This is a genomic window from Thalassospira sp. CH_XMU1420-2 (assembly GCF_037029325.1).
In the GTDB taxonomy this organism is placed as follows: Bacteria; Pseudomonadota; Alphaproteobacteria; order Rhodospirillales; family Thalassospiraceae; genus Thalassospira; species Thalassospira povalilytica.
This window is the reverse complement of record NZ_JAYMEG010000002.1, coordinates 455,791-513,461: the sequence shown is the minus strand read 5'-3', so window position 1 is coordinate 513,461 and position 57,671 is coordinate 455,791. Positions and strand designations below refer to the sequence as shown.

The 57,671-nt window shown below is 54.8% G+C and carries 53 protein-coding genes (2 of these 53 only partly in view); 20 read left to right on the top strand and 33 right to left on the bottom strand.

The annotated features are described in order from the left end of the window. On the top strand, positions 1–1,353 hold the 3' portion of the coding sequence (locus WA429_RS07150) for a glutamate--cysteine ligase (protein ID WP_101248141.1). It extends 18 nt beyond the left edge of the window; the window shows 1,353 of its 1,371 coding nt (coding positions 19–1,371); the start codon falls outside the window, past its left edge; the stop codon is at positions 1,351–1,353. An 81-nt stretch (positions 1,354–1,434) separates the two neighbouring features. Here the strand turns inward: WA429_RS07150 and glpD are convergent, their stop codons facing one another. From glpD to phnD, 5 genes are all read right to left on the bottom strand, one after another. Continuing rightward, a complete protein-coding gene (gene glpD / locus WA429_RS07145; protein ID WP_287466573.1) occupies positions 1,435–2,955 on the bottom strand; it encodes a glycerol-3-phosphate dehydrogenase in 1,521 nt (506 codons plus the stop codon). Position 2,956: 1 nt separating this feature from the next. Further along, positions 2,957–3,781, bottom strand: coding sequence for a phosphonate ABC transporter, permease protein PhnE (phnE, locus tag WA429_RS07140; protein WP_068517249.1), 825 nt, complete (start codon positions 3,779–3,781; stop codon positions 2,957–2,959). After that, positions 3,775–4,581: a phosphonate ABC transporter, permease protein PhnE gene (phnE, locus tag WA429_RS07135; protein WP_068517248.1), complete on the bottom strand. Its 807-nt coding sequence runs from the start codon at positions 4,579–4,581 to the stop codon at positions 3,775–3,777. Before phnE (WA429_RS07135) ends, phnE (WA429_RS07140) begins: the two co-directional genes overlap by 7 nt. Beyond that, complete coding sequence (phnC, locus tag WA429_RS07130; protein WP_068517247.1) at positions 4,578–5,375, bottom strand: phosphonate ABC transporter ATP-binding protein; 798 nt, start codon at positions 5,373–5,375, stop codon at positions 4,578–4,580. The genes phnE (WA429_RS07135) and phnC overlap by 4 nt, the downstream gene beginning before the upstream one ends. A gap of 85 nt (positions 5,376–5,460) precedes the next feature. Next, a complete protein-coding gene (gene phnD, locus WA429_RS07125) occupies positions 5,461–6,429 on the bottom strand; it encodes a phosphate/phosphite/phosphonate ABC transporter substrate-binding protein (protein WP_287466574.1) in 969 nt (322 codons plus the stop codon). A 228-nt stretch (positions 6,430–6,657) separates the two neighbouring features. On the opposite strand from phnD, the gene WA429_RS07120 reads away from it, so the two are divergent. Further along, positions 6,658–7,461, top strand: a complete 804-nt coding sequence (locus tag WA429_RS07120) for a DeoR/GlpR family DNA-binding transcription regulator (protein WP_287466575.1) — start codon at positions 6,658–6,660, stop codon at positions 7,459–7,461. A gap of 160 nt (positions 7,462–7,621) precedes the next feature. Beyond that, positions 7,622–9,013, top strand: coding sequence for a class II fumarate hydratase (gene fumC / locus WA429_RS07115; protein ID WP_287466576.1), 1,392 nt, complete (start codon positions 7,622–7,624; stop codon positions 9,011–9,013). Positions 9,014–9,088: 75 nt separating this feature from the next. On the opposite strand, the gene WA429_RS07110 is transcribed toward fumC, so the two are convergent. Continuing rightward, complete coding sequence (locus WA429_RS07110; RefSeq protein ID WP_287466577.1) at positions 9,089–9,589, bottom strand: DUF2867 domain-containing protein; 501 nt, start codon at positions 9,587–9,589, stop codon at positions 9,089–9,091. A gap of 59 nt (positions 9,590–9,648) precedes the next feature. On the opposite strand from WA429_RS07110, the gene WA429_RS07105 reads away from it, so the two are divergent. The 4 genes from WA429_RS07105 to WA429_RS07090 all read left to right on the top strand — a co-directional run bounded on the left by WA429_RS07105 (position 9,649) and on the right by WA429_RS07090 (position 12,103). Next, positions 9,649–10,167 carry a DUF2946 family protein gene (locus tag WA429_RS07105; RefSeq protein WP_336107274.1) on the top strand — a complete coding sequence of 173 codons (519 nt, stop codon included), beginning with the start codon at positions 9,649–9,651 and terminating at the stop codon, positions 10,165–10,167. Positions 10,168–10,234: 67 nt separating this feature from the next. After that, on the top strand, positions 10,235–10,762 hold the full coding sequence (locus tag WA429_RS07100; RefSeq protein ID WP_287466579.1) for a copper chaperone PCu(A)C: 528 nt from the start codon (positions 10,235–10,237) through the stop codon (positions 10,760–10,762). A 112-nt stretch (positions 10,763–10,874) separates the two neighbouring features. Continuing rightward, positions 10,875–11,378 (top strand): cupin domain-containing protein, encoded by a 504-nt coding sequence (locus WA429_RS07095; RefSeq protein WP_068517240.1) that lies wholly within the window; start codon positions 10,875–10,877, stop codon positions 11,376–11,378. Between the two features lie 77 nt (positions 11,379–11,455). Beyond that, positions 11,456–12,103, top strand: coding sequence for a LysE family translocator (locus WA429_RS07090; RefSeq protein WP_287466580.1), 648 nt, complete (start codon positions 11,456–11,458; stop codon positions 12,101–12,103). A gap of 135 nt (positions 12,104–12,238) precedes the next feature. Here WA429_RS07090 and WA429_RS07085 read toward each other — a convergent pair whose 3' ends face one another. The 12 genes from WA429_RS07085 to WA429_RS07030 form a co-directional block, all read right to left on the bottom strand. After that, positions 12,239–13,234, bottom strand: a complete 996-nt coding sequence (locus WA429_RS07085; RefSeq protein WP_101248134.1) for a dipeptide ABC transporter ATP-binding protein — start codon at positions 13,232–13,234, stop codon at positions 12,239–12,241. After that, a complete protein-coding gene (gene dppD, locus WA429_RS07080) occupies positions 13,234–14,247 on the bottom strand; it encodes a dipeptide ABC transporter ATP-binding protein (RefSeq protein ID WP_068517237.1) in 1,014 nt (337 codons plus the stop codon). Before dppD ends, WA429_RS07085 begins: the two co-directional genes overlap by 1 nt. Positions 14,248–14,250: 3 nt before the next feature. Beyond that, positions 14,251–15,174: an ABC transporter permease subunit gene (locus WA429_RS07075; protein WP_068517236.1), complete on the bottom strand. Its 924-nt coding sequence runs from the start codon at positions 15,172–15,174 to the stop codon at positions 14,251–14,253. A 14-nt stretch (positions 15,175–15,188) separates the two neighbouring features. Then, entirely contained in the window at positions 15,189–16,199 is a 1,011-nt protein-coding gene (locus WA429_RS07070; RefSeq protein ID WP_068517235.1) for an ABC transporter permease subunit, read from the bottom strand. Positions 16,200–16,318: 119 nt separating this feature from the next. Next, positions 16,319–17,926, bottom strand: a complete 1,608-nt coding sequence (locus WA429_RS07065; protein ID WP_101248133.1) for an ABC transporter substrate-binding protein — start codon at positions 17,924–17,926, stop codon at positions 16,319–16,321. A gap of 408 nt (positions 17,927–18,334) precedes the next feature. Beyond that, positions 18,335–19,354 carry a threonine aldolase family protein gene (locus WA429_RS07060; RefSeq protein WP_287466581.1) on the bottom strand — a complete coding sequence of 340 codons (1,020 nt, stop codon included), beginning with the start codon at positions 19,352–19,354 and terminating at the stop codon, positions 18,335–18,337. A 115-nt stretch (positions 19,355–19,469) separates the two neighbouring features. Beyond that, entirely contained in the window at positions 19,470–20,585 is a 1,116-nt protein-coding gene (locus tag WA429_RS07055) for a threonine aldolase family protein (RefSeq protein WP_287466582.1), read from the bottom strand. A gap of 36 nt (positions 20,586–20,621) precedes the next feature. Then, positions 20,622–22,904, bottom strand: a complete 2,283-nt coding sequence (locus WA429_RS07050) for a CHASE2 domain-containing protein (protein WP_287466583.1) — start codon at positions 22,902–22,904, stop codon at positions 20,622–20,624. A 36-nt stretch (positions 22,905–22,940) separates the two neighbouring features. After that, positions 22,941–24,386, bottom strand: a complete 1,446-nt coding sequence (locus WA429_RS07045) for a FecR family protein (RefSeq protein ID WP_287466584.1) — start codon at positions 24,384–24,386, stop codon at positions 22,941–22,943. Between the two features lie 2 nt (positions 24,387–24,388). Further along, a complete protein-coding gene (locus WA429_RS07040) occupies positions 24,389–25,858 on the bottom strand; it encodes a tetratricopeptide repeat protein (RefSeq protein ID WP_287466585.1) in 1,470 nt (489 codons plus the stop codon). A gap of 251 nt (positions 25,859–26,109) precedes the next feature. Further along, positions 26,110–27,543, bottom strand: coding sequence for a metalloprotease TldD (gene tldD, locus WA429_RS07035; protein WP_287466586.1), 1,434 nt, complete (start codon positions 27,541–27,543; stop codon positions 26,110–26,112). A gap of 228 nt (positions 27,544–27,771) precedes the next feature. Then, positions 27,772–28,827 (bottom strand): COX15/CtaA family protein, encoded by a 1,056-nt coding sequence (locus WA429_RS07030; RefSeq protein ID WP_287466587.1) that lies wholly within the window; start codon positions 28,825–28,827, stop codon positions 27,772–27,774. Positions 28,828–29,082: 255 nt separating this feature from the next. Between WA429_RS07030 and WA429_RS07025 the strand changes: the two genes are divergently transcribed. From WA429_RS07025 to drt2, 3 genes are all read left to right on the top strand, one after another. After that, positions 29,083–29,643: a precorrin-2 dehydrogenase/sirohydrochlorin ferrochelatase family protein gene (locus WA429_RS07025; RefSeq protein ID WP_068517228.1), complete on the top strand. Its 561-nt coding sequence runs from the start codon at positions 29,083–29,085 to the stop codon at positions 29,641–29,643. Further along, positions 29,640–30,383, top strand: coding sequence for a phosphoadenylyl-sulfate reductase (locus WA429_RS07020; RefSeq protein WP_101248184.1), 744 nt, complete (start codon positions 29,640–29,642; stop codon positions 30,381–30,383). Before WA429_RS07025 ends, WA429_RS07020 begins: the two co-directional genes overlap by 4 nt. Positions 30,384–30,686: 303 nt before the next feature. Next, entirely contained in the window at positions 30,687–31,973 is a 1,287-nt protein-coding gene (gene drt2 / locus WA429_RS07015) for an antiviral reverse transcriptase Drt2 (RefSeq protein WP_287466588.1), read from the top strand. Here drt2 and WA429_RS07010 read toward each other — a convergent pair whose 3' ends face one another. Both WA429_RS07010 and WA429_RS07005 read right to left on the bottom strand, forming a co-directional pair. Then, the gene (locus tag WA429_RS07010) at positions 31,974–33,428 is read right to left on the bottom strand and encodes a deoxyguanosinetriphosphate triphosphohydrolase (RefSeq protein ID WP_228194363.1); all 1,455 of its coding nucleotides are present in this window, start codon (positions 33,426–33,428) and stop codon (positions 31,974–31,976) included. 133 nt (positions 33,429–33,561) lie between these two features. Beyond that, the gene (locus WA429_RS07005; protein WP_101248127.1) at positions 33,562–33,981 is read right to left on the bottom strand and encodes a DUF4870 family protein; all 420 of its coding nucleotides are present in this window, start codon (positions 33,979–33,981) and stop codon (positions 33,562–33,564) included. 226 nt (positions 33,982–34,207) lie between these two features. Here WA429_RS07005 and gor point away from each other — a divergent pair, with 226 nt between their 5' ends. Then, entirely contained in the window at positions 34,208–35,569 is a 1,362-nt protein-coding gene (gor, locus tag WA429_RS07000) for a glutathione-disulfide reductase (RefSeq protein WP_250284759.1), read from the top strand. Between the two features lie 58 nt (positions 35,570–35,627). Here the strand turns inward: gor and WA429_RS06995 are convergent, their stop codons facing one another. The 4 genes from WA429_RS06995 to WA429_RS06980 all read right to left on the bottom strand — a co-directional run bounded on the left by WA429_RS06995 (position 35,628) and on the right by WA429_RS06980 (position 39,407). Further along, the gene (locus WA429_RS06995) at positions 35,628–36,935 is read right to left on the bottom strand and encodes a TRAP transporter large permease (protein ID WP_287466589.1); all 1,308 of its coding nucleotides are present in this window, start codon (positions 36,933–36,935) and stop codon (positions 35,628–35,630) included. 73 nt (positions 36,936–37,008) lie between these two features. Beyond that, complete coding sequence (locus WA429_RS06990) at positions 37,009–37,626, bottom strand: TRAP transporter small permease subunit (protein ID WP_250284755.1); 618 nt, start codon at positions 37,624–37,626, stop codon at positions 37,009–37,011. Between the two features lie 156 nt (positions 37,627–37,782). After that, a complete protein-coding gene (locus WA429_RS06985; protein ID WP_250284753.1) occupies positions 37,783–38,811 on the bottom strand; it encodes a TRAP transporter substrate-binding protein in 1,029 nt (342 codons plus the stop codon). Further along, a complete protein-coding gene (locus WA429_RS06980) occupies positions 38,808–39,407 on the bottom strand; it encodes a gluconokinase (RefSeq protein WP_287466590.1) in 600 nt (199 codons plus the stop codon). Before WA429_RS06980 ends, WA429_RS06985 begins: the two co-directional genes overlap by 4 nt. 164 nt (positions 39,408–39,571) lie before the next feature. Between WA429_RS06980 and WA429_RS06975 the strand changes: the two genes are divergently transcribed. Next, the gene (locus WA429_RS06975; protein ID WP_250284749.1) at positions 39,572–40,597 is read left to right on the top strand and encodes a LacI family DNA-binding transcriptional regulator; all 1,026 of its coding nucleotides are present in this window, start codon (positions 39,572–39,574) and stop codon (positions 40,595–40,597) included. A 22-nt stretch (positions 40,598–40,619) separates the two neighbouring features. On the opposite strand, the gene WA429_RS06970 is transcribed toward WA429_RS06975, so the two are convergent. The 3 genes from WA429_RS06970 to WA429_RS06960 all read right to left on the bottom strand — a co-directional run bounded on the left by WA429_RS06970 (position 40,620) and on the right by WA429_RS06960 (position 42,759). Then, positions 40,620–41,192: an IMPACT family protein gene (locus tag WA429_RS06970; RefSeq protein ID WP_287466591.1), complete on the bottom strand. Its 573-nt coding sequence runs from the start codon at positions 41,190–41,192 to the stop codon at positions 40,620–40,622. Positions 41,193–41,244: 52 nt separating this feature from the next. Then, positions 41,245–41,889 carry a hypothetical protein gene (locus WA429_RS06965; protein ID WP_287466592.1) on the bottom strand — a complete coding sequence of 215 codons (645 nt, stop codon included), beginning with the start codon at positions 41,887–41,889 and terminating at the stop codon, positions 41,245–41,247. Between the two features lie 126 nt (positions 41,890–42,015). Continuing rightward, complete coding sequence (locus WA429_RS06960; RefSeq protein ID WP_206928044.1) at positions 42,016–42,759, bottom strand: sulfite exporter TauE/SafE family protein; 744 nt, start codon at positions 42,757–42,759, stop codon at positions 42,016–42,018. Between the two features lie 421 nt (positions 42,760–43,180). On the opposite strand from WA429_RS06960, the gene WA429_RS06955 reads away from it, so the two are divergent. Then, positions 43,181–44,566 (top strand): class II 3-deoxy-7-phosphoheptulonate synthase, encoded by a 1,386-nt coding sequence (locus tag WA429_RS06955; RefSeq protein ID WP_068517216.1) that lies wholly within the window; start codon positions 43,181–43,183, stop codon positions 44,564–44,566. A gap of 392 nt (positions 44,567–44,958) precedes the next feature. Then, positions 44,959–45,444, top strand: coding sequence for a hypothetical protein (locus WA429_RS06950; protein ID WP_068517214.1), 486 nt, complete (start codon positions 44,959–44,961; stop codon positions 45,442–45,444). Between the two features lie 129 nt (positions 45,445–45,573). Here the strand turns inward: WA429_RS06950 and WA429_RS06945 are convergent, their stop codons facing one another. From WA429_RS06945 to WA429_RS06935, 3 genes are read right to left on the bottom strand one after another with little or no spacing between them, the layout of a single operon-like run. Then, positions 45,574–46,149 carry a hypothetical protein gene (locus tag WA429_RS06945; RefSeq protein ID WP_068517213.1) on the bottom strand — a complete coding sequence of 192 codons (576 nt, stop codon included), beginning with the start codon at positions 46,147–46,149 and terminating at the stop codon, positions 45,574–45,576. A gap of 31 nt (positions 46,150–46,180) precedes the next feature. After that, on the bottom strand, positions 46,181–47,512 hold the full coding sequence (locus tag WA429_RS06940) for a M48 family metallopeptidase (protein ID WP_287466593.1): 1,332 nt from the start codon (positions 47,510–47,512) through the stop codon (positions 46,181–46,183). Positions 47,513–47,530: 18 nt separating this feature from the next. Next, the gene (locus WA429_RS06935; RefSeq protein ID WP_082817668.1) at positions 47,531–47,875 is read right to left on the bottom strand and encodes a YbjQ family protein; all 345 of its coding nucleotides are present in this window, start codon (positions 47,873–47,875) and stop codon (positions 47,531–47,533) included. A 260-nt stretch (positions 47,876–48,135) separates the two neighbouring features. Between WA429_RS06935 and WA429_RS06930 the strand changes: the two genes are divergently transcribed. The 5 genes from WA429_RS06930 (at position 48,136) to WA429_RS06910 (ending at position 54,503) form a co-directional block, all read left to right on the top strand. Then, a complete protein-coding gene (locus tag WA429_RS06930) occupies positions 48,136–49,812 on the top strand; it encodes an NAD+ synthase (protein WP_287466594.1) in 1,677 nt (558 codons plus the stop codon). A gap of 24 nt (positions 49,813–49,836) precedes the next feature. Continuing rightward, positions 49,837–51,189: a glutamate--tRNA ligase gene (gene gltX / locus WA429_RS06925; protein ID WP_206928041.1), complete on the top strand. Its 1,353-nt coding sequence runs from the start codon at positions 49,837–49,839 to the stop codon at positions 51,187–51,189. 67 nt (positions 51,190–51,256) lie between these two features. Beyond that, positions 51,257–52,633, top strand: a complete 1,377-nt coding sequence (cysS, locus tag WA429_RS06920; RefSeq protein ID WP_287466595.1) for a cysteine--tRNA ligase — start codon at positions 51,257–51,259, stop codon at positions 52,631–52,633. A 178-nt stretch (positions 52,634–52,811) separates the two neighbouring features. Then, positions 52,812–53,753 (top strand): aldo/keto reductase, encoded by a 942-nt coding sequence (locus WA429_RS06915; protein WP_287466596.1) that lies wholly within the window; start codon positions 52,812–52,814, stop codon positions 53,751–53,753. A gap of 24 nt (positions 53,754–53,777) precedes the next feature. Beyond that, the gene (locus tag WA429_RS06910) at positions 53,778–54,503 is read left to right on the top strand and encodes a DUF6064 family protein (RefSeq protein ID WP_101248111.1); all 726 of its coding nucleotides are present in this window, start codon (positions 53,778–53,780) and stop codon (positions 54,501–54,503) included. Here the strand turns inward: WA429_RS06910 and WA429_RS06905 are convergent. The 3 genes from WA429_RS06905 to WA429_RS06895 all read right to left on the bottom strand — a co-directional run bounded on the left by WA429_RS06905 (position 54,493) and on the right by WA429_RS06895 (position 56,459). Next, positions 54,493–55,164, bottom strand: coding sequence for a LysE family translocator (locus WA429_RS06905; protein WP_287466597.1), 672 nt, complete (start codon positions 55,162–55,164; stop codon positions 54,493–54,495). The genes WA429_RS06910 and WA429_RS06905 overlap by 11 nt on opposite strands. A 130-nt stretch (positions 55,165–55,294) precedes the next feature. Next, positions 55,295–55,990: a DsbA family oxidoreductase gene (locus WA429_RS06900; RefSeq protein WP_287466598.1), complete on the bottom strand. Its 696-nt coding sequence runs from the start codon at positions 55,988–55,990 to the stop codon at positions 55,295–55,297. Between the two features lie 208 nt (positions 55,991–56,198). Beyond that, positions 56,199–56,459 (bottom strand): hypothetical protein, encoded by a 261-nt coding sequence (locus WA429_RS06895; RefSeq protein WP_068517205.1) that lies wholly within the window; start codon positions 56,457–56,459, stop codon positions 56,199–56,201. 307 nt (positions 56,460–56,766) lie between these two features. On the opposite strand from WA429_RS06895, the gene cimA reads away from it, so the two are divergent. Continuing rightward, on the top strand, positions 56,767–57,671 hold the 5' portion of the coding sequence (cimA, locus tag WA429_RS06890) for a citramalate synthase (RefSeq protein WP_371833744.1). It continues 709 nt past the right edge of the window; the window shows 905 of its 1,614 coding nt (coding positions 1–905); the start codon lies at positions 56,767–56,769; its stop codon lies beyond the right edge, outside the window.

The following is a 57,671-nucleotide window of genomic DNA, read 5'->3' as shown; positions in this document are numbered from 1 at the left end:
ACTGGCGACAGCCCGGTTATTGAAAGCCGGCGCCAGCTTGTCGAATGGTTTGAGTCCGGTTGTAAACCGAAAAGTGACTGGGCCATCGGCACCGAACACGAAAAATTCGCCTTCACCCGCGATGATCTTCGCCCGATCCCCTATGAGGGGGAACGCGGTGTCAAAACCCTGCTTAATGCCCTTGCCGAACGCTATGACTGGGAACCGATCATCGAGAACGGCAATGTCATCGCCCTGACCAAGGACAAATGTTCTGTGTCGCTTGAACCGGGCGGTCAGATCGAATTGTCGGGTGCCCCGCTTAAGAATATTCACCAGACCTGTGGTGAAGTGCATACCCACCTTCATGAATTGCGTGAAATTTGCGGTGATCTTGGCATCGACATGCTTGGTGTCGGTCATCAGCCGAAATGGTCGCGCGAAGATACCCCCTGGATGCCCAAAGGGCGTTACGGGATCATGCGCGACTATATGCCAAAGGTCGGCAAGCTTGGCCTTGATATGATGCTTCGGACCTCGACCATTCAGGTCAATCTGGATTTCAGTTCGGAAGCCGACATGGTCAAGAAGTTCAGAACGTCATTGGCACTTCAGCCGGTTGCGACCGCGCTGTTTGCGGCATCCCCGTTCGTCGATGGCAAACCAAGCGGTTTCCTGTCGTCGCGATCCAATGTCTGGACCGATACCGATCCGGATCGCTGCGGCATGTTGCCATTCGTGTTCGAAGACGGTTTCGGCTTTGAACGTTATGTCGACTATATGCTTGATGTGCCGATGTATTTTGTCTATCGCGACGGCAAATACATCAATGCGGCGGGCAAGTCGTTCCGTGACTTCATGAATGGCAAACTTGATGTTGTTCCGGGCGAACGTCCGACCATGAATGACTGGTCCGATCACATGACCACCGCTTTCCCGGAAGTGCGCCTTAAGAAGTTTCTGGAAATGCGCGGCGCCGATGGTGGTCCGTGGAAACGCATTTGTGCCTTGCCGGCCCTTTGGGTCGGGCTTCTTTATGATGATGCGGCCCTTGATGCGGCCTGGGAACTGGTCAAGGACCTGTCGGTTGAGGAACGCGAAGCCCTTCGCAATGATGTACCGCGCACGGCCCTTGCCACCAGGTTCAAGAATGGCACGGTGCAGGACCTGTCGAAGGATGTTCTGGCGGTTGCCAGACAGGGGCTTCAGGCGCGTGGCCGCATGGATGGTTACGGCGATGATGAAAGCCACTTCCTTGACAGTCTTGACGATGTCGCCCAAAGCGGCCGGACTCTGGCCGAGGAATTTCTTGATAAATACGAAACCGAATGGAACGGGTCGGTCGATCCGCTCTTTAAGGAATACGCCTATTAAGGGGATCGCGATCCCGTATCGGCAAAAAAGGGCAGTGAAATCACTGCCCTTTTTTCATGTGTCGATTGTCGATACGACGGCTTACTGTGCAGCCTGACCAAGTCGGGCTTGGGTGGCAAACCAATGATGGACAGCATCGATCTGATCAGGCTGCATCCCGAGACCAAGTTTGGTTCTGCGCCACAGGACGTCGTCTGCGTCACAGGCCCATTCATTGGCAATCAGGTAGTGCAGTTCAGCTTCATACAGGTTTGGGGCAACCTGTTGACCCAATTGCGCCACTGACGTGGCAGTACCCAGAACTGTTCTGATTGCGGTGCCATAACAGCGCGCAAGGCGTTCAAGCAGGGGTTGGGGCAACCAGCCAAACTCTGTGCGAAGATCACCCAGGAAGCGGTCATAGTCGCCATCTGCCATATCCCCGCCGGGCAGGGTTGCCGATGCGGTCCAGTCGGGGGCCTTGTTGCCAAGGACCGGGGTCAGTTTTTGCATCGCATGTTCGGCAAGCCTGCGATATGTCGTGATCTTTCCGCCGTAAATTGACAGGATGGCTGGCGCGGTACCACCAGTGCCGGTATCAAGATCAAACACATAATCGCGGGTCACGGCAGATGCATTGGCATTCTTGTCGTCATAAAGCGGCCGGACACCGGAATAGTCCCAGACAACATCATCACGGGTCAGCGGCGTTGCCAGATAGCCATTGACCAGATCAAGCAGGTAATCGACTTCCTGCTCGCTGATCTTTACCTGTGCCGGGTCCCCGTCATAGGGCACATCGGTCGTGCCGATCAGGCTGTAATCGCGCTGATAGGGGATGGCAAAGGCAATGCGGCCATCGTCATTCTGGAAGATATAGCAATGGTCATGGTCATGGATGCGCGGCACGATGATATGGCTGCCCTTGACCAGTCGAAGACCGGCGGCCTTGTCGCCAAGACCGGCATTTTCCACCATCTGCGTTACCCATGGTCCCGCCGCATTGACAATCGCGCGCGCCTTGACGGTGCGTTGCGATCCGTCGGGCCGGGTCAGTTCGGCCATCCAGTGGTCAATCTGGCGCGACAGGCTTGTGCATCTGGTGCGCGTGCAGATTTCGGCACCGCGCGCCATGGCATCCTGCGCATTGAGAACCACCAGACGGGCATCATCAACCCAGCAATCCGAATAGGAAAAGGCACGGGTGAATTGCGGCTTTAACGGGCTGCCTTCCGGGGTTCCGGGCAGGGACAGGGCCTTTGAGCCCGGCAGTCGTTTGCGTTTCGCCAGATGGTCATACAGAAACAGACCGGCCCGCAGCATCCATTGCGGACGCAAACCCTTGTGATGGGGCAGAACGAATGTCAAAGGCCAGATGATATGCGGGGCAGCAGCCAGAAGAACTTCGCGTTCCTGAAGGGCTTCACGCACCAGACGGAACTCGTAATGTTCCAGATATCGCAGGCCGCCATGAATGAGTTTGGTCGAAGAAGAAGAGGTGGCCGAGGCAAGGTCGCGCTGTTCGACCAGAAGAACAGAAAGTCCGCGACCGGCGGCATCACGTGCAATACCTGCACCATTGATGCCGCCGCCTACGACCAGAAGGTCGTATGTTTTATCCACGTCAGATCACCTTTTTACGCAGGTAAGCTGAAATGGCCTCGCCAATAATCACCAGACCGATGATCGCCAGAAGAATGGTGGCAACCGTCTGCCAGGCAAAGGTGTCAATCGCCCCCTGAAGGATGATCCCGATGCCGCCCGCACCGACCAGACCCAGAACCGTACTTTCACGCAGGTTGATGTCCCAGCGCAGAATAGACACGGCAAAGAAGGTCGGCATGACTTGCGGAATGATCCCATAGATCAAAATCTTGAAGCGCGACGCGCCAACAGATTCCAGGGCTTCGATCGGTGCGCGGTCGATTTCCTCGATCGCTTCGCCCAGCAATTTGCCAAGGAAACCAAGAGACCGGAAAATGATTGCCAGAATACCGGCAAGCACACCGGGGCCGAACACCGCCACAAACAGCAATGCCCAGATGATGGTGTTAACCGAACGCGACGACACCAGAATGAACCGGCCAAGCCACAGTGTGAAGCGGTTCGGCGTGGTGTTCTGGGCGGCGATCAGGGCAATCGGCAAGGACAGGAACACTGCAAAGAATGTCGCAATCGTTGCGATATTGACGGTTTCAAGCAGCGTCCAGGCAATGTCTTTCCAGCCGTCCAGCGATGGCGGGAACATACGTGCAAACAGATCGCCCATCTGTTCGGGCGCATCCCAAAGCCACGGCCAGATGATGTTGATGGTCGAAAGTGACCAGACAACAGCCAGTGCAACCAGTGCCATTACACCATAGCGGCGCCAGCGTTCCTTGGTTGTGTAACGTGACCATTCGCGATGGGCGATTGCGTCCGGTCCGGTAGGTTGAGTGGTGGCTACCATAGGTTCCTCCTGATCCGGCCGCTGATGGCCTCGCTGACAAGGATCACACCGATGATGCAAAGGGTGATGGCCAGCGCAAAGTCATAGTCATATCGGCCAAACGCATTCAAAAGCGTCGATCCGATGCCGCCCGCACCGACAATGCCGACAATCGCCGACGCACGCAGGTTGCTATCAAGCTGATAGATCGAAAGACCGATCTGACGGGGCATGATTTGCGGAATGACGGCATAAAGCAGGGTGACAAAGGTCGCCCCGCCCGCAGCACGGATGGCTTCGACCTGTCCCCAGTCGATTTCCTCGATCCGTTCGGCCAGCATTTTGGCAACGAAACCGATGGAATAGACCGTCAGGGTCAGGATACCGGCAAGCGGGCCGAAACCGACTGCTTTGACAAACAGGATGGCGACAATGACCGGGTGGAAGGAACGGGCAACAATGATCACGCCACGGCCGATGGTATAAAGCCATTTCGGTGCGATGTTCGATGCCGATGCAAAGGCAATCGGAACGCTTAATGCCAGACCCAGAAGGGTCGAAACAATGGCGATCTTGATGCTTTCCATAAAGCCGTCAAACAGCAGCTCGCCACGGATGAAGCTTGGCGGGAAGGCACCCTTGAAAATGCGAATGGCGCGCGGAACACCATCCTGGATACGGTCCCAGTCAAAGGGCAGGCTGGTCATAGCCCACCAGACATAGGCCACAGTCGCGATCAGAAGACCCCAGCGCAACACAGGGTTGGCAATAAAGGGTGGCTTCTTCCATGTGCGGCCCGTTGATTGAACGGTGCTGCTCATCGTGCTGCTACCTCGCGCAGGTGGGTGTTGCTTTCCGCACCACCACGTTCTTCGGCCGGAACACCGGCATAGATTTCATCCATCGCGTCATTGTTCAGATCGGTCGGTTCGCCGTCGAAAATGATGCGGCCAAACCGCATGCCGACGATGCGCTGGGTATATTCCTTGGCTTCGTTGACGTTATGGATGTTGATCAGAACCGGCAGATGCAGCTCTGACGCCAGGGCGCGCAGCAGTTCCATGATCTGGCGCGACGTTTTCGGATCAAGCGACGCAGTCGGTTCGTCGGCCAGCAGGATTTCTGGTTCCTGCATCAGGGCGCGGACAACGCCAACACGCTGACGTTCGCCGCCGGAAAGTTCGTCGGCGCGTTTGTCGGCATAATGGGCGATCCCGACACGTTCCATCAGATGAAATGCACGGTCGATGTCTTCTTGCGGATATTTGCGGGTCACGGCACGCCAGGCCGGAAGATAGCCAAGGCGCCCGGATTGAACATTTTCCATGACCGTCAGGCGGTCAATAAGGTTAAAGCCCTGGAACACCATGCCGATACGGCGGCGCGCCAGACGCAGCGCCTTGCCTTCAAGCTTGGTCAGTTCGGTGCCATTGAGTTCGATGGAGCCAGATGACGGCTCAACAAGGCGGTTGATACAGCGCAGAAGGGTACTTTTACCCGCCCCGGATGCGCCAATGATCGAAACCACGCTTTCGCCAGGTACTTCAAGGTTCAGGTTCTTCAACACTGCCTTTTCGTCGCCATAGCGTTTTACAAGTTCTTTGATACGCAGCATTGCGTTACCCCGGTTTGAATGGGAGACGACACAGGGCCACGGCAAGCCGGGCCCTGTGATGTTTTCGTCAATTGATTGAGGTGAATTACTTCAGGTTGTCCGGGGTGTATTTGACACCGTTGGCAGCCTGGATTTCACGAATGACGGCCCAGTCTTCCTGATAGGTGACCGGCAGGAACTTCGACACACCCTTGAATTCTTCACCAAGGGCGGTGCCCTTCATGTCGAAGGTAAAGAAGGCTTCCTTGATCTTTTCGATCAGTTCCGGCTTCAGGTTATAGGCATAGTTGAACGAAGTGGTCGGGAACGGCTTGCTTTCGTAGATGATCTTGACTTCTTTGGGATCATAAAGGTCGCGCTGGGCCATACGTTCGACAACTTCGGAGGCAACCGGGGCTGCGTCATAGTCACCGGCAACAACACCAAGGATCGACTGATCGTGGGAGCCGGAATAGACGACTTCGTAATCCTGTTCCGGAACAATGCCCTGACCCGGAAGAAGGGCGCGCGGTGCCAGGTTGCCCGAGTTCGAGGTCGGCGAAGTGTGGGCAACACGCTTGCCTTTCAGGTCGGCCGGGGTGTTGATGCCGCTGTCAACGCGGGTGTAAAGCTGAAGCGTGTAACCGAAACGACCGTCATCGCCACCCATCAGGGCGAACGGAACCGCACCGGCAAGGTTGACGGCAAACGGGGTCGGACCGGTCGAGAAGCCGGCAACATGCAGACGGCCGGAACGCATGGCTTCGACTTCGGCCGAGTTCGACTGAACCGCAAAGAAGTGAACATCCTTGCCGGTGACTTTTTCAAGATGCTCAAGGAACGGCTCCCAGATGTCGGCATAAACGGCCGGGTCTTCGACCGGGGTATATGCAAAGACAAGGGTGTCGGGATCAACAAGCTGATCGGCGGGCGGTGCATCGGCAACCAGATCGCCATCCATGTCGCAATAAATCGGATCAAGATCGCCACGCGCGATGCAGTCGTCAGCCGCAGCTGCCGGGCTGGCGGTGAAGCCAAACATACCAACCGCAGCAAGCAGTGTGGTGAGTTTCAAAACGTCAGTTTTTTTCGGATGTGAAAACACGGCTACCGAACCTTTCTTCCCTGTGAACGCTGGATTTCAGCCATTTGTGATGTGGTTTTGTTGGTTTTATTGTTGCTTTTAACAACATTATGGGTTCGGAAAAGTTGAGAAATCAACATAAAACTGTAACAAAAGATTTCAGCAGAGGTTGCTAGAATGTCTGTATCATCATGAAAGCCGCCAATATTCAAAGGGGATATGGCTTTGCGTTTGGGAAAAAAAGAACGCCAACAACGCATTCTCCATGAACTTCAGGTTCACCCGCATGTGAGAGTTGCCACATTGGCCGAGCGATTCGACGTGGCGACCGAAACAATTCGCCGCGATCTTGATGCGCTCAGCAATGAAGGCCTGATCAAGCGCGAGTTTGGCGGGGCATCGGCCCGGCCGATGGGCCATCAACCCGATCTGGCCGAACGCCAGTTATCGGCCGTTGCCGGGTTTGAACGGATTGGCATGCTGGCCGCCGATATGGTGCGTTCAGGCGATGTTGCGATGATCGATGCCGGATCAACCGTGGCACAGATCGCCCCGTTTCTTGCAGCACGGCGCAGCCCCTTGCCACGGACCTTTTTGACCAATTGTTATGCGGTCGTGCAGGGCATGGCCGATCTTTGCGATTATGATGACGTCCTGATGTGCCCGGGTCAGTATGACCGGCGTGAAAATGCGGTTTACGGAACGGATACGGTCGAATATCTGCGCCGTTTTCATGCCAATATCGCCTTTATCGGGGCATCCGGCGTATCGCGCCAGGGATTTAGCGACGTCAACCGTCGTGCTGTCGCGGTCAAACGCGCCATGATGGAACGGTCAGACGAAACCTGGCTGATGGTGGATCACACCAAGTTCGATCAGCGCTATCTTGAAAATGTCGCACCACTCGAAGATCTGACCGGGATCATAACCGACCGTGCCCCGGCCCCTGAAGTCGCATCCCAGCTTGAACGGGCCGGCATCAGATTGCTGGCCTGGCAGGAACAGATGGAAAAGGCGGGCTAGGCCGATTGGGCAATAAATGCAAACAAATCTTATTTGCATTTGCCTTTGGGCATGTTCCGAACCATATTTCTGGGCGACGTCCCGCGTTGAAGCGCACGGGATTGTTGCACCGGGTTTCCCGCCCCGGTCAGTTTGACGTCTGACACGGAGGATATCTATCGTGACTACAACAGTGACCACCCGTACTGAACAGGACACCATGGGCGAAATCGGGGTGCCCGCAGACCGGTATTGGGGGGCGCAAACCCAGCGTTCAAAACAGAATTTCCGCATTGGTGGCGAACGGATGCCCGATGCCCTGATCAAGGCATTCGGCATTCAGAAGCTGGCAGCAGCACGTGCCAATGCCGCCCTTGGCAATCTTGACCCGGAACTGGCAAAGGCGATCGAGGCCGCGGCACTCGAAGTTGCGGATGGCAAATTGCTCGATCATTTTCCGCTGGTTGTCTGGCAGACCGGGTCGGGTACCCAGACCAACATGAACACCAACGAGGTGATCGCCAACCGTGCGTGCGAAATCCTTGGCAAACCGATGGGCATGCGCGATCCGGTTCATCCCAATGATCACGTCAATCGCGGGCAATCCTCCAATGACAGTTTCCCGGCTGCGATGCATATCGCCGCGGTGGTGGAAATTGAACGGGCGCTGAAACCGGCCCTGAAACATCTGAAACAGGCACTTGATGACAAGGTCGCGGCCTTTGCCGATATTGTCAAAATCGGCCGAACCCATATGCAGGACGCCGTCCCGCTGACATTGGGACAAGAAATTTCCGGTTATGCGGCGCAAATCGAACTGGGGCTGGAACGGGTTGAAGATGCGCTGAAACGGTTGCGCAAACTGGCCCAGGGCGGGACTGCTCTTGGCACCGGGTTGAACGCGCCCAAGGGCTTTGACGTTGAATTTGCCAAACAGGTTTCCGAGATTACCGGACTTGATTTTTCAACCGCTGAAAACAAGTTCGAAGCCCTGGCCGCACATGATGCCTGTGTTGAAATGTCGGGTGTCATGAATGTGCTGGCCGCATCCCTTATGAAGATCGGCAACGATATTCGTTTGTTGGGATCGGGGCCGCGCTGTGGTCTTGGCGAATTGATCCTGCCGGCCAACGAGCCCGGATCATCCATCATGCCGGGCAAGGTGAACCCGACCCAGGCCGAAGCATTGACCATGGTCTGCGCACAGGTGATGGGCAACCACGTCGCCGTGACAGTTGGCGGTTCGAACGGGCATCTTGATCTGAATGTGTTCAAGCCTGTGATCATTTATAACCTGCTGCAATCGGTGCGCCTGATTGCCGATGCGTCGGTCAGTTTTGCTGATAACTGTGTGGTCGGGCTTGAAGCCGATCAGGAAAAGATCGACCACTATGTCGAACAAAGCCTGATGCTGGTAACCGCGCTGGCCCCGCATATCGGATATGATAATGCGGCCGCCGTTGCCAAAAAGGCCCACAAGGATCGCAGCAGTCTTAAGGAAGCCTGCATGGCGCTTGGTTTCCTTGACGGGGAAAAGTTCGATGAACTGGTTCAGGCCCGCGACATGATCTGATCACACTGATCCGATCCATTCCGATTTTCCAAGGCCGGGCACTGTTTGTCCGGCCTTTTTGCGTGCCCGAACAAGTTATCTGCTGCCATAGGCAGCATTCAGCATCGCCGGCACAATCAGGTTGTGAAACGGCAGGACCGCCGCAAGATAGATCCGCCCAAGGGTATTGTTGCGCCGGACAAGTGTGATGCTGCGGACAAGGGTGCGACTGCGTTCCAGTGCTTCGGTCTCGAACACAATGCGGAAATTCAGATGATGGTCATCCAGACCAAGGATAACGCAGTCATCTGTTTCCGAGATCACCGGAAACACGCCGATCGTATCGACCTTGGTCATGGCCGCGGTATCAAGATCGGTCTTCAGTCCAAGCGGCCTGACAATGGCATTTCGCAGTGCCAGCAGATGATAATACCAGCGCGGCGCGGAATTGATGATGTGACGGGCGGCTTCACGGGCGCCAAGCCCGGGCTTGTCGACCGTAATAACAAATGAATCCCCCCAGTCTGCATCTTTAAGGGCGCGGTGGGGCAGTTTGACGGGGCGGGCACTTGCATTGGTGCTGGCGGGGTGGTGCATCGCGGGACTCCCGGTGGGGCGACAGGATCGCATCATCATCGCAAGATGTGATCTTGGCAATGATCAATGTCATTGCAGGTGATGATGAATTCGGGCATATCAACCAGATGATCTCAATCCGGCGCCATACCCGTCATGATCGGGGACCATCAATTACCCGCGTTTTGCAAACGTGGCTGATGGCGTTTGTGATCCTGCTTGCCGGGGTTACCCAGTCCGGTTTGATCCCGGCCTTGCTTGGCGGACAGGCAACCGGAATTGCCCGGGCCAGCGCGGCTGATGTGTTTCCGGGTGGTGATGTTCTTCTGATCTGTACGCCAAACGGCATCAAGTCGGTGACTGTGGCCGACGGGGATGTCGGACACGCGTCGGCCCCCGACGGGATACCGTCACCCGCCGGACATGCGTTTTGTTCGCTATGTGCGACCCATCACGGGGCGGTGGTGGCGGTCGAGCTGCCCGATATTGCCCCGGTTGCCGTTGTTCATGATGCCCGCTTTGCCGCGGCAAATGGCGTGGCCACCGGGCATGAATGGCCACGCATCCGTCATTCGCGCGCCCCGCCAGCCGTTATCTGATTTTCAATTCCCACTCAATTGATGAAATCGGACCCGCATGTGGCGGGCAAAAGACGGATGAATTTTCATGAAAAAGCTGTTTGCTGTTCTGGCGACCTTGGCGTCGCTGTTTGTTGTGACCAACGCCTTTGCGGCTGATATCGAAATCAAGGATGCCTGGGCAAAGGCATCTCTTGGGCAGGTGCGCAATGGTGCGGCCTTTTTGACGGTTGTGAACCATGGTGGTGCGGACCGTATCATTGGTGTACGCAGTGACCTTGCCGATAAAACCGAACTGCACACCCATATCATGGCCAACAATGTCATGAAGATGCGCCAGGTTGAAGGCGGCATTGACGTGCCGATGCATGGCGAAGTTCTTTTCAAACCGGGCAGCTATCACGTGATGATGATGGGTCTGAAAAAGCCGCTTGAACAGGGCGAGATGGTTCAGGTGACGCTGGAATTTGAAAAGGCCGGTGACATTCCGGTGATGATCCATGTGATGGATGCCATGGCCAAGGGCCCGGCAGGCTTGGATCATGGCCAAATGGATCACAACCAGATGGAACATGGTCAAAAGGACCATGGCGGCATGAACCACAACGCCAACTGATCGGGTCCGTACCCTCGGATCAGTACTACTATTTTGCGGGGGAAGGTTTGCGCCTTCTCCCGTTTTTCGTCATGATAGGAAAAACAATCGCGCCGGTCAGAGGGAGCCCGTCATGTCAGAAAACATCACCATCGACGATCTGATTACCAAACTCGGCCTGCAACCCCATCCCGAAGGCGGATATTACACAGAAACGTTTCGCGCCTTTGAAACATGCAATCCGGGGAACCGTTATCTCGGAGTACGCAGCACCGGTACCGCGATTTACTATTTGCTGACACCCGATACCTTTTCGGGGATGCATATTCTGACCAGCAACGAGATTTTCCACCATTATCTGGGCGATGCGGTTGAACAGCTTCAGCTGTTTGATGACGGCACCCACAAACAGGTTGAAATCGGCAAGGACCTTTTGGCCGGGCAAAAACCGCAAGTGGTCGTGCCCAAGAATGTCTGGCAGGGGGCGCGTCTGAAACCGGGCGGGAAATATGCCTTGTTGGGATGCACGGTTGCGCCGGGATTTGATTTTGCCGATTTCTCCATGGGCAAACGCGCCGCGCTGACTGCCAAATGGCCTGCGGCGGCGGACATGATTGCGGCATTGACGCGCGACTGATTTTCGGGCGAAATCACAGGGTCACCCAAACGGGATGTATTTACGCAATACGATCCCGCCTTACAGGATTTTGCCCCATGCAGTTCGATACCTGGCTTTTATTTGCCGGGGCTGCGATCGCCTTGGCGATGGCCCCGGGACCAAACAATCTTCTGGCGATGTTTAATGGTGCGCGTTTTGGTGTTTCGTCCGCTGCAATCGGGGGGATCGGGCGTATTGTCGCCTTCGCACTGATGATCGCCATTACAGCGACCGGACTTGGTGTCATTCTTGCGGCCAGTGAAACCGCATTCTTTGTGATCAAATGGGTCGGGGCGGTTTATCTGGTATGGCTTGGTGTCAAAAGCTGGCTTGCCAAAGTCAATGATACCGATGAAACCGATGCCCAGATGGCGCTTATGACCAATCCCGGGGCGCTCAATCTGGCGCGCACCGAATTCATCACGGCAATCGGCAATCCCAAGGCCATCCTGATCTTTACGGCCTTCTTCCCGCAATTTCTCGATCCGGCTGTGGCTTACGGGCCGCAATTTGCCGTGATGGGCACGACCTTTATTGCGATGGAAACGACTGTTTTGCTGGCCTATGGCCTGATTGGCGGCCAGGTCAAAGGTCTGATCCGGTCGGCAACCCATATGCGGATGCTCAATCGGGTGTCGGGAACGCTTCTTGTGGGGGCCGGTGTCCTTCTGGCCTTTACCGACCGGACGCGCTCAACCGCCTAGTCAAAGGTCGGACTGCCCGCAAACAGGTGCACCGCATTCAATCCATTTTCATGCAGAAATGCGCAGGGGCGCAGCTCGTTAAAGCGCGCCCCCTTGCTCCCTTGTCTACCCGGACATCCGGGTGATCGCCTGTTCTCAGGCGATTTCTTCGACCCGATGGCATGCCACCTCGCGGCCTTCGAATGTGCGCAGTTCGGGACGAACTTTTGCGCATTCCTCGGTCGCAAACGGGCAGCGTTTATGGAACGCACAGCCCGAAGGCGGATTGATCGGCGAAGGCAATTCACCGGTAAGCGGTTCTGCCTTTACACGATGTGCCGGGTCGATCTTCGGTGCCGATGCCAGAAGCGCCCGTGTATAGGGGTGCAGCGGCTTGGCAAAGATTTCTTCGGTCGGTCCTTTTTCAGCGACGCGCCCGAGATACATCACCATGACGTCATCTGCAATATGTCTGACGACAGAAAGATCATGAGAGATGAAAACATAGGCGACATTCATCTCTTCCTGAAGGTCCATCATCAGGTTGAGAACCTGTGCCTGGACCGACACATCAAGGGCCGAAACCGGTTCATCGGCAACGATGACTTTCGGTTCAAGAATAAGCGCACGGGCAATCGCGATACGCTGACGCTGCCCGCCCGAGAACATATGCGGATAACGCTGATAGAACTCGGGGCGCAGGCCAACCTTGGCCATGGTTTCGCGCACACGTTCTTCGCGTTCCTTGCGACCCAGCTGATCCATGTTCAGCAAAACCGGCTCGGCCAGGATTTGACCGACCTTTTTGCGCGGGTTCAGCGACCCGTAAGGGTTCTGGAAAATCATCTGAACCGTGCGACGGAACAGTTTGGCTTCCTTGTCCGACAGGTTGCCGACCGTGTTGCCGTTGATTTTCAGTTCGCCGGCACTTGGCTGTTCAATCAGAGTCAACTGACGGCCAAGGGTCGATTTGCCGCAACCCGATTCACCAACAACCGCAAGGGTCTTCTGGGCTTCGAGCGTGAAGGATACGCCATCAAGCGCCTTGACCGTGGCATTGGGTTTGCCAAAGCCGCGATTGACGTCGTAATGGCGGACAAGATTATCGGATTCCAGAAGCGGAACACCGGGTTTGGTTTCCAGAAAGCTCATTATACATTCTCCCCGGTGGCCATATCGGCAGTCAGGCCGGTGGGCTGGCCCTGATCGTTTAGCGGATAGAAGCAGCGGACATCGCGTCCGTTGAAGTCACGGACTTCCGGACGGGCGGTGATGCAGCTTTCATTGGCGTAGCGGCAACGCGGTGCCAGTAGACAGCCCGTCGGGCGGTCATACTGACCCGGTACCACGCCGGGGATGGTGCGCAGGCGGTCATGGCCTTCTGAACGTTCCGGCAATGCTTCGAGCAGCGCCTGCGTATAGGGATGACGCGGGGCGGCAAAGATGCTGTCGGCCGGGCCGCTTTCAAACAGCTGGCCGGCATACATGACCTGAATGCGGTTGGCAGCTTCGGACACCAGTGCCAGATCGTGGGTGATCAGGATCAGCCCCATGTCACTGTCTTCCTGAAGCTTGAGAAGAAGATCAATGATCTGGGCCTGAATGGTGACATCAAGCGCCGTGGTCGGTTCATCGGCGATCAAAAGGCGCGGCTTGCAGGCAATCGCCATGGCAATGACGATACGCTGGCTCATGCCGCCCGACAGCTGATGCGGATAGGCGGTCATGCGCGACTTCGGATCGGGAATGCCAACCTGATTAAGAAGTTCGAGTGTGCGTTCGCGACGCTGCTTCTTGGTACCGCCTTCATGGACCTTGAGGGCCTCCATGATTTGGGCTTCGACCGTGAAGCACGGGTTAAGCGCCGACATCGGATCCTGAAAGATCATGGCGATGTCTTTGCCGGTGATTTCACGACGACGCTTGGCGGGCATGCCCAGAAGATCCTGACCATCAAAGGTCAGGGCATCTGCGGTAACACGCCCGGGGAAGTCGATCAGGCCCATAACGGCCAGGGACGATACCGATTTACCGGAACCCGATTCACCGACGATGCCAAGGACTTCGCCGCGATCGACGGAATAGCTTACTGAGTCAACAGCGCGAAACGGCTTGTCTTCGGAGCCGAACTCGACTGTCAGGTTTTTTACTTCGAGAAGAGCCATGACTTACCGTTTCATCTTGGGATCAAGGGCATCGCGCAGACCATCACCCATCAGGTTGAAGGCAAGCACGGTGACAAGGATGCAAAGGCCGGGGAAGGTGATCACCCACCAGGCCGAACCCACGAATTCACGGGCTTCGGACAGCATGGTGCCCCATTCCGGCAGCGGCGGCTGTGCACCAAGGCCAAGGAAGCCAAGGGCAGCAGCGTCAAGGATCGCACTCGAAATACCAAGGGTGCCCTGAACAATCAGGGGCGCCATGCAGTTCGGAAGAATGTTCACAAACATCTGGCGCATATGTCCGGCACCGGCAATCTGCGATGCGATGACATATTCCTTGTTCAGTTCGGATACCACCGATGCACGGGTCAGACGCACATAATGCGGCAACTGGACGATCGCGATGGCCAGCATGGCGTTTTCAAGACCCGGGCCGAGGATGGCGACAATGGCAAGCGCCATGATCAGGCTGGGCAGGGCCAGCATGATGTCCATCAGGCGCATGATGCAAACTTCGACCCAGCCGCGGAAATAACCCGCAACCATGCCAAGGCAAATGCCCGAAATCATCGACAGGATCACAACGAACACGCCGATCGATACCGACAGCTGTGCACCATGGATCAGACGCGACAGGATATCGCGGCCAACCGCATCGGTTCCAAGCAGGTAACGCGGGTCTCCGCCTTCCATCCAGACCGGCGGTTTCAGGAACGCGGTGCGGTCCTGTGCAATCGGATCAAACGGTGCAATCCATTGGGCGGTCAGTGCCAGGAACAGGATGAAGGCAATGACCATCAATCCGACATAAGCACCACGGTTCTTACGGAAATAGTCCCAGGTTTCGCGCAGCGGGCTGGGCGGAGCACCAATCGGCTCTGCGACATTGGCTGCCGGGGCTGCGGACGGGGTGGTATTCTCGCTCATCTTTCGCAGTCCCCTTAGCGTTTATGACGAATACGGGGGTTAACAATCCCGTACAGAAGATCGACGATCAGGTTCACGCCCATAACCAGGAAGGCAATCATCAGAATGCCGCCCTGAATGGTCGGATAATCGCGACGGTTCATGGCTTCGATGATCCATTTGCCAATGCCCGGCCAGGAGAAGATCGTCTCGGTCAGGATCGCACCGGCCAGCAACACGCCGACCTGAAGGCCGATGACGGTGATAACCGGGATCAGGGCATTGCGCAGGGCGTGGACCATGATGACACGGATCGGTGCCAGACCTTTGGCACGGGCAACGCGGATATATTCTTCGCCGAGAACTTCAAGCATCGAAGAACGTGTCATACGCGCGATCACGGCCATCGGGATGGTGCCAAGCGCCACCGTTGGCAGGATCATATGGCGCAGCGCGCTGATAAAGGCACCTTTTTCATCACTGATCAGGGTATCGATCAGCATGAAGCCCGTGGTTGGCTGAATGTAGTACAGCACCGACAGACGCCCGGAAACGGGGGTCCAGCCAAGTGTTGTCGAAAAGAACATGATCAGAAGAAGCGCCCACCAGAAAATCGGCATCGAATACCCGGTCAGGGAAACTGACATGGTCAGATGGTCGATCCATTTTCCACGATGGATGGCAGCCAGCACACCGAGCGGCACACCCAGGATAACGGCAAACAGGATCCCCATGATGCTGAGTTCAACCGTTGCCGGGAACAAAGTCAGGAATTCTTCAATGACCGGCTTCTTGGTGACAAACGATTTGCCCAGATCACCCTGGAATACGCCCATCAGGTAATCGAAATACTGAACGATAATCGGTTGGTCGAAACCGTATTGTGCCTGAAGTTCTGCGTATCGTGCTGCATCAACACCACGTTCACCGGCCATCATCAGAATCGGGTCGCCGGGAATGAGGCGTATCAGGAAGAATACCAGAAGGGTGACACCGAAGAAGGTCGGGATGATGTCCCCCAAACGGCGAAACAGGAATCCTAGCATGCCATCGGGCCTTTTTGTGCATCCACGCGTGTTCTCGGCACGGGTGGACGTCTCTCTCTATTGCGGAATTGCAAAGAGGCCCGGAAGACCGGGCCTCTTCGACAAGGTTTTAGGTCGTCTTATTCTTTGATGTCGACGCCATAGAAGATGTGACCGCCAAACGGATCAATCTTGTAGTCAACGACTTCGTTACGGATCGGTTCGAAAACGATCGAGTGTGCGATGGTTGCCCACGGTGCTTCACGTTTGAAGACCAGCTGAGCTTCTTCGTACAGACGGGTACGCTCAAGAACGTCCGAGGTGGTTTTTGCCTGCTGGATCAGCTTGTCGAACTCTTCGTTGCACCACTGTGCACGGTTCGAGCCGCCAACTGCATCGCAGCCAAGCAGAACAGCAAGGAAGTTGTCGGGGTCGCCGTTATCACCGGTCCAACCGAGCATGAAGGTACCCTGTTCACCTTTTTTGGTGCGCTCAAGGTATTCGCCCCACTCGTAAGACACGATTTCGGCATCAACACCGATTTTCGCCCAGTCAGCCTGAATCAGCTCGGCCATACGGCGTGCGTTCGGGTTGTAAGGACGCTGAACCGGCATGGCCCAGATGTCGGTTTTGAAGCCTTCCGGGAAACCTGCTTCTGCAAGCATTGCTTTTGCAGCTTCCGGATCATACGGGTCATCAACGGTGTCGTTGTTGTAAGACCAGATGGTCGGCGGGATCGGGTTTTTGGCAGCAGCACCGGCACCCTGATAAACACCTTCGATGATGGCGTCTTTGTTGATCGCCATGTTCAGTGCTTTACGGACTTTCGGATTGGTGAACGGTTCTTTCTGGGTGTTGTAGCCCAGATAGCCAACGTTCAGACCTTCCTGGCTCATCAGGTTGATTGACGCGTCTGCATCCATCTCGGTCAGGTCAGCCGGGTTCGGGTACGGCATGACATGGCATTCGCCAGCTTTAAGCTTCTGGTAGCGAACGGTGCTGTCCGGGGTAATGGCAAAGATCAGGTTGTCGATTGCGGCTTTGCCTTCCCAATATTCCGGGAATGCCTTGTAACGGATGACCGCATCTTTTTGATACTGAATGCGCTGGAACGGACCGGTGCCGACCGGCTCAAGGTCAACCTGCTCCGGCGTGCCGGCTTCCATCATCTTGTCTGCATATTCAGCCGACAGAACGGATGCGAAATCCATTGCCATGTTGGCGATGAACGGTGCTTCCGGACGGTTCAGAACAAATTTAACGGTGTAATCGTCAACTTTGACGATGTCCTTGATCAGGTCCGGCATGGACATTGCGTTGAAGTACTCGTACGAGCCGCCGGAAACACCATGATACGGATGATTTTTGTCAAACTGACGCATGAAGGTGAAGATCACGTCATCAGCATTGAAATCACGGGTCGGGGTGAACAGGTCAGTCGTGTGGAACTTCACACCTTTACGCAGGTTAAAGGTATATTCCTGACCATCAGCCGAAACGTCCCAGCTGGTCGCAAGACCCGGAACGATGGTGGTGGTACCGCGTTTGAACTGTACCAAACGGTTGTAGATCTGACGCGAAGAAGCATCAAACGTGGTACCTGCGGTGTAAAGCGACGGGTTGAAGCCTTCCGGGCTACCTTCCGAGCAATATACCAGGGTTTTTGCCGAAGCGGCGGTCGGAGCAGCAAGTGCAGTGGCCGCAAGCAGGCCTGCACCAATCGCCACTTTGACGAAATTCGCTTTCATTAAATGCCTCCCTCAAGGCTGGTCCGTGCAAATCAAGGCGGCCTGCATGATCTTGTTCAGGTCATGTTTGACTTCGCCATATTGGAACGGACGGGGTTTACCCGATCCAACAGAAATTTATGTTGGCAATCGACGAGGGAAAATAATCAGGGTTTCTACGTATCGTCAACGCTTGCTGCGTGGTTCTACGTAGTTTGGACATGACATCTGAATGATGAATTTATGTCAAGTGTTTGTTATTTTTATGAAAATCACCCCAACATTTACGTATGGGAGATGTGCATTTTTTTCGGGGCTCGGACCGGCAAGGATGAATATCACGTCATTCAGATGTGCTTTTAAACGATTCATAATCCGTTGAATTTTAATGATTCGTTTGATTCGCAAGCCGGTCCGAAAGCCAGTTTACTACCCCAGGGTAGTATTCAGTTCGGTGATTTGCCCGATATCCGTGTTCCAGGCCGCAACAAAGCGATAGATATCCGCCCCGAGTGACGGCCACGGATGGAACATCACCCCGGCGTGCCGCAATTGCGAAGCCAGTTCGGGCGACAGTTTGACAAACAGTTCGTTGCCATCGGCCGGATGGGCCAGACTTGCACCACGCCCGATCAGGATGTTGCCAAGGGTCGCGGCGGCCTTGTTGGCATGCGCGGCATTCTTGAGCCACACGTCATTTTTGACATAGGCCAGAAGCTGGGTCGCCAGATAGCGATGTTTGGAATGCAAATGACCACTGCGTTTGCGGGCCTGCTCGACCCGATGTTTCAGGCTTGTGTCAAACAGCACAATGGCATCAACCGCCATTGCACCATTTTTGGTGGCGCCAAAACTGATGGCGTCCACGCCGGCTTTCCAGGTGATGTCTGCCGGGGAACAATCAAGATGGGCAACCGCATTGGCAAAACGTGCGCCATCCATGAACAGGCGCAGACCGTGTTTGCGGCACACATCGCCAATGGCCGCAACCTCGTCCGGGCGATAGACCGTGCCAAGTTCGGTGGCCTGGGTGATGGCAACGCATTCCGGGGTAACTGAATGCACCCCGCGATTGACCTGACCGGCAACAAAGCCGTCAAGGGCGTCTGCTTCAAGCTTGGCGGTCGGGCCGTCCATCGCAATCAGTTTTGCCCCGCCGGTGAAAAAGGCCACCCCGGTGCTTTCATCTTCGTTGATGTGGGCCTCGTGATGGCAAATGATGCCGCCATACGGGGACACAAGTGCCGACAGGCTGATGCAATTGGCCGCTGTGCCGGTCGCAACCGGGATGACGGCCACTTCCTTGTCAAACAATTCGGAAAAGGCATGGTCAAGTTGCTGACTGATGTCATCACCGCCATAGGCCGGGGCGTTGCTTTTGGCTTCTGCGCTCAGGGCTTCAAGGACTTCCGGGCAAAAGGGCGACACATTGTCTGAGGCAAAATTCATCTTCTATCTCGCAGTTATCTGGTGGCAGTCCGGTGAACCCTGATCGGGTGCAACCGGGCAGGCGGGCTTTGAATGCTTATCACACGGCGGGCGTTATTTTGGCAAACAGCGCGGATCAGGCAAGTGTGCGTGGCAGATCGCGGATGGCCTCAATCGGGCTGTTCCAGGCACAGACAAACCGATAGGCATCCGGGCCAATGGACCCCCACGGGCGGAATACCAGACCATTGTCGCCCAGACGTTTGGCAAGATCGTCATTCATATGCATGAACAGCTCGTTGCCTTGCGGCGGAAAGGCCGCAGTTGCACCAAGCTGTTCAAGGCTTTTTTGCAGTTCTTTGGCTGCTTCATTGGCGTGGCGGGCGTTGCGCAGCCAAAGATCATCTTCCAGATATGCCAGCAATTGCGCGGCAAGATAGCGGTGCTTTGAAAACAGGTGTCCGCCGCGTTTGCGGTTTTTTTCGGTGTGGCGGCGCAAAGCCGGGTCAAACAGCACAATCGCATCAACCGCCAATGCGCCATTCTTTGTCGCCCCGAAGCTCAGAACATCAACACCAGCCTTCCAGGTGATGTCGGCCGGATGACAATCAAGGGCTGCGACAGCGTTGGCAAAACGTGCACCATCCATGAAAAGACGGGTCTGATGTTTCTGGCAGACCTTGCCGATCGCCTGAATTTCCGAAACGTCATAAACCGTTCCGAATTCCGTACTTTGGGTGATGGCAACACATTCCGGATCAACCGAATGCATGCCATTGGAAATATGGGTGCTCAGATACCGGTCAAGGGTTTCGGCCTCGATCTTGGCGGACGGACCGTCAATGCCCAGAAGCTTGGCGCCATTGCCATAAAAGGCCACACCGGTTGATTCCGTCATATTGATATGGGCGTGATGGTGGCAAACGATCCCGCCAAACGGGGAAACAAGCCCGGATAATCCGATAAGATTGGCCGCCGTCCCGGTCGCCACCGGCACCACCGATACATCTGTGCCAAACAATCTGGAAAAGGCAGCATCAAGTTGCCTGCTTTTATCATCTGCGCCGTATGGAAGGGCGGCACTTTCGCTTTCGGCGGCGATCGCGTTCAATATTTCCGGACAGATTGGCGACACGTTATCAGACGAGAAATTCATCAGGGCCTCGTTACATTGGTGGGGCGCAAGGCAGGTGGCAATCAATCCGGTAGTGGCCTGTATTTTCCAGCCACCATCAAGACTGCCTGTTTTCATTCACAGTGTTGCGAAACCGGCCTTTTGGCAAGCCAGCTATTTGCTGGTTGCTACAAACACCCCGTTCCAGTCCGCTGGCGGCGGGCTTGTGCGGAATGTGGCAATGCGGTCGGCATACATGTCATACAGACCTGCAAGCGCGCCAATACCGCGTGATGCCTGACGACATTGCGCAATCAGGTTTTCGGCCTCTTGCCACTGTTGCTGGCGATAGGCTGCAAGCATGGATTTATGAAGTGCTGCACAGTTTCGGAATGCGTCGGTCTGGCACAGCTTGCCATCGCCAAGCAGTGCAAAGATGTGGACAGCTTCGCTTTTGCCTTTGACCGCAATCAAGTCAAGTTCAAGGGTGGCGAAATCGTTTTCCACCCGTTTGGCGACTTCTTCGCCTAGGACGATATCAACACCGTAATTTTTTGACTGGCCTTCAAGGCGCGACGCCAGATTGACCGCATCGCCCAGCACCGAATAATCAAACCGCTGATCGGATCCCATATTGCCGACCAGGCAATCCCCGCAATTGATCCCGATCCCGATATTCAGCGGCAGGAAAGGCTCATTGTCGCGTTTGGCTTCGGCAAGGCGTTCGGTATTGAGAACATCAAGTGCTTGTCGCATGGCAAGGGCACTGTCACACGCATGATGGGCGTGGTTTTCCACATCAAGCGGCGCATTCCAGAAGGCCATGATGCAGTCGCCCATATATTTGTCGATGGTGCCTTCGCGATCGAGAATGCATTTGGTCAAAGGTGTCAGTAGCCGGTTGATCAGGCGTGTCAATCCTTGCGGATTTGATTTGAAACCTTCGGAAATGGATGTAAATCCGCGGACATCACAAAACATCAATGTCATGTCGCGGGTTTCACCGCCCAGTTTCAGGCGTTCGGGATGGCGCGACAATTCATTGACCAGTGCCGGGGACAAATAGTTGCCAAATGCCGTGCGCACCTGGCGGCGTTCGCCTTCGGTCCGCATGAAGCCGATTGAACTGGTGGCAAGATACACTGCCAGCAAACTGACCAGCGGATAGACCGGATCAATCAGCAGCAGTTTGGCATCATATGCCCACCAGGAAATGCCAGCCGCACCGAATGCAAGGGTGCCGCCAATCACGGCTGGCCAGACCGCGCCAAGTCGCGGGACCGCAAACACAAAAAACAGACCGATCAAAAGCAGGGCAAGGCTTTCGCTTTCCGCGGCCCAATAGGGGCGGGTCAAAAAATGCCCAAGCAGCATCTGTTCAAGCATTTCGGCATGGACCTCGACACCGGGAAGAACCCGGTCAAGCGGGGTTGAGCGCAAATCAAGCAGCCCGGCTGCGCTGGTGCCGATCAGAACATATGTGTTGCGCAGGCTGTCGGCTGGCAGCTTGTCGGTCATGACATCAACGGCTGAAATGTAACGTTGGGGCTTATGACCGGTAAAATGCACCCACATATAACCGGCATAGTCGGTCGGGATGGTGACCGCGCCAACCCGGATGGCTTCGACCCCTTCGGACTGGGTCCAGCGGGCGCTGCCGCTTGCACCCGAAAGACGGACATTCATGGTTCGCGGGGCATCTTGCAGAACGCGCAGCATCTCCATCGACAGGGTCGGATAGATCGGCATGCCAATCGCAGGCAGGTCATAGTCAAGGGCGGCCAGCAACGGAACCCGCCGGACCACCCCATCCTGACCGGGTGAAACATTGACCAGGGCGTTGCCGCTTGCGGCTTCTTCTATGACATCAAGGTTCTTCGCAGCCCCGGGCAATACGGCGATGAAATCGGATAATTGACGCCCGGCTTCGCCGGAAACACTGAAATTGCCAATCTGGCGCGGCGGGGTTTCAAGCTTTTTGGTGCTAAGCTGAATGGCTGTGACGACCTGCCCCGTACCGCGGATGAATTTGGCAAATAGGCTGTCATGATCAGGAAGGCTTTCGGCCAGTGCCGTGATTTCGTCGATCTCACGACCCTTGGGCCAGTCCTTTACCACGCGCGCCGGCGACGTCCGGTCGGGTTCGGCAAAGACCACATCAAAGCCGACAACCCGTGCACCTGCCGAACGCAACCGATACACCAGCCCGGCAAGCCGGGTGCGCGGCCAGGGCCATTGGCCCAGTTCCTCAAGACTTTTTTCGTCGATATCAATGATGCGCACCCCGACATCTTCAAAAGGACGCGGTGCAATACGTTGATAGGTGTCAAAAACACTCATCCGCATCTGATCGACGAATGGAACATCCTGCCACCGCAAAAAGATGCAAGTCAGCAGGATGCCCAATGGAATCAGATAATGAAGAACGCGAAGCAGGCTGTTTTTGCTCAGGCGCATGTCTGGTCCTGTTTTCGTATTACAGCCTGCATCAGCCTAGTTCAGTGTCGCGCTGCCGTCCGTCCCCGAAGTGTAGGTCGTGGTCGACAAATTGAATTCGACATTATAGGCGTCCTTGAACGTGGCAGTCGCGCTACATCCGAGTGAGGAGCAGTTCGGATCGTACGAGAAATCCCCGCTTGCAAACTCAACATTGCCCGAGCTGCTGGTGTAATCAAGGGTCGTTGGATTGAAGCTGCCATCCAGAATACCAGCCTTGCCGGTCAGGCCCGATCCAGTCTGGGTGATGTTCGAAAACAGGACGGCAATTGTCCGGTTGGCGAAATCGACTGTCGAGCTGAAGCTGTAATCCACGTCTGCTCCGTCAATATTGATCGTACCGGTCGACACGGAACCACTGGTGATCTGGCGCAATGCATCGTAGGTGAACGGATCATTACTGCTGTTGTTATTATTGCTGCTGGCGGTATCAACATTACCAAGAATTGACGTGATCTCGGCTTGTGAACCCGATGCTGCTGTTGCACCAAGTTGCGCCATGGCCACTTCGATGCTGCCGGCCATGTTCGAGCCGGTCTGTGCATTTGCCTGTTGGGCTTGGCCGGCGGTCAGGCCGGTTTGTTGCGGGGATGCAGCATTTTGGGCGGTTGATGTGCCACTGCTGGTCCTGTCACTGTCATCATCGCTGCGCGATGCCGTGCGAACAAGGTTGGTCGAGAAGTCAAAACTCGCCGCACCAAGCGGGAAGCGTGATGGTTCTGTCACCACGTTGCTGCCAACAAACACTCCGAAATTTTCCCCGGTGATATTTTCACTGTTGCCATTCTGATCGGTCACGGCGAAGGCGCCCGGGCGCGATGTTGTGTCGTTGCGTGCAAGGCCGGGGCCCTGATTGACCGCCATAAAGATCTGCTGATTGGCGGTGTCGGGATCGGATGTATCAAAAGAACCCGGCAGAATTGCATTGGCCTGTTCGACGGAAACCGACCGGATCAGGCCGATGGTTCCCCGGATGCCGATTGAGCCGACCGGAAGGTTGATATCCATGCTCGACGGGTTATTTAGCGGAATTTTTCCGGTGACAAACCGCATGACACCGCGCGCCATATCGGCAACAATCCGTCCATCGCCCGTGGCCGGGTCATAGACAAACTCGTCAATGGCAACGTCGCTGTCCGGACCGATGGTGAAAACGGTTTCGTCAAGCAGCAGGATCTGCATTCCCGAATTGGGGGATGTGATGATCCGGTCGCCCAGATAGACCGGCATGCCGCTTTCGACAAGGATGCCGATTTCGCCTGTTACCTTGTTAAGTGTCACATCGCCGGTAACAGCGGCGGATACGCCTGCCATTTCAACGGTGACTTCGGCCCGGGCCGGTGCTGTTTGCATCAGGGGCAGGGCACAAACGGCACAAAGCGCAGCACCGCGCACAAGGCGTTTGAACCGGTGGTGAAGGGTGGTGGTCGCATTGTTCAGCATCACTAGAACTCCCATCGCCGGGTCAGATAAATCTGCGCCCTGGCATTGTGGTATTCATAGTTGGGAATGTTCGATTTAGTGTTCAGATATTCACCTGTGATCGACCAGTTGATTGGCGCCAGCAGGTCATAAATCTGATTTGCCGTATTACTATCCCCAAACAAATCCGATGGCAGTATTTGTGAAAGAGGCGCGCCATAGGTCAATCTTGTCCGTGCGCTGCGATCCATGCGGTGGCGGGGTGAATTGCCCGTCACCAGATAATCCGGATCGCGATACCGGTCGATCCCATAGCGGAAACTTCCACTTATGTAACTTCCCCCACCAAACAGATAAGCATGGATCAACTCGCCACTCAAGCTGTCATAGCTGTAATAGTTGCGCGCAGCCTCCTTTTTACCTGCAGAAAGGTTAAACGTGGTGCGGTTATTGGGTGTCCAGCTGTAATTCGTGCCCAGCCTGCTGCCATAACGTTGACCAGAATGAAGGCGCAATGCACTGGATTCACTCGTATTCTGAAAACGCTCATCAGCGTAGCTGACTTCGCCATTGAGGTTGAAAAACGGGCGCGGGTTCCAGTCAAGACGCAGCCGTCCTGAACGGGATGTCAGGTATTTTTCCTTGCTCAGCGATTGGACGGTCTGGTTGACACTTGGTGTCAGCATCCAGTAACCGCCACGCAGACGGGTTCCGACATCAACAGAAAATGAACCAAGATCAAGGGAATCAAGTCTGACCTGATCACTGCCATAACCGGTTACGCTGGCAAAGACTTCGTGCCCTTCCTGATAGCCAAGATCATAGCTGATGTCGTAACGCAGCGCCCCGATATAGGCGATGTCGTTTTGCGGTTTGTCACCACTTGCTGTGATGTTGATCAGGCTGCCAGTGGCCAACTGCTGTTTATCATTGGGGGCCGAGTTCCTGTTGCTATCGACTTGCGAACCCAGTGTGACAGTCAGTGCCTGACGAAGCCGTTGGCGCCGTCTTTCGATGGCATCAACATAGCTGTCGATGTTGGCGGCAACATCGGGCGAGATGTCCATTTGGCGCAAACGGTCAAACTGTGCGCGTGCCTCATCAAGACTATCAAGACGATACAGCACGATGGCGTAATAAAGCCGCACCGGCGCCAGATCCGGGTCAAGAACCAGAATGCGTTCAAGGGTTGCCGAAGCACCACGGACTTCACCGCGCGCCAATTGCGCCTTGGCCCAGCGGAAATTCAGAACAATGTCGTCAGGATTGGCAAGAATATCGGCATAGGTAATGTCGCCGCCATCGTCGGTGCGCAAAAGCAGGTTGGCACGTTCCGTGGCGTCTCGCAGGCGGTCAAAATCTTCCGAAAGCTGACGTGCTTCATCTGTGCGCACATCAACGCTTTGCTGGGCATTGGCACCGGAAACCCCCATTACCAGTGTGCCAATTACGGTTGCAATTGCAGAACCGTGCCGCCATCGGCTTGTCTTCAAGCTTTCCCCCAAAAGTTCTCGGATCGTGACGGCCGCCTCGACTTGATCATGACAATCAAGCCAGGTGGCAAACTTCAACCCTGACGCGTCAAAACCTTATTGATCTTCTTTAGACAGATTATGAACTATGACGGGCCGATGGAAGCCATTCAGGTGACCGGTGAGATTGGATTTGTCTGTATAGTTTTCTTATACTTGCAGATGCGGGAATTGGCGAAAACCCCTGCATCCGGATGAGTCTGGCCGGATTATCAGACAGCGGTCCCACCCACTGTCAGGCCATCAATGCGCAAGGTCGGCTGACCAACGCCAACCGGCACGCCCTGACCATCCTTGCCACAGGTGCCGATCCCGTTATCAAGCGCCATGTCATTGCCGATCATGGAAACCTTGGTCAGGCTGTCGGGGCCATTGCCGATCAGGGTCGCGCCCTTGACCGGTGCGGCAAGCTTGCCGTCTTCGATCAGGTAGGCTTCCGATGCGGAAAATACGAATTTGCCCGACGTGATGTCGACCTGACCACCGCCGAAATTCACGGCATAGATGCCTTTTTTGACGGATGCCAATACTTCTTCGGGTTCCTTGTCACCGCCCAGCATATAGGTGTTGGTCATGCGCGGCATCGGCGCATGGGCATAGGATTGGCGACGGCCGTTACCCGTTGATTTCACCCCGGTCAGACGCGCATTGAGGCGATCCTGCATGAAGCCTTTGAGGATACCGTCCTCGATCAAAACGGTGCGCTGGGTCGGGGTGCCCTCATCATCAATGGAAAGCGACCCGCGGCGATCATTTATGGTGCCGTCATCAACCACCGTGACACCCGGCGATGCAATGCGCTGACCAAGCAGCCCGGCAAAGGCCGATGTGCCCTTGCGGTTAAAATCACCCTCAAGCCCGTGACCGATGGCTTCGTGCAGCAGAATGCCCGGCCAGCCCGGGCCAAGCACCACGGTCATTTCACCCGCGGGCGCGGCAACGGAATCAAGGTTCACGACAGCCTGACGAAGCGATTCATCAACGGCCTTTTTCCAGGTTTTCTCATCAAAGAAACCGTCATAGCCGATCCGGCCGCCTTCGCCATGCGATCCGGTTTCCATGCGGTCGCCCTGTTTGACAACGACCGAGACATTGAAGCGTACCAGCGGGCGGATATCGCCAATGCGCTGGCCGCCCGAACGCCAGATCTGCACGGCCTGCCAGTTGCCGGAAATCGATGCGGAAACCTGAACAACGCGCGGATCACGGGACCGGGCATAGGCATCAATCTGGGCCAAAAGGTCAACCTTGGCCTCGAACGTTGCTTCGCCAAGCGGGTTCACATCGGAATAAAGCGACACATTGGTGCCGATTGATCCCAAATCGACCTTGCCCGAACGACCTGATCCGACCGCCTTGACGGTTTCGGCGGCACGCGCAACCGCATCATTGGACAATTCGTTGGAATGGGAAAAGGCCGTGGCTTCGTCGGCAACCGCACGCAGGCCAAAACCCTGGGCGGTATCGAAATTCGCACTGCGCAGGCGTCCGTCGTCCCAGACGAGGCTTTCGGACTGGCGATATTCCAGGAACAGTTCCCCGTCTTCGGCGGTACCCAGCGCGTCATTGACCTGTGATTCAAGCCGGTCACGATCAAGATCGCCCTTGGCGAAAAACAGATTATCAGTGGTGCGAAGATCGGTCATGGAACCTCCTTGGGGGCTGAAAATTTCAGCCTGGGCAATTTGACTTTCCCTTTGTGGCAATTGGCCGTGACGCCAGATGCCCCCGAAAGATGTCCGGGTATCCATCCGTGCCGGCCGGTGCCGTCAAAGGTACTTTTCGGTCAATGGTAAAGAACCATTGCCGTAGCGTTTTATATAGACCGCAAAGCACGATTATGAAAGCCCGCGGCACTGTTTGTTCAATATTGATCAGTTCTCGGAACGTAACCGGTATGCGGCATAGGTTGCCGTACCGACCAGAACCACCGCCCCGGCCTGATGGGCAACGCCAAGCGGAAGCCAGATGACACTGAGCAGGGTCGAAATACCAAGCGCAACCTGAAGGCAGGCCGCAGCCAGAACCAGATGCGTGGCAAAGCGCTGATCAGATGTCAGGTTCCATTTGCCCGCACGCCACCAGAAGACCAGAACCATGACAAAGGTCAGTTTCGCCAACCAGCGATGATCCCATTGCACAGTCATATGGTCCTCGAACGGGGCCAGCCAGACCGGATCAAACACATAAAGCCCGTCGGGGATCAGTTGCCCATCCATCAGCGGGAAGGTGTTAAAGGCATATCCGGCATCAAGCCCGGCAACAAAGCCGCCGGAAAGGGCGGTAAAGACAATAAGCCCCAAAAGCTGCCAGCTGCGCTTTGATGCATTTGTGGCAATCGAACGCGGTGCAAACTGTTGCAGCCCGACCCACAGAAGGGCGATGAAAATCACCAGTGCCAGCCCGAAATGTGCGGTCAGGCGATACTGGCTGACATCGGGGCGATCCACCAGGCCGCTCATCACCATGTACCAGCCCATCAGTCCCTGAAGACCACCAAGAATGAACAGCCCCCATAGTTTCCACTTGGTGGTTCCATCAATCGACTTTTTGGCAAGGAACCAGACGAACGGGATAAAGAACACAACCCCGATCAACCGTCCCCAAAGGCGATGGATGAATTCCAGCCAGAAGATCGATTTGAAATCTTCGACCGACATCCAGGCATTGATTTTCTGGAATTCGGGATACTGGCTGTATTGCTGATAAAGGGCGGTCCAGTCTGCTTCATTGAGCGGTGGGATAATGCCGGTGAACGGACGCCATTCAACGATTGAAAGTCCCGACTCTGTCAGGCGGGTCAGGCCACCGATCACCACCATGATAAAGACCATTGCCGCACATCCGAAAAGCCAGATGGCAACATTCTTGTGTGCAACAGGGGCGGTGGTCGGGTGATCGGACAGGGCAGGGGCAGCACTGCTTGGCATCGGGACGCTCTCTTGGTCGTTATTCTCAAGGGCACAGATGTGCCTGAATTTGGCCCAATATAGGGGCTTTTTCGAAAAATTGCAGGAAAAGCTTTACGGGCGCAGGTGCCCGTTCGGATCAAAAATCACCGTGCTTAATAAACACAAAATAAACTGTTGTATAAATATAAAACACATAAAAAATGTATTGAATATTTCCATTTCCACACCCATAGTCATGGACAACAAACAGAAACTACGTTTAGAGGATCGACGATGTTTCCCATCAATCTGGACCTTACGCGACTTTCGGTCGCTTTGGTTGGGAACGGTCAGGCAACCCTGAACCGTTTGCGCCAGTTTGACGGTGATGGGGCAAAATACGTCACCGTTTATTCAGAAAACCCGATACCCGAGCTGGTCGATCAGGCCGGTGATCGTCTGCATCGCTATTTGCCGAATTCGGCGGATGTCAATGCGGCATCGATCATGTTCATTGTCGACCTTGGCGAAGAAAAGGCAGCCGAACTTGCCGCCATTGCCAAGGCCGTCGGCACCATTGCCAATGTCGAAGACGTCAAAGAATACTGTGATTTTTTTTCGCCAGCGCGGGTACAGCGCGGTGACCTGATGATTACGGTATCGACCAACGGTCACAGCCCGCGACTTGCTGGCCGTATCCGTCGTGCGATTGAAACCTGGCTGGTGCCAACATGGGACAAGCGCCTGCGCGAATTGTCCGACCAGAGAGAGAAATGGAAAGCCAGCGGTGCCGATATGCAGACACTGCTGCAAAAGACCGACGAATATATCGATCGGCGGAGATGGTTGCCATGAATGTCATGCGTGAAGAAGATATTGTTTCTGGCGGCTCCATGTCCGTCGAAGAAGCAACCGATCGTGCCGCGCGCCTGCTCGACAAATATGGTCATTTGCAGGGCGTTTCGCTGATCGAACCGATGGTGCATGAAGAATTCCAGGGGCGCGTGACCATGACCTCGTCCTTCGGGACCGAGGCCGCGGCTTTGCTGGCGCTGGTTGCCGAGGTGGATCGTGATCTGCCGGTGATTTTCCTCGATACCCGCAAGCTGTTTGGTGAAACCCACAAATACCGGGAACAGCTTGTCGATCAGCTGGGCCTGACCAATATCCGGATCATGCGCCCGGACGAGGAAAAGCTTAAGGCCGAAGACCCCAACGGGATGCTGTTTGCCTCGGACACGGCGAAATGCTGCTACCTGCGCAAGGTTGAACCGCTTCAGCGTGCACTGGAAGGCTATGACGCCTGGCTGACCGGTCGCAAACGGTTCCATGGCGGGGAACGTGATGCCCTTCCGGTGATCGAACCGGCCGGCACGCGGATCAAGATCAACCCGCTGGCGGGCTACAAGCGCGAAGATATCGAAGATATCTTTGAACATCGTGCACTGCCGCGTCATCCGCTTCAGGCCGAAGGTTTCCTGTCGATTGGCTGCATGCCCTGCACGGACCGCGTTGATCCCAATTCAACCGATGTACGTGCCGGTCGCTGGGCCGGTCAGGACAAAACCGAATGCGGTATCCACTACATCATTTAGATGTGAAATTAAAGCGCAAACGGCTTATTTAAGGTTGAGTTCTGCTTGAAATGAATTACATTGGGTAGGCTTTCAGCGATTACTTAGGCTGGAAGGATGAAGGTTTGAAACGTCAAGTACTAATCGCCGGATAACGACGATTAATATCCTGACAATGATCTTTACGCTGTGATGCGTGTATATCATTAGATTACACCTCCATAGTAACATAACGAGTTTGTTGGCGTGCGTGCCTCGGCATAAAGATGAGTTTGTCACCCCAGAGCCAGATGGGCGCGCCAACCCGGCTCTGGGGTTTGCTCATTGTTTAAGCGAAAGCATTGGTATCGAAGAAAGAAATTTGCTCATTTTGATGAGCCTTTGAGCCCTGCGGCGGCAACTGCGTTTGTTTCTAATCCCGAAAACATTGCTAAGCACTCTTTCTATCCGTTTGTCGAATTTGTCATACTCAGTCGACGCTATCGGACTGAGAAATTGCCAGATGCTAGTGGGAAGAAAATTAAACGGCGTAAGAGCGTTTCTCCTAAGGAACGACCGATTAAACTTTCTTCGCACAAAGATGGATATGTTTACTCGTACTACGCTAGAAAACTCTCAGATCTCTACGAAAGTTACATTGAAGACAAGACGTTCTCCGAAGCTGTAATTGCTTATCGACCGAAGATGGGGACCAATTATTCTAATGCAGTAGAGGCTTTCCAATTTTTAGAAAGTACTGGTGGAGCCAAAGTTATAACTTTGGATATCTCTTCTTTCTTTGAAAATCTTGATCATAAGAAGTTAAAAGAAAAATGGCTGGAGGTTCTCGGTCTAGATAATTTGCCGCAGGATCACTATAAGATATTTAGATCTCTCACTAAATACAGCACAGTTAAAATCAAGGATGTTTGTAGTGAGTTTTCTCTTAAAGAACAGGATATTATTAAGGGAAAAATCACTCGCATTTGTTCGGCATCCGATTTTAGAACTCGCCTTAGAGCAAAAACTCCCAAACTTATAAAAGTACATTCTGACCTTTATGGTATTCCGCAAGGCTCCGCAATGTCTGCTGTGCTTTCCAATATCTATATGATTGATTTTGATAGGGAGGTTTACTCCCTCTGCAAACGTAATGGCATATTCTACAGGCGCTACTGCGATGATATCATCTTTATTCAACCGCTTGCAGATAGCTTGGATATATTAGAGGAAGCTCGTGAGTTGTTGAAAGCCAGTGGGCCAAATCTTTTGATCCATAGAGATAAGACAAAAGGACATATTTATGACGGGGAGCGAGTTTCTGGTGCGCCTGTTGAGTATTTAGGGCTCACTTTCGACGGTCAAAAAGTGCTTATTCGCAATGGCTCTCTTGCCAAGTTCCAGCGAAAGCTTCGGGTTGCGGTAGCATACCGAAAATCGCTGGCCAAAAGGCGTACGGGACCGTTCGCAGGTCAAGTATTCCTTCGAAGCCTCTATCGAAGGTATAGTTGGAAGCTCTCGAACTTATCTTTCCACGGCTACGCCAAAAGAGTGGACCGCTCGACGAAACTGAGTGCCGTCAAAAAGCAACTCAGAAAGTCTCAAATCCAGCTGGAAAAGCTACTAAAGTGACTAAATCGTAATGCCCTGAAGCTTGCGAAACAGGGTGACGGCATAACGGTCGGTCATGCCTGATATGTAATCCATTACCCGCATCAGGCGGCTGTAAAGATCGGGCGCCTCGGACAGTTTGCCCGACAGAAGCTTGTCAATCCGGTCCGCCTGGGGCGGCAAGCGCTTGCCATGATTTTTATGTTCGTCAATGTCGATGGCAGCACGGACAAAACTGTCGAGAAGACCGTTAATCACCTCAAACCCGGCCATCTCGATCGGCAGGACATGGGGCGCATTGTAAATCTTTTCGACCGCAAGTTTCTTGCAGGCCTTGGCATGGGGGCCAAGCGGGGTGTTGGCCAAAAGATCGCCTTCAAGTGTGCCGGCCAGAAGCGCGTCTTCATGTTCGATAAAGGCATCAACCGCGGCCTTGACCAGATTGCCGATGGCCTTGCCACGCAGGAACCCGATCCGGTCGTTTTCCGATTTCTCGGCATACCAGCCCTCGGCACGAAGGTCTTTCCAGCGTTGTTCGGCATCACCCTGATATTTTTCCGGATGGCGCGCAATCGGGGCAAGTGCACGTTCGACTTCCTCGAAACTGACACAGCCCAATTCCCAGCCATCTTCAAGATCAACCACCGAATAGCAAATATCGTCCGCCGCCTCGACAAGGTAAACCAGCGGATGGCGCCGCCATGCCCCGTCAAACCCGTCAAGCGGGCTCAGCCCGCAAACGCGCGCAATGGCAAAGGCGATATCGCGTTCCGCCTGATAATAGCCGGGCTTTTTAAGGCCGGTATATTCGCGGCGGCGGCTATCGGGGACCGACGTGCTGCGCGGATATTTGATGAAACTGCCAAGCGTGCCGTATGTCAGGTTAAGCCCGCCGTCAAAGCGCTTCATTTCAAGCTGGCTGATGATGCGCAAGCCTTGCGCATTGCCTTCGAAATGACGAAGGTCTTCAAGCTCCGGCCCGGAAAGACGCGATGTCAGCTCATCCTTGGCAAGGCGCGATGTGGTGAACCATTCATTGATGGCATCTTCGCCGGAATGGCCAAAGGGCGGGTTGCCGATATCATGGGCAAGACAGGCCGCCTGAACCATATAGCCGATATCGGCGACCGTGGTTTCCGATCCTTCGGGCAGGTTTTTGACGATATGCGCCCCGGCCATCAGGCCAAGTGACTGCCCGACCGACCCGACTTCAATCGTATGGGTCAGACGGGTATGGACATGGTCGTTATCGGAAAGTGGATGAACCTGTGTCTTGTTCTGAAGACGACGGAACGAGGAGGAAAAAATCACCCGATCCACATCGATCTGAAACGGGCTTCTGCCATCTGGCGTCGGATAGGGTGCGCCTTCGGGCAGACGGATTTTACCATCCCGAAATTCAAGCCGATGAGATGAAAGAAGGTTTTCCCAGCGCATTTTATCGCCAGACCCTTGCGCAGACGACGCCAATGTCATGGCGGTGCTACCCCTGTCCGTGTCGTATGTCTTGTGTTCCGACTGACTTTAACGGGCGAGGGAGTCCGGTGCAATCGGGCAAAGTGATTTCGCGCCGATTGCACCATATTTAAAGCATCTTTGGAGTGCCGGCTTAGCCGAAGAACCAGCTTTGCGGGTTGTCAATCGGACGCCCGTTAAGGGCACGCAAAAGCCCGATCACATTGCGCCCGATGAACCAGGCAGTGGTATAAAGCCCCATCAAGCCGACAATCGCCCAGCCCAGAAGCGGAACCCAGCCAATCACAAAGGTAAAGAAGCCCAGAATGATGGCATAAAGGATGCTGATCCAGAATGTGCGGATCACGAATGTGTAATGGCTGTTGGTCCAGTGATTGTCATCTTCGCGCGCGATATAGGACACGATCAGCGCAATCAGCCCAGTGGCAAAGGCCGTAAACAGGGTTGCGATCATAAGCCCGTAACAGACAAGGGCGGTATTGCCGCCACGCTCGTCCGCATAATGCGGTGCATTGTCAAAAGACGCGTCCTGACCGTGAATATGGTCGTTCATCGAGTTTTTCCTTTATTCATCGCAATCCCCATCGCGTCTTGCCCATCATATAGCGCGAAAGTTTAAAAATGCTATCTCGGGTTGGTTAATCTGATCATCCTTTTTGATCTTCACGGCCCTTCACACGAAATTTACGGCCACTTTGCTTGGTTTTGCCTCGACTTTGGGAATTATCGCCCTACATTTGGCGCCATGTTGTCAATTGACCGAAAATAGGGATTTCCGCATGTCGGACTATGATTTTGATCTGTTTGTAATCGGTGCCGGATCGGGTGGCGTGCGCGCAGCCCGCGTGGCATCGGGATATGGTGCAAAGGTCGCCATCGCCGAGGAAAGCCAGGTCGGTGGTACTTGTGTCATCCGGGGATGTGTGCCCAAAAAGCTGCTGGTGTATGGCGCACATTTCGCCGAGGATTTCGAAGACGCATCTGCTTATGGGTGGACCCTTCCGGGGGAGCCGACCTTCAGCTGGAAAACGCTGATCGCCAACAAGGATGCCGAAATTGACCGTCTGAACGGCATCTATAAAAAGCTTCTGGCTGGCTCGAATGTCGAACTGTTTGAACATCGCGCCACCTTCAAGGATGCCCACACCGTCATCGTTGGCGACCGCGAAGTCACGGCCGAACGTATCCTGATTGCCGTTGGTGGCCATCCGACCAAGCCCGACATTCCGGGGGCGGAGCATGCCATCACCTCGAACGAGGCATTCTATCTTGACGAGCTGCCCAAACGCGTTGTCGTGGTTGGCGGTGGCTATATTGCAGTTGAATTTGCCGGGATCTTTGCCGGTCTTGGATCCCGCGTGACCCAGCTTTATCGCAGCGAACAGATCCTGCGCGGCTTTGATAACGATATCCGCAACCATCTGGCCGAGGAAATCGTTAAAAAGGGCATCGATCTGCGCGTGAATATCAACGTCACCGCGATTGAAAAACAGGCTGATGGCAGCCTGTCACTGACCCTGACCGATGGTTCGACCATGATTGCCGATCAGGTGATGTTTGCCACCGGGCGCGCCCCCAATACGGCGGGCCTTGGTTTGGAAAAAGCCGGTGTTGAAACCGATAAACGCGGTGCTGTCAAAATCAATCAGGGCCTTCAGACCACGACCGAAAACATCTATGCGGTTGGCGATGTGACCGACCGGGTGCAACTGACCCCGGTTGCGATCAAGGAAGGCATGGCCTTTGCCGATACTGTTTATGGCGGCAAGCCTTGGCACATGACCTATCAGGCGATCCCGACCGCCGTTTTCAGTCAGCCGCCGGTTGGCACCGTCGGCCTGTCCGAGGAAGAAGCACGAGCCAAGGGTGGCGAGGTCGTGATTTACAAATCAACCTTCAAACCGATGCGCCACACGCTTTCGGGGCGTGATGAAAAAACGCTGATGAAGCTGATTGTCGATAAAACGACCGATGTCGTTCTTGGGGCCCATATGGTCGGTCCGGATGCGGCCGAGATCATTCAGGGCATCGGCATTGCGGTTCGCATGGGTGCGACCAAGGCCCAGTTCGACCAAACCGTCGCAGTTCATCCGTCCGCGGCCGAGGAATTCGTCACAATGCGGTTCCCGGTTGGCGAATAAAACTGACTGGACAAGCTGAAACTTAAACAGGCGGTGCTGTATGGCACCGCCTGTTTTGTTATCCGCCGGCAAGTCCCGGGAACAGGATCAAAAGTCCGACTGCCAAAATTTGAAGACAAATAAAGGGCAAAAGGGCCTTGAAGATATCGCCAAGTGTGATGTCCGGTGGCGCGACGGATTTAAGGTAAAATGCGGCAGGACCAAACGGCGGTGACAGGAAGCTGACCTGCATGTTCATGGCAAACAGAACGCCGAACCATACCGGGTCAAAGCCAAGCTGTTTCACGATCGGCACAAAGATCGGCATGGTCAGAAGTGCGATACCAACCCAGTCAAGGAACATGCCCAAAATGAACAGGATCAGCATCATGAACAGGATGATCATGGTCGGATCATCGGAAATGCCGGTAATCAGGCCCGAAACAAACTTGATCCCGCCCATCAGGTTGAATACCCCGACAAGGGCCGATGCGCCAATCCCGATCCAGACAATCATGCCACAGGTCGAAAGTGTTTGAATGGCCGCGGCCTTAAGCATCGAAAGCGAGAATTCACGACGCAGGATGGTCGATGCAATCACACCGGCAACACCAACAGCCGATGCCTCGGTGACCGATGCAATCCCCCCGTAAATCGAACCCAGAACACAAATCACCACAAGAATGGGCAGGAACAGGCCCTTGAGCAGACGGACCTTTTCCGCGTGCGGAATTTTTTCGGTCTGGGGCGGCGGGGCGATATTGTTGCCGGTATAGGACCGAAACAGGACATAGGCGACATAAAAGCCCGCCAGCATGAAGCCCGGCACAAAGGCCGATGTAAACAGATCACCAATCGAAACATTGGCGGTCAGGCCATAAATGATCAGAACAATGGACGGGGGCACCATGGTGCCAAGCGACCCACCGGCACAAACCACCCCGATGGCAAGGTTCTTGTCATATCCCTGGCGCAGCATCTGGGGCAGGGCAATCAGGCCAAGCAGAACAATCTCGCCGCCGATAATGCCGCTCATGGCGGCCAGAATGACCGCAACAAAGATCGTCTGAACCGCAACGCCGCCGCGCAGGCGTCCGCCAAATAGGCGCATGGCATCAAACAGATCGCGTGCGACCCCTGACCGGTCAAGGATGGCCGCCATCAGGACGAACATCGGCACCGATACAAATACAAACGACGAAACGAATGAATAAACCCTGCTGGTGATCAGGGGGACGGCCATCGGGCCAAACCAGCCAAGGGTGAAAATCAGGGCAATCAGGAGCGTCACAAACGCCAATGGCATGCCGGTAATCAAAAAAACAAGCAGCATGACGAACATGGCAAGGGTGCCGTATTCAATGCCCAAAGACTGTAAATCAAACATCAAAAGTTATCCTGTCGCGCCGGTCGCATTCAAAATGACGTTCCGGCTGTCGGTGCATCAAATGAAGGTCGGTCTATTCGTTCTGTTCCGAACCGGTGATCGGCGCGCTGCGCATATAATTGATGGCCTGCCAGAAAAACTGGACCATCAACACAATCAGGGTCAGAAGCAGGAAAGCCTTCAATATGCCGGGATAGGGGGCATTAAATGCACTCCCCGTGGTTTCAAAATGAATGTCACCGGCGGGTGTCATCGTTGCACGTTTGACCATCAGCCAGGCCGCCCAGGCAAAGAAGCCCGATGCGATCATGCAGACAATCGAAATGCCGACATCAAGGGCCTTGCGCAGTTTTGGCCCGGCAATGTCATAAAGGATCACGACACGGATATGTTTGTCCCTGGATGCGCAATAAAGCCCGCCAAAAACAAAGCCGACAGCAGACAGAAAAGTGGTTGTTTCATGGGCCCAAAGGGTCGGGCTGTTGAAAACATGGCGCATGAAAATTTCAAAAATCAGAATGCCCATCGCCAGTAAAAAGCCGAATGCAAATACCGGACTGATTTTGTTTACAGCCGATCCAAGCCGTCCGGAAACAGCCGGGAGTGTCTCGGTTCTGTCGTCCGGTTCTATTGGCGGGTCTATAGACGGGGTGGGGGTGTCACGCGTGTTATCAATGGGACTGGTAGCCATACTCAGCATTCCTTGCGATGCAGAGAATACAATCCGGCAACAGGGAGGTTGCACCCCGTTATCGTCTCTTATAACGGGGATTCCGGATTGTATTCAGGTCGTTACCGGTGGCGATGTTTGGGCATCGCCACCGATGATCCAGTTATGATATCGGGCTTAGATCAAACCTTGTGCGGTCAGATATTTAACAAGGGTATCATAAACCCGTTTTGCATCGTCGGAACGTGCTGCGACTTTTTCCCACTGGCTGGTGGCAATCTGACGGAATTTGGCACGTTCTTCTGCCGACCAGTTGTGAATGGTTACGCCACCTTCAGAACGGGCCTTGGCCACGGCTTCCATGTCTTTCATGGCAAGGCGTGCGTCCATGTCCTGTGCCAGATCACGAACAGACATTTCCAGAATGGCCTGGATGTCTTCTGGCATGGAATCCCATTTGGTCTTGTTGATCGATACTTCCAGCATCGGCATGGAATGGAAACCCGGATAGACTGGATGTTTTGCAACATCATGCAGGCCCATTGCCTGGTTGGTCGAGAACACGGTCGCATCGGCCGCATCGATTACTTTTTTATCAAGCGATGTAAAGACCTCGGACTGCGGGATGTTAACCGGTGCGGCACCAGCCGCGGCAAAGACCTGCTGGACCATGCCTTCCGGGGCGCGCATTTTAAGGCCCTTAAGGTCGGCAACACCATCAAGCGGCACCGAGGAGACAAAGGCTTCTAGGCCCGGTGTTACCGCACCAATGAATTGCAGGCCACGGGGGTTCAGCAGGCTGTTCATCAGTTCCTTGCCGCCACCATATTCAACAAAGCGCAGCATTTCAGACGGTGCCGACCATGCACCGACCGGGTTGGCAATCAGGCCGAATGCCGGGTCTTTGCCAGAAAAATAGCTGGTGTCGGTGATGTGGCCGTCAAGGATACCTGCGGCGATGGCGTCCTGGGTTTCGGCATGTTCGACAATCGAGTTAACCGGAAGCATTTCCACTTCGACACGGCCGCCGGTCATGACGCCAACGCGTTTGGCCCATTCCTGTTCCAGTTCGAAGTTGGGAACGCCTGCGGCGTCACTTGATTGCACTTTAAGGGTAAATTCCTGTGCATTAGCGGCAAAGGGCGCTGCTGCAATAAGGGTTGCGATAAAGGTTGCTCCTGCGAGCGATTTGAAAGTCTTGGTCATCGTTCTTCTCCCTGGCATACCGTTTTTCCGGTGATGTTATCTTTGACAAAAGAGGAACTGCCGTTTTCGCAGTTTTTCAGTCTGGTAATGACTGTCGAAACAACAGCATCAATCGGGGCATCGACAAAGACAGTCACACAATTCTCGTCCGGCCCCGGCGGTTCGAGATCTGCAAGCTGACTGTCCAAGAGTGCGGAAGGCATGAAATGTCCGACGCGACGTTCCAGTCTTGATTTGATCACGTCACGGGTGCCGTCCAGAAATACAAATGTGACCGGGTCCAAATTCCGGCCCAGAACATCGCGGTAACTGCGCTTGAGCGCGGAACAGGCAATGAAAATGGTGTTTGCTGTATTGCCCGGGGGGCACTGATCGGCTTTGGCCTGTGCAGCCCGGCTCACAGCTTCAAGCCATGGCCAGCGCATTTCGTCATTCAATGGCTGTCCGCGGCGCATATGTTCGACATTGTTGGCAGGATGATGGTCGTCTGCATCAAGCCACGGGCAATTCGTTTCCGTTGCCACACGGCGGGCGATTTCGGTTTTTCCCGAACCTGAAACCCCCATAACCACGACATATCGCGCCTGTCGATCCATCAAGATATTTCCGCCCGTTTATTGTTTTCAGGGTCGTTTTTAACGTTGTTTCGCCCTGTGATTTGCAATGTTAGCGCTAACATAATGTTAGCGCTAACATCGAGTCAACTGCCTAATTCACAAGGCTCTTGTCCATATTGAAAAGACGTAATAAATCTAATGGCATGAGAAAACGCAAAGGGGCCGGGCGGCCGACCATTGCTGATGTTGCCGACAAGGCAGGGGTCAGCACGATTACAGTTTCACGTGCTTTGCGCGATCCTTCAAAGGTGTCCGATCACCTGCGCAGGAAGATCAACAATGCCGTGAGAAAGCTCAATTATGTGCCGCACAGCCATGCCAGCGCATTGGCCTCGACTCGTTCCAACATTGTTGGTGTGATTGTGCCGTCGCTGACCAACAACGTTTTTGCTGACACGTTGCGCGCCATTTATGACGACCTTGAACAAGGACCGTTTCAGGTCCAGTTGGGGAATTCGCGTTATGTGGCCGCCGATGAGGAACGCCTGATCAGGACCTTCCTTGGGCAGGGGCCATCCGCGATGATTGTTGCGGGCATTGACCAGACCGATACCGCACGTGAACTTTTGCAAAATGCCGGTTGTCCGGTCGTGCAGGTCATGGATATCGGCGATGACCCGATTGATATGATGGTCGGCTTTTCTCATTTTGAAGGCGGGCGTGCGGCGGGTCGTCATCTGGTGCAAAAGGGCTATAAGCGGATCGGGTTCCTTGGCGCACGTATGGACCCGAGGTCCCATCGCCGGCTTGAAGGTTTCAAGGATGCCCTGCAATCAGGCGGGCGTTATGACCCGGATCTGATCATGACCACCACGGTTTCATCCAGTGTGTCGCTTGGTGCGGAACTGATTGGTCAGTTGTTGGCGCGCCGTTCCGATCTTGATGCCGTGTTCTGCAACAATGATGACATGGCACTTGGCGCCTTGTTTGGCTGTCAGAAGGCCGGTATTTCCGTGCCTGATGACATGGGCATCATCGGGTTTAACGACCTTGAAATGATGGCGGCAAGTCACCCGTCCCTGACCTCGATCCGAACCGACCGCTATGCCATTGGTAAACGTGCGGTCGAAATGATCAAGGCCGAACTTGACGGCGAAGTACCCGAACAAAAGATCGTTGATCTCGGGTTTGAGCTTCAGCAACGCGAAAGCACGTCACGCCAGAAGTAACGAGGCCTGATTTGTCACGGGCCTAATCGGCATCGGGTAGCGGGAAACGTTGGGCAAGGTCGCCAAGCATCTCGCGCGGCCCGGCAATTTTGATGCGCGTGCCTTGGGTGTCAAACTGCCGATCAAGGATGGTGATGCCATCCTGCGCGCAGGCCTGTTCAAGTGTGCCGGCATCGGAAAATCCGGCAAACAGATCAGCCTCGCCCTGCGGGATATAGTCAATGATTTCCGCAACGTCACAAACCGCATTGGCCGCCCCGCTATAGGCGCGAACCAGCCCGCCGGTACCCAGTTTTGTGCCGCCGAAATAGCGGGTAACGATCACCGCCACATTGATCAGATCACGCCCCTGAAGAACCTTGAGGCACGGGATGCCTGATGTGCCCGACGGTTCGCCATCATCCTTGCCATGCTCGATCAGCTGGTCTTCCTCATTAAGATAGCGATAGGCATTTACGTGATGGTTGGCCTTGGGATGAAGGGCACGCAACGCTTCAATCCGCCGGGCCAGATCGTCATGAAAAACGAGTTCGGCCAGAAAGCGTGATTTCTTTTCTTCGGTTTCGGCAAAAGCGGGGCGGGCGATGGTTTTCATTGAAGCGTTGATATCAAAATCCCTCAGCGATCGCCAGTCAGGATCGGTTTTGCTATTGGGTAGAGGAGATGAAGCTGACAGTCTGACCGAATTCTTCGAGCAGGACTGCGTTCCAGACGTCATCAATTGCCACAGAATGCTGTTTGCTTGCCGCAGAGAAATCCGGCTTTTCGGGGATCGGGCTGTTCCAGTTCATGGTTTGCGGATCAATGAATTCAAAGACGTGCTGCATTTCGCCATCGACATAGCGATAAAGTGTCGCGCGGGGTTGATAGAATACGCGCGCGTTCGGTTGGCCGATATGTTGTTTGATCTTGCGGTGGCCAATGACGGTGTAGAACAGCTTTCCTTCGATATTAAAGCCCTTCAACATTGCCAGAAAATCCGATGTGCCGCCCTCAATCCGTTCGCCTTCGTGGTAAAACGTCCAGCCGGTATTGGCGATGCTGCGCCCTTTCAGCGCGCGCATACACAGCAGCTCGAAAACGTCATTTTCTTTGGTGGCCTTGGAAAGGTCGCTGACTGACATGATGTTGCGGTTGCTGTCGCAGAACTGCAAGGCCTGTACATGCATGTGCTTCAAGTCGCGCAAAAACGCATCCATCGCCGTGATACTTTGGGCCTGTGCGGTTTGGTGGGCTGCGGTGGCAAGCCAAAGGGTCGCAGCCGCAATGGCGATCGTCAAAATGCGTGTCATCAAATCAGTTTCCGGGCTTTGCGCTGTGCGGGTGTGCTTCGGGATTACTGATCCACTATAAATTCCATGCGATTGATTGCACGCGCTTTTCTGCCACATCCCCCGTGCGGGGGATGTGTGATTGCCTTAGTTGGTCACGAATTTCGCAACAAGGATCACGCCAAAAATGATCAGCATGATCAGAACAACCTTGCGGAAGGTTTCGGCATCCATGCGGTTGCGCACAGCACTGCCAAGTTTCGTTCCGATATAAACCGGAACCAGTCCGGCAAGTGATATCCAGATGGTTTCAAGCGTCATCAAGCCCATCCGGCTCAGGCCAAAGGCCATCACGATGCTTGAAAGGCTGAACGAGATATTGATGGCCTGGATAAAGCGTTTGGGATCCAGGCGCATGGAAAGCAGAAAGGGCAGAACCGGCATCACCTGTGACCCGGTAATGCCATTGACCAGCCCGGTGGAAAAACCGGAAATCGGTGCCAGTCGGCGTGCGATCTTGTCCGAAATCGGCTTGCCATGGCGAAACAGCGTGATCGCCCCGTAATTCATCAGAACCAGCCCCAGAACCGCACCCGCCACAATGCTGTCGACCATTTCAAGGACGGCAAGTCCGATCAGAAGTCCCGGGATGGTCGCCAGAAACATCGGCCAGAACCGGTTGACGGTTTCGCGGAAATGTCCGGCCTGAACCATGATGATTGAATTGCTGACAAGGGACGGGATGATGACAAGCGGCATGCCGGCCTTAAGACCCAGTCCAAGGGCCAGGATCGGCAGGGCCGATGTCGAAAACCCGAGACCCGTTGCGCCCTTTACAAAGGCGGCAACAAAATAGGCACAGGCAATAATGGCAATGGTTTCAATGGGCATGGAGGGTCCGGACAATGGTGTGACGCGTGCGCAGTGTGCCCGCATTTGCCAGGCTGTGCAATTGATCAGCGTCGTTGGTCAGCGGAATTGGGTGGCGTAACTGGTTGGGATAACTCGTCCGGCGATTGCGCATGGGCGGATTCGCACCTAGTTGATTGCTATGACTGTTTGGTCAAGCCCGCCGCCATCCGGATAATCTGGTGGGAATGAGTGGAATTTTGCGTGGTTTTTGGGTGTGTTGGCAAAAAATTGCGGGTTTTTATCGTCCTTAAGTCTAGAAGGGGTGGAAATGCGTGATCAAAACCCGTATCAAGTTTGGCTCGGTTCAATGACCGGACCACAGGGCGGAAATCCGCCGAAAAACCGGATTTGTGTTATAATGGCGGCATGATCAAGAACATGCCGGATTGAGAGGAAGCAAATGAGCAAGAGCTGGAGCATTGATAGCTGGCGCAACCTGCCGATCAAGCAGGTGCCGACTTATCCAGATGCACAGGCCCTCGAGGCCGTAGAGCAAGAGCTCGGCAGCTATCCTCCTTTGGTATTTGCTGGCGAAGCGCGCGCACTTAAAGAAAAGCTTGGTGAAGTCGCAGAAGGCAATGCCTTCCTGCTGCAGGGCGGCGACTGCGCCGAAAGCTTTAAGGAATTCCATCCGAACAACATTCGCGACACCTTCAAGGTCATGTTGCAGATGGCGGTTGTTCTGACCTTTGGTGCGTCCTGCCCGGTGGTCAAGGTCGGCCGTATGGCCGGCCAGTTTGCCAAGCCGCGTTCGGCGGATACCGAAACCATCAATGGCGTCGAACTGCCAAGCTATCGCGGTGACGTGGTTAACGGGATCGAGTTCACCGAAGAAGCCCGCATTCCCGACCCGCAGCGGCAAATTCGCGCCTATAACCAGTCGGCGGCGACGCTTAACCTGCTGCGTGCCTTTGCCCAGGGCGGTTTTGCCGATCTGACCAAAATCCATCGCTGGAACCTGTCATTCGTTGATGGTAGCCCGGCGGCCGAGCGTTACAGCAAGCTGACCACCCAGATTGACGAGGCGGTCGCCTTCATGCAGGCCTGCGGCATTACCGCCGACAGCGCCCCGCAGCTGCGCGAGACCGATTTCTATACCTCGCACGAAGCATTGCTTCTGGGTTATGAGCAGGCCCTGACCCGTCAGGACAGCCTGACCGGCGAATATTATGACTGCTCGGCGCATATGCTGTGGATTGGCGATCGTACCCGTAACCTTGACGGGGCCCATGTTGAATTCATGCGCGGGGTCAAAAACCCGATTGGCATGAAATGCGGCCCGACCATGGATGAAGATGACCTGATCCGACTGATTGATCGTCTGAACCCGCAGAACGAAGCCGGTCGTCTGACCCTGATTGCCCGTATGGGTGCTGACAAGGTTGGTGATCATCTGCCGCGTCTGGTCAAACGTGTTAAGGCCGAAGGCCGCAAGGTCGTCTGGTCGTGCGATCCGATGCATGGCAACACGATCAAGGCCGCGAACGGTTACAAAACCCGTCCGTTTGATTCGATCCTGTCGGAAGTCAAAAACTTCTTTGACGTTCACAAGGCCGAAGGCACTCATGCCGGTGGCGTTCATTTCGAAATGACCGGAACGGACGTGACCGAATGCATCGGTGGCGCACGCGAAGTGACCGAAGACGCGCTTTCGGATCGTTACCACACCCATTGCGATCCGCGCCTTAATGGTGGCCAGGCGCTTGAGCTTGCCTTCCTGATGGCCGAAATGATCAAAAAAGAACGCGACAGCATCCGCGCAGAGCAGCTTGCGGCTTCTGCCTGATCTGATTTCGAATATTTCGACATGCGTGTCGATCAGCAAGGCGCCCGGGAAACCGGGCGCCTTGTTTTATAAGGGGCCCCGATGGCTAATAAGGACCGTGATCGACAGGAAACGAACATCGCAGCCGCATTGCTGCGGACGAATTTCTTGCGATTTTGGTGTGTTCGGGGTGATGATGGTTGGTGATGGAGGCAATTTCACAAAATTGAATCCCGTTTGGGTGCTGAATATCAGTATTTTGTGGGTTAAATTGCGTTACAGGAACGTTTCGTCGTGCAATCAAGGGGCCTGGCTGTAAAAAAACCTCTACCAAACGCCATGAAATATCCTTAAGTATAAAGAAATTCAGGGCAATCCTGCACAAGAACAAAATTCAAGAGGTCGCAACGCGGATGGTGGATGAAGCGGATTTCACCGAATGGCAACAGAAAGTAGAGGGAACAAATATTTCCTCGACCACGCTTTTGGCGACCGATTATCTCAATCATTTCAATGAGATTGTGATGCTTCTCGAAATGGTGCCGGACATGCCTGACATGATCGAGGATTGCAAGGAATGGGCACCGAAAAGCTATCAGGACCATTTCCGCGATAGCACCTTTTCCGACAAGGAACTGGCGATCGAGGCCTATGAACATGTGCCGCCGCGATTCCGTCAACCGTTTGAAGAAACGATCAATCACCTCAATACCATTGTTGCCCACGCGATAACCCAGCTTGAAGCCATCATTGCGGACGGGAACGAGGCATTGTTGCGCGAAACTGCGCATGCCATCACCGTATCGCTGCAAAAATTCATGGATGTCGCCAGTGGTATTATCCACGGTTCGGCCAAAACCATGAGCCAGGATGAAATCGACGCCGCACTTGCGCTTTGAGCGGTCACTTTGGCGTGCAGCTTATCTGGGCGTCAGGCGTCGTTAAATCCGCTTTCCCGGATCCATCGAAAGAAAAAGCCGGGACAGTTTTGCCCCGGCTTTGTGATGATCGGATATGGCAGATGATGCTCAGTCCGTCATGTCTGCCAGTTCCCCGTCCAGACGTTCGATTTCCGATCTGAGCAACGGCAGGACGCCGTTGCGTGCCGTGGCAACGATTTCCCCCATGTTCTTAAGGGCATTGCGTGCCATGCCATTGGCATTTTGCTGCATGAACATGATGGTCATCTGGGCGTCAATGTCGGAATAGAACCGGCGCACACCAGTAATGATTTGCGGATCGACCTCGAAAGTGCGCGGGGAATAGCGCATGGTTTCCCAGACCATATCATCAAGTTTGTGGCGTTCGCGCGGTGCAAGTTGCGGGGCATGCCAGGTCATTGGGCCTTCCGGATATTCGGCAATCCAGGTTTCGACTTTTTCGATATTGTCGACAAATTCCGCTTCGAGCGATCGTTCAAGGTTATAGACATCCGATGTGCTTTGATAACGGTCGAAATCGACGGCAATCTCAAAGCCGGCAAAGCTTGCCAGATACACACCCAGAACGGTTGATGCCAGAATGATGCACTGGGTCAGCCAGAATTCGGTATTGGGCTGACCGCTGACGCTCAGAAAGCGGAACGGGGCGAAAAGTCCACGCATTGTTCAATATCCTGTGTCGGAAAGTTGTTGTTTATTGGAATTCCAAAGACTGGGCCGGAATTTCGTCAAACTTTTTAAGAAAGTTATCAAACCCGGTTTGCAGGTCGATCGTCTCGCCAATCGGAAGTCCCCGTTCACGGGCCATGTCATCAAGCCGGTTTACGCGGTCCATCGGGTGGGGATGTGTCGACAGATAGTCCATGACGCTGTGATCCCCCTGCATGGCGGCCAGTTTTTCAAAGGTCCGCGATACGCCGCCAACATGACCGTATTTCGCCATCAGGATCTTGAGGCTCCAGTCATCGGCATCGAGTTCCTGACTGCGCGAATGATCCCGATCAGCCAGCAATTTCGGCCATCCGGCGACCCATGTTGTCAAAATCGCATCGGTCTGGAACATCATGGCGGACAAGGCGACACCGACAATTTCGCGTCCCAGTCCTTCAAGATGATCGCGGCCGTTATAGTGACCGATTTCATGACCAAGGATCGACAGAAGCTCGTTCTCGCTTTCGACCAGATCAAGCATCCCGCTATTGACCAGAATCAGGCCGCCGGGCAGGGCCGCGGCATTTGGCGTTTCATCAGGAATGATCATGACGTCAAAGTCATAATCGCGTGCCGGACCAAGGGCCTCTTTGGGGACAGAATTGATCAGATCAACCAGATAGTTTTCAAACACATTGCGTTGGGAACCGACGCGATGGCCGTCAATGATTTCCGGTTCAAGTTCAGACCAGATCGCGACTTCATCCTTTACCGAAATGCTGCTTGCCGCCCATTCGATGGCAAAGCCGCTTGCGGTATAAATCCCCCAGCAGATCAAAAGAAATGCCATGCTGGCCGATGCCAGTTCGGTCAACAGATTGCGGTGACTGATATTCACCCCGTCATCGGGCAGGGAGGCCGGTTTGCCACCGGTTGGACGATGATCGGTATAAAGGGCGGTGCCCGATGCGATCATTTCGATCATGCCGCGACTGATTTCGGCCGACTGGAACCGAAGCCCGATGATGTGGCTTGCCCCCTTGGCATTGATGCGCAGGCGCAGGATGGCTTCGCGTTTGGTGCGGATAACGGCGGCCTCGTGGGCGGCAAGACGTCCGCCAACAAAAACGCGCAACCGCGCCAGCAGATTGCGAAAACGGTCTTCGGCAATGACGACCTTGCCGGTCACCATGCGCGATTGCTGTATTGAAACTGTGTCGGGAACTGCATCCCCGGAATCAAGATATTGGTGGGGCAACAATGCTTCGTCGCGCACAAGCGCGCGTTCATGTGCCCTGTCGGCCAGGCGGCCGGTCAAATAGGCGATTCCGATCAGGATGGTCAGTGCAATTCCCGGAAGAAACAGGTCTTCCATGATAAATGCACCTGTTCCTTATTTCAGTCTTACGGCCGTGCCGTACGCAAAAATCTCGGCGGCTTTGTAGGCGACCTGGGATGTAGCGAAATGGACGTCAACGACGGCATCGGCATCCATTTTTTGTGCCTGGGCGACCAGGCGGCTGGTGGCTTCGTGCTGGGCGTCTTCAAGAAGGCGGGTATAGGATCGGACTTCGCCACCGAAAAGGTTTTTGAAAGTCGCAAAAATATCAAACAGGAAGCTGCGGCTGCGCACCGAACTGCCAAAAACGATGCCAAGATTTTCGCTGATCTCCCGACCCGGGATATGGGAAATGGTTACCACCGCCATTTCGGCGGCAGAGGTGGGGCTGTTGGCCATTTTGTTTGCTCGTATCAATTGTTATGTTTTTTGCCGTGTTTTCACGGTCGGGTGAAATAGACCGGGCTGCTTGCAGAATTGCAAGTCATTATCAACATGAAAAAATCATGACAGATGCAGAAACAGACTGCGATCCCAGTCGACTAGCGGGATTTAAGGTGCTGCAATTCTGCCATGCAGGAATGGCAATCTCGTTTGAAACATGGGATATTGCGTATTCCGCAATTGACACCGCGTAAGGCGGCTCCTATTCCAACATCATGACAAATATGCTTGCCATTGCGATTGCCCAGCTTAACCCGATTGTCGGCGATGTTACCGGTAACCGGGACAAGGTTGTGGCTGCCTGGGAATCCGCGGCCGATCGGGGCGCTGATATTGTTTTGTATTCCGAATTGGTGTTGTCGGGTTATCCGCCGGAAGACCTGGTGATGAAGCCTGCTTTCATGCGTCACCTGCATGAAGCCGTCGCCAGCATTTGCGAACAGACAGCCAAACGCGAAAATGGTCCGGCATTGCTGTTGACCACGCCATGGGAAATCGACGGCATTCGTCATAATGCGGTTCTCCTGATTGATCAGGGCAAGATCGTTGATGTCCGGGCCAAGCAGGATCTGCCGAATTATGGCGTGTTTGACGAGAAACGCGTTTTCGCAGCCGGTCCGATGCCCGAACCGGTTTCGTTCAGGGGTGTGAAGCTTGGCGTTCCGATTTGCGAAGATGTCTGGACCCCCAATGTGGTCGGTCATCTTGCCAAAGCCGGGGCCGAGATTTTCCTGGTGCCTAACGGATCACCGTTCGAGGCAGACAAGGGCGATTTGCGCCGCAAACTGATCGAGGACCGCGTTTCGGAATCCGGCGCGCCGATGATCTATTGCAACGAAGTTGGCGGTCAGGACGAGCTGGTCTTTGATGGCGGATCGTTCGGGCTTAATGGCGACGGGTCGCTTGCGGTTGCCCTGCCGGCCTTTGCCGAGGATGTTGTCGTGACCACATGGTCGAGGGACGATAACGGCAAATGGCGTTGCGGCGATGATGCGCCCAAGGCCGATTACCCGGTTGGCCTTGATGCGATTTATCAGACCCTTGTTCTGGGCTTGCGCGATTATGTGAATAAAAACCGGTTCCCCGGTGTCGTGATCGGTATGTCGGGCGGCATTGACAGCGCGCTTTCGGCCGCGGTTGCGGTTGATGCGCTGGGGTCGGATCGGGTGCGTCTGGTGATGATGCCGTCGCCCTATACGTCGCGCGAAAGCCTGGAAGACGCGGAAATTTGTGCGGGGATGCTGAAAACCGGGATTGAAAGCATCAATATCGGTCCGGCCATGGCCGCGTTCGAACAGATGCTGGCCCCGGCCTTTGACGGGCGTGACGCCGACATCACCGAAGAAAACATTCAGGCCCGTTCGCGCGGGATCATCCTGATGGGGATTTCAAACAAGTTTGGCCACATGGTGCTGACCACCGGCAACAAGTCGGAAATGTCGGTCGGCTATGCCACGCTTTATGGCGACATGTGTGGTGGCTATTCGGTTCTGAAAGACCTTTATAAAACCACGGTGTTTGCCCTGTGCCACTGGCGCAACGAACACAAACCGGCCGGGGCACTAGGCCCGGATGGCATGGTGATCCCCGAACGGATCATTACCAAACCGCCATCCGCCGAACTGCGCCCGGATCAGAAAGACGAAGATAGTCTGCCGCCTTATGATGTTCTTGATGATATTCTTCATCAGATGATTGAAGGCGAGCGGTCAGTACGCGATATCGTGGATAGTGGTCACGACGAGGCCACAGTACGCCGGGTCTGGCGGTTGCTGGATCGGGCGGAATATAAGCGCCGTCAGGCACCGCCGGGGGTCAAGATCACCCCGCGCGCCTTTGGCCGTGACCGTCGCTATCCGATCACCAATGGCTTCACGAACCTTGTTACGTGATTCAAGTGAACTGAAAAGTTAGATATGACAAAACCTGTCCTTCGATTTGCTCCCAGCCCGACCGGGCTTCTCCATGTTGGTAATGCCCGCGTTGCCATGATGAACTGGCTTTATGCCCGTAAATCGGGTGGCCAATTCATTCTGCGCTTTGACGATACCGATCCGGAGCGTTCCAAGGATGAATATGTTGATGCCATCCGTGAAGATCTGGAGTGGCTTGGCATTGACTGGGACCGTGAAGAACGCCAGTCGCTTCGTCAGGACAAATATGATGCGGCAATCGCCGACCTGAAAAAGCGTGAATTGCTTTATCCGTGCTATGAAACCGAAGGTGAGCTGAACTGGAAACGCAAGGCCGCCCGCCAGCGTCACCAGCCTTTCATCTATGACCGCAAGGCGCTGACCCTGTCGGCTGACGAGATCAAGGCACTCGAAGCCGAAGGCCGCAAGCCGCACTGGCGTTTCCTTCTGACTGACGGCATGGTCGAATGGGATGATCTGACGCGCGGGATTTGCTCGTTTGACACCGAACATGTGTCTGATCCGGTCTTGATCCGCGAAGACGGATCGCTGCTTTATATGCTGGGTTCGGTGGTGGATGACCTTGAAATGGGGGTTACCCACATCATTCGCGGCGAAGATCACGTGACCAACACCGTGTCGCAGATTTTGCTGTATCTTGCCCTTGGCGGTAAGCCGGGTGCGCTTGAATTTGCCCATATGCCGCTTTTGGCGGGGCCGGGTGGGTCGCAGCTTTCCAAACGTCTGGGCAGTCTGTCACTGCGTGAATTGCGCAATGACGGGTTCGAGGTCGAAGCCCTTGTCGGTCTTCTGACCGGTCTTGGGGCGTCTGACAAAATCGAACCGGCAAGCCTGACCCAGGTTCTTGATAAGTTCGATCTGGATCATTACGGCCGTTCAACGCCGAAATTCGATCCGGCCGAACTGGCCAGCCTGAACGAAAAAGTCATCCATGACATGCCGTTTGAAACCGCGCAGCCGAAACTGGTTGCTGCGGGCATGAATGATGCCAACGAGATGTTCTGGAATGCGGTGCGCGGCAATTGCTGGCGCGTGGCCGAGGCCCTGGAATGGTGGGATGTTATTCATCAGACCGTGATCCCGGAAATCGATACCGAGGATGCCGAGTTCGTCAAGCAGGCGGCCGATATGCTGCCTGAAGGTGAGCTTGACGCAACCAGCTGGAAAACCTGGACCGGGGCGCTCAAGGAGGCGACGGGTCGCAAGGGCAAACAGCTTTTCATGCCGCTTCGCAAGGCGTTGACCGCGCGCGAACATGGCCCGGAAATGTCGGCGATGCTGGTTCTGATCGGTTCTGAAAAGGCGCGTGCGCGGTTGTGTGGGAAGGCGGTCTGAGCATCTGCTTTGATCGCCGGAAATGCCCGCATTCAATCGCCAATACAGCCAAACGGACAATTTTGACATGACCAAGACCCTTCGTATCTATGACACGCTGACCCGCGAAAAGCAGGTGTTCGAGCCGATCGATCCCGATCACGTGCGCCTTTATGTCTGTGGCCCGACCGTTTACGACTATGCCCATGTCGGCAATGCGCGCCCGGTGGTGGTGTTTGATACGCTGGTGCGCGTTCTGCGCCATATCTATCCCAAGGTAACCTATGTCCGGAACGTCACCGACGTTGACGACAAGATCAATGCCCGTGCAAAGGAAAGCGGTGAGCCGATTTCCGAAATCACCAAACGCACGCATCAGGCTTATCTTGATGATATGGGCGCGCTTAATGCCGCCAAGCCCGATATCGAACCGCGTGCGACCGAACATATCGCCGAAATGATCGCCATGTGCGAAAGCCTGATCGAGCAGGGCTTTGCCTATGCCGCCGAAGGCCACGTTCTGTTTTCGGTCAGCAAGTTTGACGAATATGGCAAATTGTCACGCCGTGATCGCAAGGAAATGATCGCCGGTGCCCGCGTTGAAGTCGCCCCCTACAAACAGGACCCGGCGGACTTTGTTCTGTGGAAACCGTCCGAAGATGACATTCCGGGATGGGACAGCCCGTGGGGCCGTGGTCGTCCGGGCTGGCATATTGAATGCTCGGCCATGTCGACCCGTTATCTGGGCGAGAATTTCGACATTCATGGCGGCGGTTCGGATCTGGTGTTTCCGCACCATGAAAACGAACTGGCGCAAAGCTGCTGCGCGAACAAGGGTTCGAGCTATGCCAAATACTGGATGCATAACGGCCATCTGATGGTCGAAGGTGAAAAGATGTCCAAGTCGCTTGGCAACTTTGTCACCGTGCATGAGCTTCTGGAAAAATGGCCGGGCGAAGCCATCCGCCTGGCGATGATGGGCACCCATTATCATCAGCCGATCAACTGGACGGAAGATAACCTGCGCCAGGCCAAAGAGGCACTTGATCGTTTCTATACCGCCCTTCGCCAGGGTTCTGACGTGACCACGGAAAATGTGCCGGTGCCGCGTGCGGTTCTTGATGCGCTGTGTGATGATCTGAATACGCCGCTTGCGATTGCCGAGTTCCATAACCTTGTGACCCGTTTCAACAAGGCGGAAACCAAGTATGAACGCGCCGAGGCCAAGGGCGAAATCCTGGCTGCGGCCAAGTTGCTTGGTATTCTGGAAGGCGATCCGGAAGTCTGGTTTACCGGGTCAGCTGATGCGGATGAGGCCGCCGAGATCGAAGGCCTGATTGCCCAGCGTGCGGACGCCAAGAAGAACAAGGATTTCGCAACTGCTGACAAGATCCGTGATGATCTTCTGGCGCGCGGCATCATCCTTGAAGACTTCAAGGATGGTACAAGCTGGAAGCGCGTATAAGGCATATCCGAGCTTTAAATCACAAAAGGCCGCAAGCAATATGCTTGCGGCCTTTTTGTTTGGGCGGGCAACAGTCGGGCAATAAATACCAAAGGTTGCGCATGGGCAGATTTCTGCCCAATTCATGTTGGATCATGGTTCGGAACGGATTGGACCCAACAGGAAGGCAACGTCTTTCATGTCTGAAATTGACCGTCGCAGTTTTATGCAAGGGGCCGGTGCGCTTGGCCTGTCGGCCTCTTTGGGGGCCTTGATGCCCGGTGTGGCGCAAGGCGCCCTGCGCAAGGATGTTCCCGACATTATCCGCAAACAGGTACCGTCCACCGGCGAAGCAATTCCGGCGGTCGGACTTGGCAGCTGGATCACGTTCAATGTCGGCAATGACATGGCCCTGCGTGACCAGTGCGCGGATGTGGTATCGGCGTTTTTCAATGCCGGCGGGCGGATGATCGACAGTTCGCCTATGTATGGATCGGCCCAGGAGGTTATCGGTTATTGTCTTGATAAACTGGGTGCCCATGACCGGGTGTTTTCAACCGACAAGGTCTGGACGTCCGGGGACGGGCTTGATCAGATTTCCGAAACACGCAAACGCTGGAACACCCGAAAATTTGACCTTTTGCAGGTCCATAATCTTTTGGGCATCAATGACAATCTGCCGCTTCTTTTCCGTCTGAAGAATGAAGGGCAGTTGCGCTATGTCGGGGTGACGACATCCCACGGGCGGCGGACCGAAGACCTGATTGCGGTGATGAAAAATGAACGGCTTGATTTCGTTCAGGTGACGTACAACCCGGTCGACCGCAAGGTCGAGGAATATTTGCTGCCGCTGGCCTATGACCGGGGCATTGCCGTAATCGTCAATCGTCCGTTTCGCGGTGGCAGTCTTCTTGATCAGCTGGAAGGTGAACCTTTGCCGGAATTCGCCGCCGAGCTTGAAGTGGAAAGCTGGGCGCAGCTGATTTTGAAATATCTGATTGCCCATCCGTCCGTGACCTGTCCGATCCCGGCTACGACCAACCCGGCCCATGCGGCGGAAAACATGCGCGCAGCGACCGGACGTTTGCCCGATGACAAGATGCGCGAACAGATCGCAGCGGTTATCGGCGTTCTGATCTAGGAAACAGGATATGGGAAAGCTGGCATGACCGAATGGTGGGATTACGGACTGGCGGATTTTCTGCTGTTTTCGCCGCGTGTTTATTACCGTTTGTTTGAAACCATGAACAGCGTGTGGTGGATGGCAGTACTTGCGGCCTTTGTTGCCGGTCTGGTGGCGGCTGGCATGGCGATGCGCCATGGCCATCGCGGCAACCGGGTGATCCTTGTTTTGTTGTCGCTGATCTGGGCTTGGGCCAGCTATGGCTTTGTCTGGCAATATTATCAGCCGATCAACTGGGCGGTGGCCTATATCCTGCCGGGCTTTGTGATCGAGGTCCTGTTGCTTTTGGTTTTTGCCGCCCGTCCGTTGCCGTTGCGGTTTGGCTGGCGCGGGGATCTGACATCTTATGTCGGGGCTGCGATCATGGTTGTGGCAATCGTGATCTATCCGTTTGTCGGGCTGCTTGAAGGACGTGATCTGATACAGGCGGAACTGTTTGGCAGTGCAGCTGATCCGACCGCACTGGGCACATTGGGGTTTGTTCTGATGGCGCGCGGCACGTGGCGCTGGTTGCTGTTGCCGGTGCCGCTGATCTGGTGTGCCTTTGCCGCGGCAACACTTTGGGTGATGGATCAGCAGATTGCCTATGTCATGCTGATTGCTGTTTGGCTGACGATCTTTTCGGGCTGGCTTGATCTTAAAAACGGGGTGACGACCCGTCGGCTGACCAAGGCCGAACTGGCCGATCCCCCGCCAATCAGCGATTGACCAGCAGCCGCAATCCAACCACGGCAAAAAACACGCCAAGCACCCCGTTGATCCAGTTGGCTGCCCGGCGATAGATCGATATGGCCGGGGCTGTCGAAAAGGCGGTGGCATAAAGCAAATGGATGCTGGTCGAAATCATGCCGCACCCGATCACGATGACTGCGCCAACCCATAAGGGTGCGCCCTGGTGAAAGCCGATCGAAATGATCGCAATCCAGGTCAGGATGGCTTTGGGGTTGGTCAGATGAAGCGCAAGCCCGCGGAAATAATATCCGCGTTCGGAAATCTGGCGTGGTGACCTGTCATCGGTCGCGTTGCCTGTCCCTTGTGGATCGGCAGGTGCGGCCTTACGAAAGGCGGTGCGAAACGCCCGATAGGACATCCACAGCAAATACAGGCCACCAAAAATGCGGATGGCGGTCATGGCATCGGCATAGGCGGCAAGAACCGCCGACAACCCGGTCAGGGTCAAAAGCCCGATGGAAAACGACCCGGTTCCAATGCCCAGCGCAAAACGCTGTCCGGCGAAGCGTCCCTGTTCAAGCGATACCCCCATCAGGCCCAAAAGAGCAGGGCCGGGGCTGATCAATCCGACCAGAAGGGCGGCATAGGATAGCAATATTCCGGGCAAATACAGCCCGATCTCGGCAAGTGACGGCATGGGGCAGGTTCCTTTGCTGGTGGCAAAAGAACCTTAAGCCAAGACTTTGATGCTGTCGATCGAAACGAAAAGCCCCGACGCAGATGGTCGGGGCTTTAGTTAGTCGATCACTTATACAGAAAAAGGTCCGTCAGGCTTCGCTTTTGGCTTCTGCGAGGATTTCATCCCCCTGACGGGCGATTTCGGAAAGGGCCTGTTCAAAGACTTCGGGCGGGTGACCGCCGGAAATGGCGAATTTGCCATTGACGACATAGGTCGGGACCGAGCTGATGCCTGCTTCGCCAAACTCGTCTTCTTCGGCGCGGACTTCCTTGGCGAATTCGTCGCTGGCAAGGATTTCTGCGGCACGGTCCGGCGAAAGCCCGACTTCCTCGACCGCGCGTTTGAGAACACCGTGATCAGCCATATTGTCGCCACCCTGGAAATAGGCGGCAAACAGGTTGAGTTTAAGGGCGGTCTGCTGCCCGTACTCGCCTTCCTTGCCCGCCCAATAGAGCAGGCGGTGGGCATCAAAGGTGTTATAGATGCGGCTGTCCGAGCTGAAATGGATCGGGAAGCCGACATTTTCACCCATCATGGTGATGCGCGCACGGTTGTCCGCACTCTGATCGGCGGTCAGACCGTATTTTTCCTTGATATGCTCTGCGAGGTCCTGGCCTTCTGGCGGCATGTCACGGTTCAGTTCGAACGGATGCCAGCGCAGTTTGACGTCGATCTCGCCATCAAGACGGCTGATGGCATCTTCAAGGTTTTTATACCCGATAATGCACCAGGGGCAGACAACGTCAGAAACGATGTCGATCTGCATGGGAATGGCGTTCGTCATTGGTAAGCCTTGCGTTTATTCGTGTGATCCTGCCCATCACATAATGCAACCGCCTTCAAACGCAAGAACTGATCGCAATCGATTGTCAGAAAACGGGCCGGCACAGCATGCCAAATGCCCCGGATTACGCGGGTGCAAACATCACCGGATTGGCGCCCAAAAATCCACCTGACAGACGCAGGATAAAGAAGGTGAAGTGTGGAAAAAGTCAGTCCAGATCGTCCGTCGGGCTGCGCCGGGCGTGATCGACCATATATTCGGCAAAGGTTTCAAGGATCGGACAGGACCAGTTCGCGCGAATACGTTCGCCATCGCGTTCCCATTCCCCGTACCAACGTTCGTCGATATCGCGGAAAATGGTGTAATGGGCGAACCTGTCAGAAGCTGTCCAGCAATTCTTACCCGTACGTTCCCAGGTAAGTCCGGCAAGCATCATTAAATCAACGCTGGTGGTGGCTTCATGTGCCATCGTCGATGTCCCTAGACCGCAACCGGGCGACTTCAATTTATGGAGCAGTCCCCGGCCACTTTGCAATGTATAGTAGAGTTAAGCATTGATAGGTGGGGGTTACAATCATTCAAGGGGACAGGTCCGCTATCCTAAAGATGGGTTAGGGAGGGGATAGGGTGTGAAATTGCCCGAAAACCCCATTTTGCGTAATGCTGTTGCGCTGTGGGGTGTTTTGCGGCAATTTGCCAGACCCGTTTGCGGATCAGGGCTGCCGTAACGTAAAGCCCGGATCCCGAAGAGAGATGATCGATCAGTTGGAATGAATATGTCAGACAAGCGCGTCTATCTTTATGACAGTACCTTGCGCGATGGGCAGCAGACCCAGGGCGTGGATTTTTCGGCCGCGGACAAGACCGCGATTGCCAAGGCACTGGACGAATTGTCGATTGACTATATCGAAGGCGGCTGGCCCGGGGCAAACCCGACCGATGATGCATTTTTTGCCAATCCGCCCAAACTTAAAAATTCCAAACTGACTGCCTTTGGCATGACCCGTCGTGCCGGTCGTTCGGCATCGAATGATCCGGGGCTGGCCAGCCTGGCGCAGAATGCACCGATTGTGTGCATGGTCGGCAAAAGCTGGGATTTTCAGGTGACCGAGGCACTCGGGATCGAGCTTGATGAAAATCTGGCGATGATTTCGGACTCCATTGCCCATCTGAAATCAAAGGTTTCCGAAGTCATGTTCGATGCCGAGCATTTCTTTGACGGCTATAAGGCCAACCGTGATTACGCGATTTCGGCAATCAAATCGGCCTATGATGCCGGTGCGCGCTGGGTGGTGCTGTGTGATACCAATGGCGGCACCTTGCCCGACGAGATTTTTGACATTGTGACCGATGTCTGTACGGTCATTCCGGGCGGGAATGTCGGCATTCATTGCCATAACGATACCGAGAACGCGGTTGCGAACTCCTTGGCCGCGGTCCGCGCCGGTGCGCGACAGGTGCAAGGGACGCTTAATGGTCTGGGCGAACGGTGCGGCAATGCCAACCTGATTTCGATCATCCCGACCCTGATGCTCAAGATGGGGTATGACGTTGGCGTTTCGCGCGAACAACTGACCCATCTTCGGCGGATTTCGCATATTCTGGACGAGCGCCTGAACCGTGAACCGCTGCGTCAGGCGGCCTATGTCGGCGACAGTGCCTTTGCCCATAAGGGCGGTTT

What these genes read in the sequence shown, in the direction of transcription:
- phnE (WP_068517249.1), bottom strand. Translation starts at nt 3,781, where the DNA reads ATGGTAGCCACCACTCAACCTACCGGACCGGACGCAATCGCCCATCGC.
- phnE (WP_068517248.1), bottom strand. Translation starts at nt 4,581, where the DNA reads ATGAGCAGCACCGTTCAATCAACGGGCCGCACATGGAAGAAGCCACCC.
- phnC (WP_068517247.1), bottom strand. Translation starts at nt 5,375, where the DNA reads ATGCTGCGTATCAAAGAACTTGTAAAACGCTATGGCGACGAAAAGGCA.
- WA429_RS07120 (WP_287466575.1), top strand. Translation starts at nt 6,658, where the DNA reads ATGGCTTTGCGTTTGGGAAAAAAAGAACGCCAACAACGCATTCTCCAT.
- WA429_RS07110 (WP_287466577.1), bottom strand. Translation starts at nt 9,589, where the DNA reads ATGCACCACCCCGCCAGCACCAATGCAAGTGCCCGCCCCGTCAAACTG.
- WA429_RS07105 (WP_336107274.1), top strand. Translation starts at nt 9,649, where the DNA reads ATGATCAATGTCATTGCAGGTGATGATGAATTCGGGCATATCAACCAG.
- WA429_RS07100 (WP_287466579.1), top strand. Translation starts at nt 10,235, where the DNA reads ATGAAAAAGCTGTTTGCTGTTCTGGCGACCTTGGCGTCGCTGTTTGTT.
- WA429_RS07095 (WP_068517240.1), top strand. Translation starts at nt 10,875, where the DNA reads ATGTCAGAAAACATCACCATCGACGATCTGATTACCAAACTCGGCCTG.
- WA429_RS07090 (WP_287466580.1), top strand. Translation starts at nt 11,456, where the DNA reads ATGCAGTTCGATACCTGGCTTTTATTTGCCGGGGCTGCGATCGCCTTG.
- WA429_RS07085 (WP_101248134.1), bottom strand. Translation starts at nt 13,234, where the DNA reads ATGAGCTTTCTGGAAACCAAACCCGGTGTTCCGCTTCTGGAATCCGAT.
- dppD (WP_068517237.1), bottom strand. Translation starts at nt 14,247, where the DNA reads ATGGCTCTTCTCGAAGTAAAAAACCTGACAGTCGAGTTCGGCTCCGAA.
- WA429_RS07075 (WP_068517236.1), bottom strand. Translation starts at nt 15,174, where the DNA reads ATGAGCGAGAATACCACCCCGTCCGCAGCCCCGGCAGCCAATGTCGCA.
- WA429_RS07070 (WP_068517235.1), bottom strand. Translation starts at nt 16,199, where the DNA reads ATGCTAGGATTCCTGTTTCGCCGTTTGGGGGACATCATCCCGACCTTC.
- WA429_RS07065 (WP_101248133.1), bottom strand. Translation starts at nt 17,926, where the DNA reads ATGAAAGCGAATTTCGTCAAAGTGGCGATTGGTGCAGGCCTGCTTGCG.
- WA429_RS07060 (WP_287466581.1), bottom strand. Translation starts at nt 19,354, where the DNA reads ATGAATTTTGCCTCAGACAATGTGTCGCCCTTTTGCCCGGAAGTCCTT.
- WA429_RS07055 (WP_287466582.1), bottom strand. Translation starts at nt 20,585, where the DNA reads ATGAAAACAGGCAGTCTTGATGGTGGCTGGAAAATACAGGCCACTACC.
- WA429_RS07050 (WP_287466583.1), bottom strand. Translation starts at nt 22,904, where the DNA reads ATGCGCCTGAGCAAAAACAGCCTGCTTCGCGTTCTTCATTATCTGATT.
- WA429_RS07045 (WP_287466584.1), bottom strand. Translation starts at nt 24,386, where the DNA reads ATGCTGAACAATGCGACCACCACCCTTCACCACCGGTTCAAACGCCTT.
- tldD (WP_287466586.1), bottom strand. Translation starts at nt 27,543, where the DNA reads ATGACCGATCTTCGCACCACTGATAATCTGTTTTTCGCCAAGGGCGAT.
- WA429_RS07030 (WP_287466587.1), bottom strand. Translation starts at nt 28,827, where the DNA reads ATGCCAAGCAGTGCTGCCCCTGCCCTGTCCGATCACCCGACCACCGCC.
- WA429_RS07025 (WP_068517228.1), top strand. Translation starts at nt 29,083, where the DNA reads ATGTTTCCCATCAATCTGGACCTTACGCGACTTTCGGTCGCTTTGGTT.
- WA429_RS07020 (WP_101248184.1), top strand. Translation starts at nt 29,640, where the DNA reads ATGAATGTCATGCGTGAAGAAGATATTGTTTCTGGCGGCTCCATGTCC.
- WA429_RS07010 (WP_228194363.1), bottom strand. Translation starts at nt 33,428, where the DNA reads ATGACATTGGCGTCGTCTGCGCAAGGGTCTGGCGATAAAATGCGCTGG.
- WA429_RS07005 (WP_101248127.1), bottom strand. Translation starts at nt 33,981, where the DNA reads ATGAACGACCATATTCACGGTCAGGACGCGTCTTTTGACAATGCACCG.
- gor (WP_250284759.1), top strand. Translation starts at nt 34,208, where the DNA reads ATGTCGGACTATGATTTTGATCTGTTTGTAATCGGTGCCGGATCGGGT.
- WA429_RS06995 (WP_287466589.1), bottom strand. Translation starts at nt 36,935, where the DNA reads ATGTTTGATTTACAGTCTTTGGGCATTGAATACGGCACCCTTGCCATG.
- WA429_RS06990 (WP_250284755.1), bottom strand. Translation starts at nt 37,626, where the DNA reads ATGGCTACCAGTCCCATTGATAACACGCGTGACACCCCCACCCCGTCT.
- WA429_RS06985 (WP_250284753.1), bottom strand. Translation starts at nt 38,811, where the DNA reads ATGACCAAGACTTTCAAATCGCTCGCAGGAGCAACCTTTATCGCAACC.
- WA429_RS06980 (WP_287466590.1), bottom strand. Translation starts at nt 39,407, where the DNA reads ATGGATCGACAGGCGCGATATGTCGTGGTTATGGGGGTTTCAGGTTCG.
- WA429_RS06975 (WP_250284749.1), top strand. Translation starts at nt 39,572, where the DNA reads ATGAGAAAACGCAAAGGGGCCGGGCGGCCGACCATTGCTGATGTTGCC.
- WA429_RS06970 (WP_287466591.1), bottom strand. Translation starts at nt 41,192, where the DNA reads ATGAAAACCATCGCCCGCCCCGCTTTTGCCGAAACCGAAGAAAAGAAA.
- WA429_RS06965 (WP_287466592.1), bottom strand. Translation starts at nt 41,889, where the DNA reads ATGACACGCATTTTGACGATCGCCATTGCGGCTGCGACCCTTTGGCTT.
- WA429_RS06960 (WP_206928044.1), bottom strand. Translation starts at nt 42,759, where the DNA reads ATGCCCATTGAAACCATTGCCATTATTGCCTGTGCCTATTTTGTTGCC.
- WA429_RS06955 (WP_068517216.1), top strand. Translation starts at nt 43,181, where the DNA reads ATGAGCAAGAGCTGGAGCATTGATAGCTGGCGCAACCTGCCGATCAAG.
- WA429_RS06950 (WP_068517214.1), top strand. Translation starts at nt 44,959, where the DNA reads ATGGTGGATGAAGCGGATTTCACCGAATGGCAACAGAAAGTAGAGGGA.
- WA429_RS06945 (WP_068517213.1), bottom strand. Translation starts at nt 46,149, where the DNA reads ATGCGTGGACTTTTCGCCCCGTTCCGCTTTCTGAGCGTCAGCGGTCAG.
- WA429_RS06940 (WP_287466593.1), bottom strand. Translation starts at nt 47,512, where the DNA reads ATGGAAGACCTGTTTCTTCCGGGAATTGCACTGACCATCCTGATCGGA.
- WA429_RS06935 (WP_082817668.1), bottom strand. Translation starts at nt 47,875, where the DNA reads ATGGCCAACAGCCCCACCTCTGCCGCCGAAATGGCGGTGGTAACCATT.
- WA429_RS06930 (WP_287466594.1), top strand. Translation starts at nt 48,136, where the DNA reads ATGACAAATATGCTTGCCATTGCGATTGCCCAGCTTAACCCGATTGTC.
- gltX (WP_206928041.1), top strand. Translation starts at nt 49,837, where the DNA reads ATGACAAAACCTGTCCTTCGATTTGCTCCCAGCCCGACCGGGCTTCTC.
- cysS (WP_287466595.1), top strand. Translation starts at nt 51,257, where the DNA reads ATGACCAAGACCCTTCGTATCTATGACACGCTGACCCGCGAAAAGCAG.
- WA429_RS06915 (WP_287466596.1), top strand. Translation starts at nt 52,812, where the DNA reads ATGTCTGAAATTGACCGTCGCAGTTTTATGCAAGGGGCCGGTGCGCTT.
- WA429_RS06910 (WP_101248111.1), top strand. Translation starts at nt 53,778, where the DNA reads ATGACCGAATGGTGGGATTACGGACTGGCGGATTTTCTGCTGTTTTCG.
- WA429_RS06905 (WP_287466597.1), bottom strand. Translation starts at nt 55,164, where the DNA reads ATGCCGTCACTTGCCGAGATCGGGCTGTATTTGCCCGGAATATTGCTA.
- WA429_RS06900 (WP_287466598.1), bottom strand. Translation starts at nt 55,990, where the DNA reads ATGACGAACGCCATTCCCATGCAGATCGACATCGTTTCTGACGTTGTC.
- WA429_RS06895 (WP_068517205.1), bottom strand. Translation starts at nt 56,459, where the DNA reads ATGGCACATGAAGCCACCACCAGCGTTGATTTAATGATGCTTGCCGGA.